A 49,345-nucleotide genomic window follows, 5' to 3' on the forward strand; every position below is an offset into this window, starting at 1 on the left:
CGGGCACCGGCGAACTGCCAGAAGGCGCCGATGCGGCCCGCGGCGACGTTGGCCAGGTGGAGGGTCGCGGGCACGGCGGTGCGGACGACGAGCGCGTCGAGGAGCATCGCGGTGATCGAGGAACCGATGCGCCGCACGACGTCTTCGTCCTCGTCCGGTCGGGCCTGGCTGGTGGCGACGATGCTCAGCCCGAGGTCCCCCGTCTCGGAGACGCGCAGCGGCCGGCCGTCGAGGTGGGCGCCCGCGCCGGCCAGGGCGGTGTACGTCTCGCCGGTCAACGGCAGGTGCACGACGGTCAGTACGGGCCTGTTCTCCCGCACGAGGGTGGCCGTGACCGCCCAGTCGGGCAGCGCATGGAGGTGGTTGACGTTGCCTTCGGCCGGATCCACGACCCACCATTCGCCGGGCGGCAGCGCCCCGCCGGCCAACTCGTCCGCCACCCAGCCGGCGTGCGGGCGCAGGTGTGCCAGCCGGGGGCGCAGGATCTCGAGGACCGCGTCGTCGTTGGCGGCCAGGGCCCGCATCAGGTGGTCGCGGGTCGGGTGGTGGTGCACCGCCCCGAACCGCTCGCGCAGCGCCGACCCGGCCGTTCGCACGGCGGTCACGGTCTGGTCGAGCAGGTCGGAGTCGGAGAAGGCCTCGGTGCTCTTCGGAGGTACGGACATGGTGCTCCCGTGTGCGGTGTCGTGATCGGTCTGTCCGAACCTAAGTAACCGGGCACACCGCGCACTTGGACGCCGGCGACATCCGTCCGGGACCGCAGCGCCACACGATCCCGCCGGCTCGGGTGTGGTCCCCCCGGTGCGAGTGCTGCCCGGCCCGGCGTCCCGGGAAGGGATCTCCGGACTCCCGCCCCGTGTCCCACGGAGGCACCCCTGCGGCGGTGTGCGGCGCGACTCGGGGCGGGAAGTCCGTGTCGGGAGCGGGGGCGTCGCTCCTGGGACGTCTCAGAGACGGGTGGGACGGCGGGACGCCGCTTGAGCGGGCCTAGAGTTCGGGCTGTCCGGCAGCGGCTCGCCGCGGTCTCCGGACGTTCCCTCCCTTGCGCACCGGGCAGCCGGCGGCTTCGTGCCGCGGTGTGTCCCCGTGCGGTCACGAGCTCAGGAGTCCGTATGAACACCTCTCCGACCAAGCGCCGCAGCCGCGTCCGCACCGCCCTCATGGCGGGCCTGGTGGCGGCGAGCGCCCTGGGCACGGCGGGTTCCGCGCTGGCCGAGGGCAACCCGCTCGAAGACCGGCCGTACTACCAGCGCACCGCGTACAACGAGCAGTTCAGCACCTGGGAGCAGTGCTCGCCGCAGTCCGAGGAGTTCCGCTTCCGCTTCTACTACCGGCAGAACTACGGCGGCGCGTGGATCAACATCGGCAAGAGCATCTGGGACCTGAAGTCGGTCTCGGACGGCTCCACTTCCAACCCGCTCTACTTCTGCGGCGGACCCAACGACGGCATGGGCCAGATCGTCGCGAACAACGCGGCCTCCGCCTACAACTGGTTCGAGGGCTACTGCGGAGTCGTCTACTACTACAAGGGCTACGGGGCCGGCGCCACCGACACCCAGTTCGACTACTTCAACCCGCGCTCCGGGCGCAACCTGGGACCCACCGCGAACAACAACCGGTCGATCCAGTTCATCGGCTGCTGAGCCACCGGCCCCGGTCCTCCCCTACCGCCGCACCACGAAGGAATTCGCCATGCTCCACAGCCGACGCCGTACCACCACCGTGCCGGCGGTGTTCCTGGCCGCCGCCGTGACGCTCGCCGCGGCGGGCTGCTCGGCGGGGCGGGACGGGGAGGCCCTGGCCGCCGGGCCCGCGCACCGAGCCGCCGCGGAGCGCCAGCCCAGCGACCCTTCCGGCTGGACGCTGCCCCTGATGGCCTACCGGCCCACGCAGAAGCAGCACGACCTCATGGTCACGGCCGAACAGGCCCTGGTCCGCAGCTGTATGAAGGACTTCGGCCTGCCGTGGGCGCCGCCCGCCGAGCTGCCGCCGCTCGGCCCGCGCAACGAGATGGACTGGCGCTACGGGATCCACGACGCGGCGGCCGCCGCCGCCCGCGGGTTCCAGCCGGACCCGGCCCAGAAGGCCCGCTACGAGGAGACGCTGCGGACCGCCCAGAACGCACCGCGCCGCTCTCCGGACGTCGAGGTCGTCCTCGGCGGCAGCGGCCTGCCCCCGGAGATGCTGGCCGCCGCAGGCCCCGAGGTGCGCGCCGGCACCTTCCACGGCCGGAAGATCCCCAAGGACGGCTGCTTCGGCCAGGCGCGCCGACGCCTGGGCACGGAGACCTACGGCGCCACCGCCCTGGCGTCCAAGCTGTTCAGCCGCTCCTTCCCCGAATCCCTCAAAGACCCCGCCGTCACCGCGGTGTTCGCCCGCTGGTCAGCCTGCATGAAGGACAAAGGGTTCACGTACAAGGACCCGATCGCGCTCTTCGACGACGCGCGCTTCGGCCGCCAGCCGCACCCCGTCACGCCCTTGGAGACGTCCACCGCCGTCGCCGACACCGCCTGCCGCGGCGCCCTGCGGGTAGCCGAGGTCTGGCACGCCGCCGAAACCCGCCTGCAGCAGGGATACATCCGGGCGCACCGGGCGGGGCTGGAGGCGGACCGCCGCTCCATCGACGCCTCGGTGCGCAACGCCGAAGCAGCCCTCGCGGCCGGGTAGCTCCGCCACTTCCTCACTGGCGCGGGCAGCCTCACTGGCTGGGGAAGTCGACGACCGACAGGACGAGCGGCAGTTCGTCCGTGCGGGACTGCGGTTCGGGCAGTCGGCCCTGGAGGAAGGTACCGCTCAGGTAGTCGTCGGTGGCCAGCCAGGTCGGGTAGGGGATCTGCCCCTGGTAGGTGAAGCGGTCGATGACGTAGGGGACCGCGTCGGCCCCCAGCAGTGAGGGGGCGTTCATCAACTGGAAGTGCAGGTGCGGGGCGTTGGAGTTGCCGGTGTTGCCCAGGTCGGCGATCTTCTGCCCCTTCGTGACCTTGTCTCCCGGCTTGACCAGCAGGCTTCCCTTGATCAGGTGCGCGTACATGGCCCAGACGCCGCCACCGAGGTCCTGGACGATGTGGTTGCCGTCCACGTTCTGGACGGTGAGCTTGGGTCCGAGGACCGGGTCGTTGGCGGGCAGGATGCCGGGGGTGCCGGCCTCGACGGTGTCGAGCGTCGAGCTCACGGTGCCGTCGGCCACGGCGTACACCGCCTCGCCGTAGTCGGCGTAGCTCTCGTTCTTCGTCTTGTCGCCGCTGTAGAACGTGCCCTTGTCGGTGAGCTTCATCCAGTCGATGGCGAAGCGCTGGGAGTTGCCCAGTTTGCCGTTCAGCGAGTTGAGCGAGGGGCGGTGCGGGGCGCCGGTGCCGCAGCAGCCGTTCGCGGCGACCCAGTCGTCGCCCTTGAGCGGGGAGGCGATGACCCTCGGCTTGCCGGCGGAGATGTCGAACGGCGCGGCGAGGTAGTCGACCGGGCTGGGCGTGGTGGCCGGGGGCGCGGCCTGTCCGGTGAGGAAGAGCCGGTGCATGACCTCGGCGGGTGCCCGGTCCAGCGAGTCGAACGTCAGGTCCACCAGCAGGGCCCTGGACTGCCCGGGAGCCATCACGGTGTCGGTGGCGTTCGCGGAGGGCAGGTTCCGGAGCAGGTTGCAGGATCCGTACTGGCATTCGGGGTCGACCAGTTGGGGGCTGGAGAGGGTCGCCACCACGGTGTCGGGCCGCTCGGCGTCGACCACCTCCACCTTGCTGAGCGTGGCCGGCAGCCGCGAGGCGTTGGTCAGTTGCAGGTCGTAGGAGACGTGGTACTTCTGGTCGCTGCCCAGCCAGGGGAACGTCGGATCGCTGATCGGGGTCACGACCACGGGGCTGAAGCTGTCCGGCACGGCCACCGTCGTCGCGGCCTGCGCGCCGCCGGGAGTGGTCCCTCCCCCGGGACCGGAGGACGCTCCTGCCGCGGACGTGTACCCCGCGAGCAGCAGCACGGCGGCCAGCGCCGCGGAGAGCGCCATGGGGCGCGTCCGCCGGCGCCGCGTCCGGGTTCGTGGTGTGGAGCGCGCTGGTCGCGACACCGATCCCCTGGTCGTCCCGTTCGGGTCCGGGCGGGAGCCTCGATCGTTCATCGCTCCACCTCGCATGGCCAGGTGTCCCCGTACACGGGCGCGGGTCGCGGAGCGTCGGCCCGGCTGCGGCCGGCGGACCCGCCGTGCTGGGCGTGATCGGTTCTCTCCATCCTGGCACGACCCCGATACGGCTGCCAGCCGTACGGATTCCCCGCCCGGGCGGGGCGCGGCCGGCCGGTGGCACCCACCGGACGCCTCGGCTCGGCATCAGCCCACCAGCCGTAACGTGGCCTGCAACTCCTGCCCCCCGAAAGCCGGCAGCGCCGGGAGGTCCGAGGTCAGCTGCAGCACTCGCATCCCGGGCGGCAGCCGCACCCGTCCGTTTTCGCGGCTGGCACTTCGGCGGTAGCGGGGGACGCACAGCAGCCGTTGCCCTGCCAGGCGTCGCGGCCTTCCTTCACCGCTATGACGGCGATGACCAAGGCTGCGATCGGGTCGGCCCAGGACCAGCCGAGGGTGGTGTTGAGGACCAGGCCGACCAGGACCACGGCGGAGAGGTAGGTGCACAGCAGGGTCTGCTTGGAGTCGGCGACCGCGCTCGCGGAGCCGAGTTCGCGGCCGGCGCGGCGCTGGGCCGCGGACAGGAACGGCATGATCGCGAGCGACAGGGCGGCGATGACGATGCCGGGGATGGTGGAGTCGGCCTCGCCGGTTCCGGTGAGCGCGCGGACGGAGTCGAGGGTGACGTAGGCGGCGAGGGCGAAGAAGGAGCCGGCGATGACCCGCAGCGCAGTCTTCTCGCGGGCTTCCCGCAGGGCGTGGTGGCGGGCGGAGAACTGCCAGGCCACCGCGGTCGCGGAGGAGACTTCGATGACCGAGTCCAGGCCGAAGCCGATCAGCGCGGTGGAGGAGGCGATCGTGCCGGCGGTGAGGGCGACGATCGCCTCGATGACGTTGTAGATGAGGGTGGCGGCGACCAGGAACCGTATGCGGCGGGTGAGGGCGTCGCGGCGGGCCGGGGACGGGCCCAGGGATATGGCTGTCATCAGCAGCAGCCCTTGGCGTCCGCGTCCGGGCAGGTCTTGTCGTGCTCGACGGCGAGGACGGCCTGGCGCAGGGCGTCCAGGGCGTGCCCCAGGCGGTCGTCTGCGAGCTCGTAGCGGGTACGTCGTCCGTCGGGTGCCGCCACGACCAGGCCGCAGTCCCGCAAACAGGCGAGGTGGTTGGAGAGCCGGGTCCTGGAGACGCCGATGGTCTCGGCGAGGTCGGAGGGGTAGGCCGGCGCCTCGCGCAGGGCGAGCAGGATCCGGCAGCGGATCGGGTCGGCGAGGGCGCGGCCGAAGCGGGCCAGCATCTCGATGTCAGAGGCGACTGTCAGCACACCCCGACAGTACAGCGATGCGTGAATTCATGAAACTGTGGACAGTCCGGTCGGTGGCGCGCACCCTTCCTGGTACGGCATGACAGTCATGCGGAGCAGGGCCCACGTGGATGACGGTCTGGGTACCGCGGCGGCCGTCGGCATCGTGGCGGTGACCGTTCTCGCTGTCGGCGGCATCGCGGCGTGGTGGCTGCGGCCCCGCCGCGCGGCATGGGCAGGCCGGACACACCGGGGGGATGTCCGGCGTGTCCGGCGCTGGCCGATCCGGTCCTCAAGCCAGCAGAGGCTGTGGTGCGGGTGCGGTGAGGCGTCCGGTGCGTGCCAGGGCAAGGACCGCGCCCGCCCCCGCTGCGCCGGTCAGGGTCAGCGCCCCCCACACCAGCCAGAGGGCCTGTTGGTGCTGGGCGTAGTCCCACAGGGCGCCGGTTGCCAGGTTGCCGATCGTGATGCCGATACCGGAGACGGTGTTGTAGAGGCCGTAGTGGGTGGCGACCAGGCGGTTGCCGGCCAGGGCGACCACGGTGTCCATCTCGAAGGGGTAGACGATCGCGCTGCCGACGGCCAAGGCGATCACCGCGGTGGCCAGCGCCGCCAGCGCCACCGCGGCCGGAACATCCGCGCCGCTGGCGGCGAGGAGGGCGAGCGGCGCGAACGCCAGGCCCATCACGCCGAGTCCCCGCACCAGCGCCTGCTGTCCGCTCCACCGGCCCTTGACCCAACCGGTCAGTCGCAGTTGTCCGGCGACGGCCACCCCGGCTGACAGCACGAACAGCAGGCTGGTGGCCTTCGCACCCGCGCTCCCGAACGCGTCGCCCGCGGCCAGCGGCAGTGCGAGATAGACCTGGAAGCTGAGCACGTAGGAGCCGATCATCGCAAGCGAGAACAGCAGGAACGGCCGGTTGGCCGCCACCGTGCACCACTGCGCCGGCACCGAGCTCTCGCGCCCGGCGCTGTCGGTGGCGCGGCGGGCGGGCAGCGCCCGGGCCTGCAGGACGGTCAGCGCGGCGAAGATGCCGGCGGCCACCAGGCACACCAGGCGGAAGTCGGCGGTCAGCAGCGCCAGGCCGACCAGGGGTCCGGTCAGCATGCCGGCCTGGTAGTAGACGTTGAACGTCGCGAACGCCTCCACCCGCCGGTCCCCGGCCTCAGCGGCGAGGTAGGCGCGTACGGCCGGGTTGAACAGGGCGCCGGCGAATCCCGTGGCCGCCGACGCGGCGATGAGGACGGGCAGGCTGTCGGATACGCCCAGCAGCGCGAACCCGGCGGTGCGCAGCAGGCAGCCGGCGATGATCGGTGCCTTGTAGCCGTAGCGGTCGGCGATCGTGCCGCCGATGAGGAACATGCCTTGCTGGGAGAAGTTGCGCACGCCGAGCACGAGGCCGACCGCCCACGCCGCGAGGCCCAGCCCGTCGGCGAGGTGGGCGGCGAGGTAGGGCATCAGCATGTAGAAGGCGAGGTTGATGGCGAACTGGTTGGCCATCAGCAGGCGCACGGCGGGCGGGAAACTGCGGGTGGCGGACAGAAGGGTCTTCACCTGGCCACTCCCGCCAGGCCCGCGCCCGTTCCGGCGGGCGGCGTGCCGGGTGCCGGGTCCAGGACGGTTTCGCACTTCGTCCACCGGGTGACGGTACGTTCGCCCGGGTGGCTGATCTGGTCGGGGGCGGTGGCCGGCTCCCAGCCCAGCAGCCCGCGTTCCTGACACCAGGCGTCGTCGAAGACGGTCCCGGCGTAGCGGTGCGGGCCGTCGGGGAAGACGGCGGCGATCCTGGCCTCTGCGGGCAGGGCCGTGGCGAGGTGGCGTGCGACCAGGGCCACCGCGCCCACGCTCCACCCACCGCTGGCGTACCGGGAGCGGGCCAGGGCCCGAGCGGACCAGACCGCTTCCCCGGCGGCGACCCAGTGCACCTCGTCGAACAGGGTGTAGTCGACGTTGCGTGGGTAGATGCTGCTGCCCAGGCCCCTCATCAGCCGTGGTGCGGCCTCCTGCCCGAAGATCGTGGAGCCCGTCGTGTCGACGCCGACGACCTTCAGGGCGGGAAAGTAGCCGCGCAGTACCGAGGCCACCCCGGCCGAGTGGCCACCGGTGCCGACGCTGACGACCAAAGCGTCGATCCGGCCGAGCTGGGCGACCAGTTCCCTCGCCAGGCCGGCGTAGGCGCTCACGTTGTCGGGGTTGTGGTACTGGTCGGGGCACCACGCGTCCGGGTCCAGCGACAGGAGTTCGCCGACGCGGTCGCGGCGGGCCTGCTGCCAGCCCCCCTCCGGGTGCGGTGCGCGGACCATCTGCACGTCCGCGCCGTACGCGGTGAGCAGCCCCGACACCAGGGGTTCCATGCCGGGGTCGGTGACCACGGTGACCGGATGACCGAAGACGATCCCCGCCAGCGCCAGGCCAAGGCCAAGGGTGCCGGAGGTCGACTCCACGATCCGGGCGCCGGGCATCAGGTCTCCGCGCTCGCGGGCGCGTTCGACCATGAACAGGGCGGTGCGGTCCTTGATACCGCCGGGGTTGTGGCCTTCGAGCTTGGCCCAGAAACCGCGCCCGGCAGCTGTGAAGGGTTCACCGACCCACAGCACGGGCGTGTCACCCACCAGGGAGGCCGGGGAGTGGGCTTGCAGCGTCGTACCGGTCACCAGCTGCGCGGGCGCCGGGGCGGAGGAGGGCATGATGGAGGAGTTCATCGCACGGGTCTCCTGCCGGCCGCCACGACGGTCAGGGGCGGGGCGGGCCGGTGGTGTTCGAGGACGGAACCATCGGTGGACGATGACGCCACCGGCGCCCGGATGTGGGACGCGGTCGGCGACGAGGGCCCCCTCAGGTACGCCAGACCCCCAGCGAGGCCCGCACCCCGCCAGGCTCCGCGCGGCCCCCACCGCCCTCGGCGCAGCACCCCACTCGGCTCTGTCGCGCCTTCGTCGGAGCGGGGCCGGACACCAGGAGCCAGCCGCTGGTAGCCGACGGCGGCTCGGGCAGGTCCGTCCGGCGGCCGTCCGCAGCGGGTTCGTCCCCGCCGGTGCACCCCTCGGAAGCGTCGTGGTCGCACAGGACCACGAACGCCACCGCCGGATGAGTGTGCGGGAAGGAGGCAGCTGCAGCGGCAGGCACTGAATCGGTCCGAGGGAGCCCGGCGGCCTGAGCTCCGTGGGCGCAGCCGAGCAGGTGCATCAGCCCGGCCAGCACGGTGACCAGAACCAGCCGCCACCGAACAGACCGAGGTACGCGACGATCCGCTCCCATCAGCACAACACGAAGCGTACGCGAACAGCTACATAAAGTGCTCGTCAGGAGAGGCGCCCCGTTCTCACCAATGGCTGCTGAGCAGATGCCTGCCAGGCGGGCCGTGAGCGGCGCGGCCGGCACATGAGTGCAGAGCAGTGCTCGGCCCATCGCGTCCTTGCCGAGGGGGGCGATCCTCCCGGGCGGCGGGGTCAGCAGGCGTAGGCGCCCTCGAAGGAGTAGAAGTTGAGGTTGCCCCAGGTCCTGGGGCCGACGACGCCGTCGGGGTCGAGGTGGGCGCAGCCCTGGAACTTGACGACGGCGTTGTAGGTCAGCTGGCCGAACACGCCGTCGATGGCGATGTCCGGGTCCGTCAGGGCGGCGTTCAGCTGGCACTGGAGTGCCTGTACCGAGGGGCCCTGGCTGCCCTTGCGGAGCACCGGTTCGTTGGTGGAGTACCAGCCGCAGCCCCCGGGGTCGTTGGAGGCGGAGGCAACGCCGGCGCTGGAGAGGGTGAGGCCGGCGAGGAGGGCGGTGCCGGCCGCGACGAGGGCGAGGTTCTTGCGCATGTGGGTCCTTGGTGCTGAGGAGTCGGAGTGGGGGTGGCGGTCTGCGGGGCCGAGGCGGGCGCCCGGTCAGCAGATGTGGTTCGCCTCGGTGTCGATGTCCGCGTACAGGTCGAGCCAGTGCCAGGTGACCGGGCCGACGACGCCGTCCCGGTCGATGCCGGCGCAGCCCTGGAAACGGACCACGGCGTCGTAGGTCTGCTTGCCGAAGACGCCGTCGAGGGCGAGGTGGGTGTTGCTCATGTCCTGGTTGAGCTGGCACTGGAGGGCGGTGACGGCGGCACCCCTGCTGCCCGAGCGGAGCGTGGGCTCGCTGGTGCTGTAGGTGTAGCCGCAGAACTCGGCGCCGGTGGCGGCGGAGGCGGCCGGGGCGGCCGTGAAGCCGAGGCAGGTGAACAGGGCGGCGGTGCCGAGGGCGGCGGTGAACTTCTGGCGCATGGAGGGTCCTTGCGGGGAGGTGGGGCCGGGCGTGCGGGGGCGACCCGCCACCGGGCCGCCGGCGCGGCGGGCGGGTGGCTGCGGGAGCGGGCGCGGTTCAGCAGATGAAGCGGGCGGAGTTGCTCCAGCGGTCCAGCAGGTTCCAGGTGATGGGACCGACGATGCCGTCCGTGTCGATGTCCATGCAGTCCTTGCCCTGGAACTCGATCACCGCGTTGTAGGTCTTCTGGCCGAAGACCCCGTCCACGTCGAGGTTGGCCCACCTGATGGTGCGGTTCAGCTCGCACTGGAGGGCCTGGACGGCGAGGCCGCTGTCGCCGTACCTGAGCATCGGCTCCGACGTGGTGAAGTTCGAGCAGACGCCGCCAGACTGGGCGGCCGAGGCCACCGGCGCGGAGACGAAACCGAGGCCGACGAGCAGGACGGTGGTGCCGAGGGCGGCGAACTTGCGCATGGAGGTGCTGCTCCTGGGGTGTGTGGGATCGGTAGCCCGGGCCGACGGCCGCGGACGGCTGCCTTCCGGTGCCCGGCCGTCGGTGCGCGACGGTGCGGGTGGCCCAGGCACCTCGCTCCCCGGTCGCCGACCCGACGACCGCGCCGGCCATCAGGGGCCGTGGAGAGCGGGGAGGAGAGGCGCCGCGGAACCGGGCGGCGCGGCCGGCCCGGTGCCTGGCGGTCAGGACTGTTCCACAGCCGAGATCGGCGCGGCAACACACGGGCGTCCCAAGAGGTGCAGTGGGGCGTCCCTCCGGGAGGGATCTCTGTCCCAGGCCGCTGACCTGCGCATCTCGTCGCGTCGGGCCTCGCCGCGGGACGCTGCCGGGGAAGGGGAACGGGATGCGGCCCGGGCCCGGCTCGGGGTGGGGCGATACGCCTGGACGGCCCGGCGGGACAGCCCGGCGGGACGGGTGGGGACGACCGTAGGGAACAGCGGGACGCGTCCCGCGGAGTCGGGACGGGCGGGAACTCGGTTCGCCGGACGGGGACACGGGCCCGGAGGTGGAACGGGCGGGAACCCGGCGTCCCGAACGGGCGGGAGGGGGGCCGCGGCTGAGGTGGCCCGCCCTCCCGCCCGTGGGTCACGGGTACGGGTGGACGGGTCAGCCGATGGTGGCCGGGGCGTCCCGCAGGGTGACGTTGGCGTGGCTCTCCTGGAAGCTCTGGTCGGAGACCAGGGTCAGGCGGGCCGTGGACTGGAAGTCGGGCAGGGTGACCGAACCGCAGGAGACCATCGTGGTCTTGAGCTTGGCGATGGTCACGGCGAGGCCTTCGTTGAGATCGCCCGCGTAGGGGACGTAGCCGTCGACGCCCTCTTCGAAGATCAGGCCCTGGCCGCCCTGGCCGTAGCGCTGCCAGTTGCGGGCTCGGTGGGAGCCCTCGCCCCAGTACTCCTTCACGAAGCCGTCCCGGGTGGGGAGCTTCGCCCCGGCCGCCTGGTCGAAGCGGGCGAAGTAGCGCCCCATCATGACGAAGTCGGCGCCCATCGCCAGCGCCAGGGCCACGTGGTAGTCGTGCACCAGCCCGCCGTCGGAGCAGACCGGGACGTACTGGCCGGTCCGCTCGCGGAAGGCGTCCCGGGCGGCGGCGACGTCCAGCACGGCACTGGCCTGACCTCGGCCGATGCCCTTCTGGTCCCGGGTGATGCAGATGGAGCCGCCGCCCACGCCGACCTTCACGAAGTCCGCGCCCGCCTCGGCGAGGAAGGTGAACGCCTCGCCGTCGACCACGTTTCCGCCGCCGACCGGGATCTCCGGGTAGTTCTTCTTCACCCAGGTCAGGGCCTGCGCCTGCCAGTCGCTGAAGCCGTCCGAGGAGTCGAAGCACAGGACGTCCGCGCCGGCCTCCAGCAGGGCGGGGACGCGCTCCTGGTAGTCGTGGGTGTTGATGCCCGCGCCCACCCGCAGGCGCTTGGCGCCGTCGACCGCCTGGTTCGGGAAGCGCTTGTTGTCCGTGTAGTCGGACCGGAAGACCAGGTACTGCAGGTGCCCCTCGGCATCGCACACGGGGAGGCAGTCCAGACGCTGGTCCCACAGCCTCGCGTTCGCCTCGGAGAGCGTGATGTCGGCTGCAGCGTGCGGGAGTTCGGTGACGGCGGTCATCCGCCCGCTCACCGGCCCCGCCAGGTCGTGGCGCTGGGGGTGGAAGTCCCGGGAGGTGACCAGGCCGAGCAGACGGCCGGTGGCGCTGCCGTCGTGGGTGACCGCGGCGGTGCTGTGGCCGGTGCGCTGCATGACGCCGAGCAGGTGGCTGAGGCTGTCGTCGGGGCGCACGTTGGTGTCGCTGGTGACGAACCCGGCCTTGAAGTCCTTCACTTGGCGCACGGCCGCGGCCTGGTCCTGGATGGACTGGTTGTGGTGCAGGAAGCTCAGTCCGCCGTTGCGGGCGAGCGCGATGGCGAGTTCCGGGGTGCTGACGGCCTGCATGATCGCGGAGGTGAAGGGGGAGCCGAGCTCGATCGCCGGCTGCTCGCCCACCACGTGCCGCACCAGGGGCGTACGCAGGCTGACCGTGGCGGGCGAGCAGTCCGTCCGCGTGCGGTTGGGCAGGAGCAGAAACTCGTTGAACGTCCGTGAGACCTCGGCGATGACCTGTGCCACTCGTTCCTCCTGACGGGTCGGCCGGAACCCCGTCGCCCGGCCGTGAACTCCGCCCCGTTTCCCAACCCCCGGGCAGGCGGCCGCCGGCAGCGCGGCTGCGTCAGCGCCGCAGGCCACGGCAGAGCTCTCACCTGCCCGTGTTCGAACGGGTACGGTCGTGACCAGGCACTCTATCCACACCCCCACCACCACACGAATCCCGGTCCGGCCACCGGTTCTGTTGCTTCACGGGCGGGACCCTGGCCCTGCCATCCGGATCAGGTGCAGCTCGGATCGTGGCGCCTCCGGGTCCGCGAGCGCCACCAGGTGGTGCGTGGGGTCCTCGCGCCGCTCCAGTGCCGCCACGTATGCCAGCGCCTGCTGCAGAGCCAGCGCCGGTGCGTGCTGACGCAGCGCACGCAGAGCAGCGAGGCGACCCTCGTCGGCGAGGATCTGCGCCACACGTGCCTTCAGTGGCGGCTTCGCACGGGACGCCGTGGGCCCTCTGAAGCGCCGGCGGTACTCGTCCTGCCAGTTGCCCATCTTGAACGTCACGATCGGGATCATGTAGACGCTCCCGTCGTCGCCGTCGACGAGGATCGGCCCGCCACCGACGATGTGGCTTCCCGGGTCTCCCGTCTCGAGCCAGGCCCGTGACCGAGTCGAGACGAGCCATCCGAACTCGTGCTGCGCCACCCCGGAAACGACCTCGGGCGGCGTGGGCCTGCGCGAGAGTGGATGCCGCTCCCGGTGCTCACGCTCGAGGGCTTGCTCAGCCAGTTCTACGGCACGCTCTTGCGACATCACGCATACATCATGCGGTTGGTCCTCCGGTCAGCCAATCGGAATTCGTACCCGCCGCGACGGCGCCTTGTCAGGGGGCGTAGGCCAGGGCTCGCTGGATGGCGTCGCGGACCGAGTCGTCCGGCTCGTGGGGCAGGCGGCGGCTGAGGGCCTGGCGGCGCTCGGCGGGTAGCGGGGCGCTGGGGGGTGTGGTCCTGGTCATGAGGACGGCGGCGAGGGCGCGGACGTCGGGTACCGGATCGGTGAGGGCTGCGGCCAGGAGGTCCCGCCCGCGGTCGCCTTGGGCTGCCAGGGCTCGGAGGACGGCTGTCCTGACGGCGGGGTGGGGTTCTGCGGCCAGCGCCCTCAGGAGGGTGCCGGGCAGGGCGGCGCTCGGGGCCGGGTGGGTGAGGAACGTGCAGGCGGCGGCTCGTCGGCGCGTGGGGAGTTCGTCGTCCAGGAGTGTGGCCACGAGGTGGTCCTCGTCGCCCGCCATCTGGTCGCTGAACCAGTGGAGGTTGAGGTGTCCGGCCCGCACGAAGTCGAGCCAACGCTCGTACCAGGACAGGAAGTCGGAGTCGGAAGAGAAACAAGGGGCGAAGAACCCCTCGGTGTTGACCTCGACCAGGCGCCCGCGTCCGGGTCCCGTGACGACGAGCAGCGTGCGGTCGCTGCATCCCCGGTCGACGATCGTGAGAGTGCCGGGGAAGGATCCCTCGAGGTCGCATCGGTCATCCGGGCCCATGGGGACATCGAGGTCCGGGACGATCGGGAACGGTTCGCTGAGCTGTCCCGCGCCGCGCCGCCCGAGCCACCGCTCCATGGGCAGCAGGCCGTAAGTGGGGCCGTATCCGGCGTGGCCGATCTGCGTGAGGAACTGCCGGAATTCCTGCGGCAGTCGGATGCCGTGGGTGTCCTCGAAGTCCCCGACCTGGGTCTCGGTGAGCACGGGGCCGAGGGTGGCCTGCTCCGTGGCGGGCAGGGCGGCGAGCTTGGTGCGGATCCGGGTGATCCTGGCGTCCACCGGTACGTCTTTTCGTGGCGGTCTTCGTGGCGGGAGGCAGTGCGAGCCGTGAGCGTAGCCCATGATCGGGCGGAGCCCGGGCACCGGTCCGCCAATGCCGGAGCGCCGGCCGGCACGGTCGGCTTTCTGGTCGAATCATGGCGCAAACCGGGCCCGATTCCCGGGTCGCGGCAGGTCCGACGGTAGAATCGGGCGGGTTGCCTTGCTTCGGGCGCCTGTGCTGGGTCGGTCCGGGGAATTCCTAGGACGAGGATCCGGATAGCTGCGATGACCACCCAGACGACGGTTTCCGGGACGCCGATGGCGTTGTTCGGCGGACAGTCCGCGCCCGCTGTCCGGACCTTGCTGGACGTGCTGCGTGCCACGGCGACCGCGTGCCCGGACGAGCCCGCGCTGGACGACGGCACGGTCGTGCTGTCGTACGCGGAGCTGATGGCCGCGGTCGAGCGGCAGCGCCGGCGGCTGGCGGAAGCCGGGGTCGGCCTCGGCGACCGCGTGGGCGTCCGGGTGCCGTCCGGGACCAACGAGCTGTACGTGGGGATCCTGGCGGTGCTCGCCGTGGGCGCCGCGTACGTGCCGGTGGACGCCGAGGACCCGGACGAGCGCGCCGAGACGGTGTTCGGCGAGGCGGACGTCAACGCGGTGCTCGGCGCCGGCGGCGTCCTGGGCGAGGTCAAGCCGTCCGGGCACGCGGCGGACGACCCGTCGCCGGAGCACGACGCGTGGATCATCTTCACCTCCGGTTCCACCGGCAAGCCGAAGGGCGTGGCGGTCAGCCACCGCAGTGCGGCGGCGTTCGTCGACGCCGAGGCGGCGATGTTCCTCCAGGACGAGCCGATCGGGCCCGGGGACCGCGTGATGGCGGGTCTGTCGGTGGCGTTCGATGCCTCCTGCGAGGAGATGTGGCTCGCGTGGCGGCACGGCGCCTGCCTGGTGCCGGTGCCGCGCTCCCAGGTCCGCAGCGGCGCGGACCTCGGCCCGTGGCTGGCCGAGCAGGAGATCACCGTGATCTCGACCGTGCCGACGCTGGCCGCCCTCTGGCCGTCGGAGGCGTTGAACGAGGTCCGGCTGCTGATCTTCGGCGGTGAGGCGTGCCCGCCCGAACTCGTGGAGCGGCTGGTCACCGAGGGCCGTGAGGTGTGGAACACCTACGGCCCGACCGAGGCCACCGTGGTCGCCTGCGGCTCGCTGATGACCGGCGAGGGGCCGGTCCGGATCGGCCTGCCGCTGGCCGGCTGGGAGCTGGCCGTGGTCGACGAGGCCGGCGAGCCGGTGCCGATGGGCGGCACGGGCCAGCTGGTGATCGGCGGTGTCGGCCTGGCCCGCTATCTGGACCCGGTGAAGGACGCGGAGAAGTACGCGCCGCTGGAGTCCCTGGGATGGGAGCGGGCCTACCGCAGCGGCGACATCGTCCGGGCCGAACCGGAAGGGCTGGTCTTCCTCGGCCGCGGCGACGAGCAGATCAAGCTCGGCGGCCGCCGGATCGAGCTGGGCGAGGTGGACGCCGCGCTGCAGGCGCTGCCGGGCGTCGCCGGCGCCGCGGCGGCCGTGCGCACCGCCCGCAGCGGCAATCAGCTGCTGGTGGGCTACCTGGTCGTCCAGGAGGGCTTCGACCGGGACGCGGCCGTGGAACGGCTGCGCGCCGGGCTGCCCGCCGCCCTGGTGCCGCTGCTGGCACCGGTGGACGAGCTGCCCACCCGGACCTCCGGCAAGGTCGACCGCAACGCCCTCCCCTGGCCGCTGCCCGAGCTGGAGCAGTCGGGCCCGAGCGAGCAGCTGTACGGCACCGAGGCCTGGCTCGCCGAGCAGTGGACCGCGGTACTGGGCACCCCGGTCCGCGGTGCCGGGGACGACTTCTTCGCGATCGGCGGCGGCTCGCTGGCCGCCGCCCAGCTGACCACCCGGCTGCGCACCCGCTACCCGCAGGTCTCGGTACTGGACATCTACCAGCGGCCGAAGCTGCGCAAGCTGGCCCGGCTGCTGGAGCGCTCCGCGCTGGCCGACGGCCCGGCCCGCAGCGTCCGGCCGACGCCGGTGGGCGCCCAGCTGCTCCAGTCGGTGCTGCTGGTGCCGCTGGCCACCCTGACCGGCCTGCGCTGGTCGGTGGCCCTGCTGGCCCTGGGCAACGTACTGCACCTGACGGGCGGCTACGCCTGGGCGCCCACCGCGTCCTGGTGGCTGCTGGGCGGTGCGGCCCTGGTGCTCTTCTCCGCGCCCGGCCGGATCGCGCTGGCGGCCGGCGGCGCCCGGCTGCTGCTGCGCGGGGTGACGCCCGGTACCTACGCGCGCGGCGGCTCCGTACACCTGCGGCTGTGGACCGCCGAGCGGCTGGCCGAGGCGGTCGGCGCCGGGTCGCTGTCCGGTTCCTGGCTGGTGCGGTACGCCCGCGCCCTGGGCGCCAAGGTCGGCGACGACGTCGATCTGCACGCGCTGCCGCCGGTCACGGGTCTGCTCAAGCTCGGCAAGGGCTGCGCGGTCGAGAGCGAGGTGGACCTGTCCGGCTACTGGCTGGACGGTGACCGGCTGGAGATCGGTACGGTCCGGGTCGGCTCCGGTGCGGTGATCGGCACCCGCTCCACGCTCTTCCCCGGCGCGCGGGTCGGCAAGCGCGCCGAGGTGGCGCCGGGTTCGGGCGTGACCGGGCAGATCCCGACCGGCCAGCGCTGGGCCGGCGCGCCCGCCCTGAAGGTCGGCAAGGCGGAGCCGTCCTGGCCCAAGCAGCGGCCGCCGCGCACTCCCCGCTGGGCGGCCGTGTACGGCGCCACGGGCTTCGCCCTGAGCGTCCTGCCGCTGCTCTGCGCCCTGCCCGCGCTGCTGGTGACCGGCCTGTTCGTGCAGCCCGGCGACGACCTGTCCGGCGCGCTGCGCGCCGCGCTGATCGCCGTGGTGCCCGCCACCCTGGCGTACGGCCTGACGTACGCCGCCCTGGTGCTGGCCGGGGTCCGGCTGCTCAGCCGCGGCCTGCGCACCGGCCACCACCCGTTGCACGGCCGGATCGGCTGGCAGGCCTGGACGGTCACCCAGCTGATGGACCTGGCCCGGGAGACCCTGTTCCCGCTGTACGCGGGCTTGATCACGCCGGTGTGGCTGCGGCTGCTCGGCATGCGGGTCGGCCGGCGGGCGGAGATCTCCACGGTGCTGGCGCTGCCCAGCCTGACCAAGGTCGGCGAGGGCGCCTTCCTCGCCGACGACACGCTGATCGCCCCGTACGAGCTGGGCGGCGGCTGGCTGCGGATCGGCGAGGCGGAGGTCGGCCGCAAGGCCTTCCTCGGCAACTCGGGGATGACCGCGCCGGGCCGTTCGGTGCCCGACCGGGGCCTGGTCGGCGTCCTGTCGGCCACCCCGAAGAAGGCCAAGCGCGGCAGCTCCTACCTCGGCATGCCGCCGGTGAAGCTGCCCCGCTCCGCGGAGACCGCCGACGAGGACCGCACCTACGCCCCGCCGAACCGGCTGCTGTGGGCGCGCGGGCTGACCGAGCTCGGCCGGCTGGTGCCGGTCTTCGCCTCCGCCACCCTCGCCGTCTGCACGGCCGCAGCGCTCTGCGCGCTGGACGCCCCGCTGCTCTCCGGCCTGGTGGTGCTGGGCGCCGGCCTGGTGGCCTGTGCCGTGTCGGTGTTCGCGAAGTGGTGCCTGGTGGGGAGGTTCCGTACCGGTGAGCACCCGCTGTGGTCCGGCTTCGTGTGGCGCAACGAGCTCGCCGACACCTTTGTCGAGGTGCTGGCCGTGCCGTGGCTGATCGGCCGGGTGCCCGGCACCGCGGTGATGTCCCTGTGGCTGCGCGGCCTCGGCGCCCGGATCGGGCGCGGCGTGTGGTGCGAGTCGTACTGGCTTCCCGAGCCGGACCTGGTGGAGCTGGGGGCCGGCGTCAGCGTGAACAGGGGCTGTGTTCTGCAGACCCACCTCTTCCACGACCGGATCATGAGGCTGGATACTGTGGTCCTCCGCGAGGGCGCGACCCTGGGCCCGGGCGGAATCGTGCTGCCAGGCAGCACCATCGGGGAACGCGCCACCCTCGGTCCCGCCTCGCTCGTGATGCGTGCGGAGACCGTCCCGGCCGACACCCGCTGGCTCGGCAACCCGATCGAGGCCTGGCAGTAGCCACGCCATGACCGAGACAGCGCACGGAGAGAAGCAACCGGTGAGCACCAAGCAGCCCGCGGCCGCCGACCCGTACTTCCCCGCCAACGGCGACCACCGCTGGCACGCCCACCGCTACGAACTCACCCTGGACTACCGGCCGGGCCCCAACCGGCTGGCCGGCTCGGCCCGGATCAACGCCGTGGCGGGGCCGGAGCAGCTGCGCGAGTTCGCCCTCGACCTGGCCGACTTCCGGCTCGGCAAGGTGCTGGTCGACGGCCGGGCCGCGCACTACACCCACCGCGGCGGGAAGCTGCGGGTCAAGCCCGCCAAGGCACCCGCGGCCGGGGCCGCGTTCACCGTGGAGGTGCACTGGTCGGGCAACCCGAAGCCGGTCCGCAGCCCATGGGGCGGCCTGGGCTGGGAGGAACTGACCGACGGCGCTCTGGTGGCCAGCCAGCCGGTGGGCGCACCGTCCTGGTACCCGTGCAACGACCGGCCGTCCGACAAGGCCAGCTACCAGATCTCGCTCACCACCCCGTCCCCGTACACCGTGGTCACCGGCGGCCGGCTGGTCACCCGTACCACCCGGGCCTCCACCACCACCTGGGTCTACGAGCAGTCCGCGCCCACCGCGAGCTACCTGGTCGGCGTCGCGGTCGGCGCGTACCGCGAGGTGCCGCTGGTCGAGTGGGGTACCGGCCAGGTGCTGCAGACCGGGTACGTCCCGGCGGCGATGCACGAGCGCTTCGTGCACGACTTCGGCCGGCAGCCGCAGATGATGCGGCTGTTCGAGGACCTGTTCGGCCCTTACCCGTTCGACGGGTACACCGTGGTGGTCGCCGACGAGGAGATAGACGTACCGGTGGAGGCCCAGGGGCTGGCCACCTTCGGCACCAACCACGTGGACGGGGCGCGCGGCGACGAACGGCTGGTCGCGCACGAACTGGCCCACCAGTGGTTCGGCAACAGCGTGACCATCGGCGGCTGGCAGCACATCTGGCTCAACGAGGGCTTCGCCAAGTACGCCGAGTGGCTGTGGTCCGAGCGCTCCGGCGGTGCGGGCGCGCAGCAGATGGCCGAGTCCGCGTACCGCCAGTTGCTCGCCCTGCCTCAGGACCTGCGGGTCGGCGACCCCGGCCGGCGGCTGATGTTCGACGACCGGGTCTACGAGCGGGGCGGCCTGACCGTCCACGCGCTGCGGGTGGCCCTGGGCGAGGAGGCCTTCTTCCGGATGGTCCGGGACTGGGCCACCTCCCGGCGCCATTCGGTGGTCACCACCGCCGACTTCACCGCCCACGCGGCCCGCTACAGCCCCCACCGTCTCGCCCCCCTCTTCACCGCCTGGCTCGACACCGGCACCCTCCCGCCGCTGCCGGTCCTCGAGACCGGCTCCCATCTCGTCTGAGGCTGCCGGGTCCCGGGGTGCGGTCAACCGCCGAGCGCCGGGGGTCCGAACCAGTGGGTCAGGGTTTCGTGTAGTTCTGCTGCCGCGGTGGCTGTGGGTGTGGTGGGTGCGGTGGTCCAGGCGGCGTGGCCGTCGGGGCGGACGAGCACCGCTTCGGCGTGCTCGAGGGTGTGCGGGTGGGTGTGGGCGGTGGTGAGCCGGTCCGCCCAGGGGCGGGCGGCGGCGGCGAGGGGGTGGGGGTCCGGGGCGCCGGTGAGCAGCAGTGCGCCGCCGGTGGAACGGGTCAGCAGCGCCGTGAGGCGGTCTTCGCCGTTCGGGCCCAGCGGGATGTCCGGCACCATCCGGCCCGCCCACGGGTGGGCGGGGTCGCCGGCGGCGGGGTAGCGGGTGCCGACGGCGGTGATCGCCTCGGCCAGGGGCCCGGCCGTGTCCCCGGCTTCGGCCAGTTCGGCGAGCAGTTCGCGGACGGGTGCCAGCCGGTCGTCGTCCCCGTCCACCGGGGCGAGTACCGCCTGTGCGCGGGTGTTGCGGAGCAGGCGCCGGCCGGCCGCGTGGCGCTCGTCGTGGTAGGTGTCGAGCAGCGTGTCCGGCGCCTGCCCCCGCGCCACCAGGGCGAGCTTCCAGCCCAGGTTGACGGCGTCGTCGAGCGCCGCGTTGACCCCGATGGCCCCGGCCGGGGGGTGGATGTGCGCGGCGTCCCCGGCGAGCAGCACCCGGCCTGCCCGGAACCGCTCGGCGAGCCGCGCCGCGTCCCCGAAGCGGGTCAGCCACCGCGCCTCGGCGATCTCGGCCCGGTGGCCCAGCGCGGTCTCGATCGCGCGCTGGAAGGAGTCGAGCGCGACCGGCTCGTGCGGGTCGGCGGGCGGCGCCGGATCGGCCGTGAGGAGCCGGACGTAGCCGGGGCGCGGGATCGCGAACACCGAGCGGCCACCGGGCCCGGTACGGGGGCCGAACGGTACGGCCGACGGGTCGGCGAGCACCACGTCCCCGAGCAGGGTGAAGGTGCGTGCGGGCGTTCCGGGGAAGCCGATCCCGGCCGCCTTCCGCACCGTGCTGCGGCCTCCGTCGCAGCCGACCAGCCACCGGCAGCGCACGCTTGACGGTCCGCCGGGGCCGGTCACCTCGGCCGTCACACCGTCGGCGGCCTGCCGCAGGCCGGTGAGGCGCCGGCCGCGGACGAGGCGTGCGCCCGACTCCTCGGCCCACTCGGCGAGCAGTTCCTCCACCCGGGTCTGGGCGATGCCGAGGACGTAGGGGTGTTCCGTGCGCATGGCGCCGAGGTCGAGGCGGGACGCGCCGACGAACGCCGTCGTCGGCACGGTCGGCCCCTCGGCGAGGAAGCGGGCGGCCAGACCGCGGCGGTCCAGCAGCTCCAGGCTGCGGGCGTTGAGGTTGAACCCGCGGCAGTGGCCCGGCGGTTCGGGCTCCCGTTCCAGGACCAGGGCCCGCACCCCGGCCCGTCCCAGTTCCCCGCCGAGGGTCAGCCCGGCGGGCCCGGCACCGACGATCAGGACGTCCACGACCTCGTCGGCCTCGTCCTTCGATGCGCCGCCGCTCATCGCACGTCCCCTTCCGGCCAGGCCAGCGTCCCGCGCTCGATCTCGTCCACGGTGCGTTCCACCCAGGCCAGTTCGGCCTCCGCCATGGCCGCGGCGTACTCGGCCTCGATGACGAACAGCCGTGGCGCGCCGTGCTCCTCGCGGGCCGCGCGGTAGCCCTCGGCGTCCTGCGCGATCCGCTCCCGCAACGCGGCGGCCCGCTCGCGCAGCGCCCCCGCCGCGCGGACCGGGCCCAGCGCGCCGAGGTAGCCGACGGCGGAGAGGAACCGCGGGTACTCGGGTGAGGGCTCGCGGATCAGCTCGTCGAGCCAGTCGGTGAAGCCGGCCCGGCCGGCGGCGGTGTGCCGGTAGACGGTGCGGGCGGGACGGTTGCCGACCTGCTCGGTGCCGTCCGGCTCGATCCAGCCGTCCCGGGTGAGCGCCCGGACGGTGTCGTAGAGCGATCCGGTCGTCAGCTTGAACGCGCGCTCCATGCCGCGCTCGCGGAGCGCACCGGCCATGGCGTGGGGATGCATCGGCTGCTCCAGCAGCAGCCCGAGTACGGCGAGGGCGAGGGCGTTGGCGGGGCGCTTCGGGGGCTTCTCGGGCTGCTGGCCGGCGGAGGGTTCGCGGGTGGGCATGGCGCTCCAATGTGTCGACATGGCGAACTGCTCGGTGTCGATTACTCGGATCCGAGTATACGGCGCAGCACGCGGAGGACAAGGTTCGGAGGCTGGGCCACGCGGCTCGGCCCGCCCGCCGCATGGGCGAGCGGGCCGAGCGCAGGGGGGCGGCGTGGGCTGACTGCTACCGGGTACCGGCCGCCTCGCCGTCGGAGCGTCCCGCCAGGTGCCGGGCGAAGAACCGCGCCGCGTCGTCACCGGCGAACTGCGGAACGCCCGTGTGGCCGCCCATGTTGGCCTGCAGGGTCTTCTCCGCGGAGCCGAAGGCGTCGAAGAGGTCGAGGGAGGCCTGCCGGTCGTTGCCCTCGTCGTCCCACTGCAGCAGGACGTGCAGGGGAATGGCGACCCGCCGGGCTTCCTCGAACGTGGCGCGGGGCACCAGGCTCCCCGCGAACAGCCCCGCGGCCACGATGCGGGGTTCGACCACGGCGAGCCGGACCCCGATGGAGATCACACCGCCCGAGTAGCCGACGGGGCCGTCGATCTCGGGCAGCGCGAGCAGGGCGTCCAGGAGGGCCTGCCATTCCGGGACGGCCCGGTCGACCAGCGGGATGACGAGGTCGTCGATGATCTCGTCGCCCACCGGCTCCCCCGCCTGCAGGGCACGGCGCAGTTCGGCGCGGGCCCCTTCCAGGACGGGCAGCCGGGGCCGGTCCCCGCTGCCGGGGAGTTCGATGGTGGCCGCCGCGAACCCTTCGGCGGCAGCGCTGCGGGCGCGGCCCACGAGCCGGGGGTACATCCTGGCCAGCCCCAGCGGAGGGTGGCCGAGCAGGATCAGCGGTACCGGTGCGGACGCCGCGGCGGACGCGGGGGTCCACAGGATGCCGGGAAGGTCGCCGAGGGTGAAGGAGCGCTCGAGGACGCCGTCGTCGAGGCGCTGCTCAGAAGTGAAATGCATGGTCGTGCCTTTCGGGAGTGCACTGGAACGGCGCTCCCGGACGACCTGCCTATCGCCCGACCGTGACCCCGGAGGGGAGCACCCATGTCATGACTGTGTTCACGGGTACCACCTCCTTGATCTCTCGCACGGCCACTCGGAGGGTAGCAGCGCCCCCTCGGCTCCGCCCAACGGATTTCCGCCGCGGGCCGGCGCCGGGATCAGGCGGGGGTGCCGAGCGGCGGGTGGTCGAGCACCCGGGGGCGGTACTCGACCAGTTGGATGCGGCCGTCGAAGGTGCGGTGGCCGATCATGTCGAGGGCCACGTCCGGGTAGCCGTCGTAGATGCGTTCCTGGCCGGTGGCGCCGGTGATCACCGGGAACATCACGACCCGGAAGCGGTCGACGAGGCCGGCCCGCAGGAGGGAGCGGCACAGGCTGAGGCTGCCGATCGTGCTGAGCAGCCCGGTGCCGGTCGCCTTCAGGGCGCGCACCGCCTCGACGGCGTCCTCGCGGACGAGGGTGGCGTTGGCCCAGGTCAGCGGCGCCTCGAGCGAGGAGGAGAAGACCAGCTTGGACGCCCGGGTGAGCCCGTCGACGGAGGCCTCCTCCTCGGGCCGGAACTCGTCCTGACCGGCCGGGACCTCGCCGGCGGCGAAGCCGGACATCAAGCGGTAGGTGTTCGCCCCCATCAGGTACGTGACCTCGGGCTGCTCGCCGAGCCACGCAAGGTACTCCGGGCCTTCGAGGCCCCAGAAGCCGGGCCAGCCCTCGCCCGACGCGTAGCCGTCGAGGGAGGTGATGAAGTCGACCAGTAGCTCCGGCATGGCGGTGTCCTTTCCTCGGGTGTCACGAGCTTGGACCGGCCGGGAGCCGTGAACTCATCGGCCGCGCCGTGAGCCGTGCGGAAAGAACGCCGCCGCCGGCCGTTCACGCGCCGGGGCGCGGTGCGTGAACGGCCGGCTGCGGCACCTCGCCGCTGCCGCGTCCGGGCCTCAGGTGGCGGAGCCGGCCGCGGCGCCGGTGACGCGGTCGGCGCCCCAGCGGGCGAGGGCGGCGTCCAGGTCCAGGGGGCCCATCTTCGGCTGCTCGCCGGGGGCCGCCCAGTCCTCCCGGGGCACCCGCCACATCACCTCGAACTCGTTGCCGTCCGGGTCCTTGGCATAGAAGGACAGGGACTGGTGGTGGTCGGTGGCGCCGACCAGCGCCCCGCGCTCGGAGAGCACCCGGCCGATCTCGGCCAGCTCGCCGAGGGTGCCGACCTCCCAGGCCAGGTGGTAGAGGCCGACCCGGCCCGGCTGCGGGCCGGGGGCGTCGGCACCGATCGCGAAGAGGCCGAGGTCGTGGTCGTTCAGCGTCTCCTGGGCGCTGAGGAAGGCGGCTCGACCGGGGATCTCGGTGTCGACCTTGAAGCCCAGCACCTCGGTGTAGAAGGCGACCGAAGTCGCGACGTCGCGGATGTAGAGCACCGCGTGGTTGAGGCGGCGTACCGGCATGGGGGGCTCTCCTCGCCAAGTTCGAATTTGAACTGAATGACTCAGACGATAGCTGTTGGTTCGAATTTGAACAACCAGGGTCGGGTGCGGCCGACGGCGCCCCGGCCCCCGCCGACCCGATCATGGCCCGGGGCGGTCCGCCGGCGCGGCATGATGGGGCCGTAAGGCGTAACCGGCCCGCGCTGACGCGCGTACGGGACCGGGGACGCGGCGAGTGGACGGCGAGAAGGACGTACGAAGGTGACGGCAACCACTGACATCGAGAAGGCGGCGGACGTGCTGCGGGCGGGGGGCCTGGTGGCCCTGCCGACGGAGACGGTCTACGGCCTGGGCGCCGACGCCGAGAACCCCGCCGCCGTCGCGCGGATCTTCCAGGTCAAGGGCCGTCCCCCGACGCATCCGCTGATCGTCCACATCGGCGCCGCCGACCAGCTGGACGACTGGGTCGAGGAGGTGCCCGCGACCGCGCGCCTGCTGGCCGAGCACTTCTGGCCGGGGCCGCTGACGCTGGTCCTGCGCCGGGGCGCCCGCGTCCCGCTGGAGGCGACCGGCGGGCTGGAGACGGTGGCCGTGCGCGTGCCCGACCACCCGGTGGCCCTCGCGCTGCTGTCGGCCTTCGGCGGCGGGGTCACGGCGCCGTCCGCCAACCGCTTCGGCTCGGTCAGCCCCACCACCGCGGGCCACGTCGTGGAAGAGCTCGGCGACGCCGTCGACTGCGTGCTCGACGGTGGCTCCTGCGCGGTCGGCGTCGAGTCGACGATCGTGGACGTCACCGGCGAGTGGCCGGCCGTCCTGCGACCCGGAGGAGTGACCCGCGAGGCCCTGGAGGCGGTGCTCGGCGCCCCGGTCGCCGTGCCGGCCGGCACCACCGTCCGGGTGCCCGGCCAGCACCCCTCCCACTACGCGCCCGCCGCGCGCGTGGTCCTCGTCGAGCCGTCGCAGGTGGTGGCGGAGGCCGAGCTGGCGCAGGAGCAGGGGCACCGGGTCGGCGTCTTCCTGCCGCCGGCCCTCGCCGGCGCCGAGGTCAAGGCCCATGCCGTGGTGAGCCTGCCGGCGGCCCCGGAGGCCTATGCGCAGGGGCTGTACGGGTACCTGCGCGAGCTCGACCAGCAGGGCTGCGACCTCATCGTCGCCTCCCTGCCCGAGGAGGAGGGGCTGGGGCTGGCGATCGCCAACCGGCTCCGCCGGGCGGCCGGCCCCCGGGCCTCCGTGTAACCGGCCGCGCCGGGGCGGTCAGGAGGCGTCGGCCGTCGCGTCGTCCAGGCCGCGGGTGGTGACGAGCTGCGCGCTGCCGTCGGCCAGCCGGTAGGACATGCCCACCACGCCCAGCCGGCCGGCGGCCACGGCGTCGGCCAGTACGCGGGAGCGCTCGAGCAGCAGGTCGACCGTGGCCTCGATGTGCTCGGCCAGGATCTCCTCGGCGCTCTCGCGTCCGGCGGCGCGGGCCGCCAGCACGCTCGGGGTCACCCGCTCGACCACGTCCCGGACGAAACCGCCCGGGGTCTGCCCGTTCTCCAGGGCCGAGCAGGCCGCGGCGACTGCGCCGCACGAGTCGTGCCCGAGGACGACGACCAGCGGCGTGTTCAGGACGCTCACACCGAACTCGATGGAGCCCAGGACCTCGGTCCCGGCGACGTGCCCGGCGGTGCGGACCACGAACAGGTCGCCCAGACCGCGGTCGAAGATGATCTCGGCGGCCAGCCGGGAGTCGGAGCACCCGAACAGCACGGCGAACGGCCGCTGGGACGGGGCGGTCTCGGTCCGGCGGACGGCGTCCTGGTTCGGGTGCTCGGGCGTGCCCGCGACGAAGCGCTGGTTGCCGGATATCAGCAGGTCGAAGGCGTCACGGGGCGTCGGGTTCTGGATCTCGGTCATGGCCGCAGCCTACGAGGCCCAGCCCGCGGCCGCACCGACAGGTCCGGCCGGGGCGCCGGCCACGGGCTCCCGGCCGGCCGCCCCGGCTACGGCGCCCCGCCCGTCAGGGGCGGCCCGCGACGAACCAGCGGGCGGGGAGCCGGACCGGGGCGCCGTCGGGGCCGTCCTCGCTCATGGCCAGGGCGGTGCTCCCCTCCGCGAGGACGGTCAGGCCCGCGGCCCGCAGCAGGTCGGCCACCTCGCCCTCGGCGACCTCACCGGGCCGCAGGTCGTTCTCCTTGACGCGGCGCAGCTTGGGCGAGGGGCCGCCGGGCTGGGCCGCGAGCTCGGCGATCACCGTCTTGGCCTCGCCGGTCGGCTCCAGGACCAGGGCGCGGCCGCGGGTGCCGACCAGTCGGGCGACGGCCGCGGCCACCGCGGGGCGGTCCTCGGGGTCGCTCTGGTGCAGCACGGCCCGCATGTAGACGTTGGTATCGCCGAGGCGGTCGTGCAGGGCGCCGGTCTGGACCGGGTCGGCGAGGTTGACCTGCTCGTACGAGGCGACCTCCGCCGGGTCGGCCCGGCGGGCGTGCGCCACGGCGGCGGCGGAGAGGTCCACGCCGACGGCGGCGGGGAAGCGGGTGGCGAGGTAGCGGGTCTGGGTGCCGTTGCCGCAGCCGAGGTCGGCGACGGGCAGGGAGTCGTCGGCGTGCGGGGTGAGATGGGCGAGGTCGCGCTGCGCGGTCAGGGCGGGGTCGGCGTCCCAGAAGGGTTCGCCCGGCTCCCCCGAGGACTGCTCCCAGAAGCCGTCCCAGGCGGTGCGGTAGCGGTCGGACACGCTCATGCGGTCTCCTTGCGGGTCGGGTCGGGGGCGGGGCCCGTGGGAGGCCGCGCCCGTCTGCCGTCCGGTTCAACGAGCCATCGGCCGCCCGGTGGTCACCCGCCGCCTCCATCCTGCGCGGGGACCCGGCCGGGCAAACAGGGACGGCACCGAGGGGACTGCCCCGCTCGCCCCGGACGGCCTCGACCGGCCGGGGCGAGCGGGGCCGCCGGACCCGGCACCGCTACGGCGTATCGGCGAGGTGGAGCACGCCGAGCGACTGGGTGGCCCGGGTCAGCGCCACGTACAGGTCGTTCACTCCCATCCGGTCCGGCTCCACCACGACGACCGAGTCGAACTCCAGGCCCTTGGCCTCGCGCGGGTCCACCAGGACCAGGTCGTGCCCGAGGTCGACGGGCCCGTCGGGCAGGCCGAGCAACGGCCGCAGCACGTCCCGCAGTCCGGCGGGGGCGATCACGGCGAGGCGGCCCTCGGCGGGCACCGCCTCCTCGACCGCGGCCGCCACCTCGGCGAGCGCGACGGTGCGCTCCCAGGGCCGGTGGCCGGTGCTGCGGATGGAGCGCGGCGGCTCGAAGCCGGGCTCGACGGCCCGGCGGCGGGCTGCCGCGTACTCCATGATCTCGGCGGGGGTGCGGTAGTTGACGCCGAGCCGGGTCAGCTCCCAGCGGTCCGCCACGTACGGTCCGAGGATGTCCTGCCAGGCGCCCAGGCCCGCCGCGTCGCCGGTCTGCGCCGGATCGCCCACCAGGGTCATCGAACGGGTCGGCACCCGGCGCATCAGCAGCCGCCAGGCCATCGCGGACAGCTCCTGCGCCTCGTCCACGATGATGTGGCCGAAGGCCCAGGTCCGGTCGGCGGCGGCCCGCTCGGCGGCGCTGCGGTGGTCGGCCTCCTCGTGCCGGTCGGCCATCCGCTCGGCGTCGATCACGTCGTGCGCGCCGAGGACTTCGGAGTCCTCGTCGTCCTTGTCCTCGAACTCGTAGGTCCGCGAGGCGTACGACACGTCGAGCACGCCCTGCGCATAGGCGATGCGGCGCTCCCGCTCGGCCTCGGCGGCGACGCGGGCGGCCGAGTCGTCCTCGCCCAGCAGCTCCGCGGCCTCGTCGAGCAGCGGCACGTCGGCGGGGGTCCAGACGCCGGCTTCGCGCCGGATCGCGGCGGCGTCCTCCTCGGCCAGGTGGGTGGGCTCGGCGAGGTAGTCGGCCAGGAAGCGCTGCGGGGTGAGCAGCGGCCACAGCTCGTCGATCGCGGCGTGCACCTCGGGGCTGGTGGCGACCGCCTTGGCCAGCTGCGCGATGTCGTCAGGTCCCAGGAAGTTCGGCCCACCGTACGGGTCGGCGCCGATCCGGTCCGCAAGCTGCTCGGTGAGCGCGTCGATCAGGTTGAACGCGAAGTACGGGCGGGCCAGGTTGTGCGGCAGCAGCGTCTCGCGGGCCTTGTGGCGCGCCTCGACGGCGGTGCCCCAGTCGATGACCAGGTCGCCGTCGTCGTGCCGGACCACGACCGGCTCGTCCTTGTCGGGGACCTGCTGGCGGTCGCGCAGGGCGGCGGCCAGGGCGTCGGCCATGCCGGCGCGGCCCTTGACCTCGGCGGCGCGGGCGGTGTCGGTGCCGGTGGCCTCGACGCCGGGGAAGAGCTCGCCGACGGTGGCGAGCAGGACGCCGGTCTCGCCGAGGGCGGGCAGCACCTCGCCGATGTAGCCCAGGAACGCGGGGTTGGGGCCGACGATCAGGACCGCCCGCTTGGCCAGCAACTCCCGCTGGGCGTACAGGAGGTAGGCCGCCCGGTGCAGGGCGACGGCGGTCTTGCCGGTGCCGGGGCCGCCCTCGACGACCAGGACGCCCTGGTGCGGGGCGCGGATGATCCGGTCCTGCTCGGCCTGGATGGTCTGGACGATGTCGCCCATGCGGCCGGTGCGGGCGGCGTTCAGGGCGGCCAGCAGCACCTCGTCGGCGTCGTGCGACTCGTGGCCGGTGCGCTCGGTGTCGGCGAGGTCCATGATCTCGTCGTGCAGGGCGGTGACCTCGCGGCCGCGCGTGGTGAGGTGCCTGCGGCGGCGCAGGCCCATCGGCTCGAATCCGGTGGCGAGGTAGAAGGGGCGCGCGACGTCGGCGCGCCAGTCGATCAGCAGCCGGGTCCTTTCCTTGTCGTCGCGGTGGATTCCGAGGCGGCCGATATGGAAGGCGGTGCCGTCGCGGTGGTCGATGCGCCCGAAGCACAGTCCGGTGTCGGGAATATTGAGGGCCGCGAGCACGGCGGACCTTTCGGCGACGACGACGTCCCGCTCCATGCGCGCCTGCTGACCGGTCCCGACCTGGGCGATCGCGGTGCGCACGGCGGATTCGGCCTCGGCCCTGAGCACGTCGAGGCGTGCGTGGACGAGGGTGACGAATTGCTGTTCGCGCTGCAATTCCTCGCTTGACAATTCAACTCCTGACCCGGTACGATGCTTTTAGTTGCCCCAACTGCGTGCATTGTTTCCGCAGAGACGCAACTCCCCAATATACCGAATCAAATACCCGGTTCCGTACGTACGGACCGGGTATTTTTTGTGCCCCGCGGCAGCGTCCGCCGCTCACACCCGCCAGGACGACCAGGGGTCCGGACGGCATTCCTGCTGGGTGACCTGTTCGCCGGGCTGGGCGCCCGGGCGGGCGGCCGCGCACTTGCCGCTGTTCAGGTTGAGCAACTGCCAGGCCCGCAGCGCGCCGTCGTGGCGCAGTACCCAGAACTGGTCCGGGAACAGCCCCTGCCGGTCGCCGCACAGGTACTGGGTGACCGGCACGTCGTTCGTCGTACGGGCCCCCTCGACCGAGAGGCACAGCCCGCTGTAACGGTTGCGGACCGAGTAGACGGGCCCGTCCGCTCCGGTGGACTCCTGGGTGAGGTACCAGGACCGTTCGGGGTTCGCGACACAGCCCGCCTGGACGAGCGCGTCCGCCGGCGTGCTGCTGCCCGGGGGCACGGCCAGGCACAGGCCGCTGCCGGCGTTGGCGAACCGGAGCAGGCCGGCGGGCGGTCGGGTGGCCGAAGGCGTGGGCGTGGGTGTGGACGTGGGTGTGGGGGACGCCGAAGGCGTCGGCGAGGTGGCGGCGGGCGGGGTGGGCGCCGGGGCGGCCGGCCGCGGGGGCGGCGCGGGCACGGTACCCGGCGGCCTCGCACTCGGTACCGTCCCCGCCGGCGCCGTGGGCCCGGGGGACGCAGGGACCGTGACACCCGGTGCGGGAACCGGGAGCGTGACCGAGGGGCGGGCTCCCACCGGCTGGACGGTGGGAGCGGCGGCGGCCGTTCCGGCCGGCTCCCGGCCGGCCAGGACGACCACGGCCGTCGTCACGAGGGCGGCGACCCCGAGCACGGCGGCCGCGACGAACGCGATCGCGGCCGAGCCGAGCCGGCGTACCGGATCCCGGCGCGGCCCGGAGCGGACCGGCCCGGTGGCCACGGTCCGGTCCAGGCGCTCCAGCACGACGCCCTCGACCGGATCCGTCGCCGAAGCGCCGGCTCCCCGGCGCAGCTCCGCAGCCTCCGCCACGAGCTGGACCACCTCCCATTCCAGGTGCTCCAGCGCGCCGTCCGTCCGGGCCAGGGCCACGACCAGCTCGCTCTCGGCGGCTTCGGCGGCGGGCAGTGCCGCGCGCTCCTGCGCAAGCAGGCCCTCGGTCACCCGGCGGGCGGCGTGGCCGACGGCCCAGGCCGTGCCGAGCCGGTCGACGGCCCGGTCGACCAGCTCGTACGGGACCACCTCGGCCCGCTCCGCACCGGTCGCAGCCGCTTCCCCCGTGCCTTCGGACCCCGGTGCCGGCAACAGCATCGTGATGATCCCGACGAGTCCCCGCACCAACCGGACCGACGCCTCCAGGTCCTCCTCGGCCCGCCGCAGAGCCTCCGCCACGTCGGGCACGGGCCCCTGGGCCACGTCCGCCAGCAGCGCCGCCTCGTGCAGCAGCCGGGCCCGGTCCAGGGTCGCGGCCAGACCGCGGGCGTCCCGGACCCGGTCGCGCACCACGCCGTTGAGCCGGCCCAGCGGGATGATCCGGGCCCCGCAGCGGTACTCGCTCCACAGCGTCTTGCTGCCGCCGTACCGCCGGGCCAGCTCACGGACGGTCAACTCCCCCGTGAGCTCCGCGAGCAGCCCGGCCAGCTCGTTGGCCTCCCCCGTCGCACCCTTCATCCCGCCCTGCGGACGCCCCGGCCTGGCCATCTCCGCCGCCCCTCCACCGCCGACCCCGATGTCCGCGGACAACCCGTGGCCGCCCGCCCCTGGTGGACCACGCAACACCGCGGCGGCCCCCACCGTCCACCCCGGCCCGGTCCCGATGGCGGGAACGGTGCGGGATGCGGCGCGCACCCGCCGCCGGACTTCACGTTGTCCACCCACCGCACGCCGCGGACCTGCGGACCCGGACAACTCCGGGGGCGGCCAATCCGGGGCCCGGGGAGCGTGTGCCGGGCCAGCAGCACCACCGATGGCGACGACCACCACGAAAGGCGACACAGTGACGTCACTCAAGCGCGCTGCCGCAGCCCTCACCTGCTCGGCGGCACTGCTCTTCACCCTGGGTACCGCACAGAGCGCCACCGCGCAGGACAAGGGCAGGACCGCGGCCGCCACCACCTACGTGCACATCGTCAACCGCAACAGCGGCCAGTGCCTGGCCGTCCCCGGCGGCAGCACCGAGGCCGGCAAGGGCCTCATCCAGTGGGGCTGTGGGAGCTGGAACGACCACTTCTGGTCCTTCCAGTACGGCTTCACCAGCGGCGGCATCGCGTACTACCGGCTGGAGAACCTCAACAGCCACCAGTGCCTCGCCGTGCCCGGCGGCAGCAAGACCGCCGGCACCCAGGTGATCCAGTGGCCCTGCGGCACGTGGAACGACCACTACTGGGGCGTCCAGTACACCTCCGGCGGCACCCGGCTCGTGAACTACAACAGCGGCCAGTGCCTGGCCATCCCGGGCGCGAGCACGGCCCAGGGCGAGAAGGTCATCCAGTGGCCCTGCGGGACCTGGGCCGACCACTACTGGACCTGGTAGCGGTCTGAGCGGGACCTGACGGGGAACACGGGGGACGTCGGGGGAACGCGGTGGCCGCGGCACACACCCGCCGCGGCCACCCGCGGCGATGGCGCCCGCTGCGATGGCAGCCGTTGCGAATGGCGCCCGTTGCGATGGTGCCCGCATGAAAAACGCGCTGCCGACGCATGTGCGGGACATGGAATGCGTCATATACGAAAGGGCCTCGGGCCGGTCGGAGTACGTGGAGTGCGAGCTGCCGGACGAGGACTGCCGCCCCGTCCTCAAGCGGCTGGCGGACCTGGGCGAGGGCGAGTTCGCCTGGGTCCGGCTGACCGACCCCGCGGAGAGCGAACTGGTCCGGCTGGCCGGGGTCCTGGACCTGCACCCGCTGGCCGTCGAGGACGCCCTCCACGGGCGGCAGCGCCCCAAGCGCGAGCGCTTCGGCGACGTCCTGGCCGTCGCGATCAAGCCCTTGCGGTACGTGGCGGAGGAGACAGCGGTCGAGACCGGGGACATGATGCTCTTCGTGGGCCCGCGCAGCCTCCTCACCGTGACCCACGGCACGACGGACATCTGCACGGAGGCCGCACGGCGGCTGGAACGGGATCCGCGGATGCTGCGCACCGGGCCCTGGGCGGTGCTCCACGCCGTACTGGACGTCGCCGTCGACGCGTACAGCGATGCGGCCCGAAGGGTCCGCGCCACCCTCGACCGGCTGGAGGACGAGGTGTTCTCGACCTCACGCGTCGACCACACCCAGAGCATCTACTCCCTGAAACGGGAGGTCCGCGAGTTCCGCGACGCCGTGCAGCCGCTCGTGCCGGTACTGCAGGGCCTGTTGGACGGCCCGGACGCGAAGGGCCGGCTCTCGGAGATCGACCCGTACGTCCGGGACGTGACCGACCACCTGCACCGCACCGACATCGAGGTCCGGACCCTGGACGAGCTGCTGGACTCGGTGCTGGGCGCGCAACAGGCCCGCGTCGGAACCTGGCAGAACGACGACATGCGGCGCATCTCGGCGTGGGCGGCGGTCTTCGCGATCCCCACGATGGTCGCAGGCGTGTACGGGATGAACTTCGAGCACATGCCGGAACTCGGCTGGACCTACGGCTACCCGCTGGCCCTGGGCCTGATGGCGCTCGCCTCCGGCGCCCTCTACCGCGCCTTCCGCCGCAACGGCTGGCTCTAGCCCGCCGCGCGTACGGCTCCCGGAGTGCTGAGGAGCGTCAAGGAGCCACCGCGGACGGCATGGCGGCGGCCACGTCGTCGGCGAGGCGGTCGACGTCCTTGCGCAGGAACGGCTCGGCGAGTCGCGCCAGGCCCTTGAAGTGGAAGGTCGCGGTGTAGACGAGCCGGGTCGAGCGGTCCGAGACCGGCGTGAAGCGCAGGTCGTCGGTCAGGCGGACCGTCTTGTTCTCCCCAACGAAGCGCAGGCGGTCGGGGCCGCGCTCGTCGAGCCGGTAGCCGACCTCGCTGGTCCGTCCGCGGAAGCGCGAGGTGTTGCGCCAGCGCGCGCCCGGTCCGACCGGACCCTGGTCGAGGCGGACGCAGGAGACGGTTGCCGGGTCCCAGTCCTCGGCGTGTGTGAAGTCCTCGAGGTAGGCGACCGCCTCCTGCATCGGACGGTGGATGGCGATGGTGCGGACCACACGGATCATGCGCGTGCCTCCTCGGTCGGCGACGTCCCGTACTGCTGATCCTTCGGGCGGGAACGCCCTGGCGGATGCACCACCGCGGGGGCTCCGCGCCCGGGACCCCGCCCGAGCGGAGCCGCCCGCCCCGCAGCGCCGCACGCATGGACCGGATCCGATGGGCAATGCGCGGGTCATGAGGCCCACACGCGAACACAGGCACGACGACAAGCCCCATGACCCCCGGCCGCCGGTTTCCGACCACGCCGAGGGTGCGGGTCCGGCCCCGGAGGTGGCCGAACGCGCACCGGACCGGCCCTCCCAGCTGCCCAAGAGGTCCTGGTGGGCTGTTCTGCGCCGCACGGTCGCGGAGTTCAGGGACGACGAGCTGGCGGACCGGGCGGCGGCGCTGACCTACTACGGGGTCCTCGCCCTGTTCCCCGCCCTCCTCGTCCTGGTGTCGCTGCTGGGCGTCGCCGGCGAGTCTGCCACCGAGAAGGTGCTGGACAACCTGCAGAAGCTCACCCCCGGCTCCGCGCGCGACGTGATCGCCGACGCGGTCCGCCAGCTCCAGGGCAATGCCGGCACCGGCTCGCTGCTGGCCGTGGTGGGCCTGGCCCTCGCCGTCTGGTCGGCCTCCGGATACGTCGCCGCCTTCATCCGCGCCGCCAACGCCGTCTACGACGTGCCCGAGGGGCGGCCGGTGTGGAAGGTGCTGCCGCTGCGTCTGGCGCTGACCGTGACGCTGATGGTCCTGGCGGTCGTCAGTGCGCTGATCGTGGTGTTCACCGGTGGCCTGGCGCGGCAGGCCGGGTCGGCTCTCGGTCTGGGCGACACCACGATGACGGTGTGGTCGATCGCGAAGTGGCCGGTGCTGCTGGTCCTCGTCACGGCCATGATCGTGATCCTGTACTGGGCCGCGCCGAACGCGAAGGGCCGCGGCTTCGCCTGGGTCTCCCCCGGCAGCGTGCTGGCGCTGGCGATCTGGATGGCCGCCTCGGCAGGCTTCGCCTTCTACGTCGCGAACTTCGGCTCGTACAACAAGACGTACGGCACGCTCGCAGGTGTGATCATCTTCCTCGTCTGGCTGTGGATCACCAACCTCGCCATCCTCCTCGGCCTCGAGTTCGACGCCGAGATGGCGCGCCAGCGGGCGATCGCCGGCGGACTCCCGGAGGACGAGGAGCCGTACGTCGAGCCGCGGGACACCCGGGCGTGGAGCGCGGCGGACCGCCGCCGCATGGAGTGAGCGAAACGGCGTGGACCGGACGTGGCCGGGTGGGTGACCCGCGGATTGCGGGGTATGCGCGCCCGGGGGCACCACCCGACAGGCAAAGGAAGGTGAGGGAGCGTGAGCGTCGTCGAAAGCCGGGCCGGCCGCGGCCGGGACGATTCCGTGGGTGAACTCGTCACCCGGGCGGCGCAGCAGATCTCGGAACTGGTCCGGGAGGAAATGCAGCTGGCCCGCTCGGAGATGGCCCAGAAGGGGAAGCGATACGGCGTGGGCGGCGGCCTGTTCGGCGGCGCCGGTCTCGTCGGCGTACTGGCCGCGCAAGCGCTGGTCGCCGCCGCGATCGGCGGACTCGCCCTGGCCCTCCCCGTGTGGGCGGCGGCCCTGATCGTCGCCGCCCTGCTCGCGGTGGTGGCCACGGTCCTGGCCGCGGCGGGCAAGAAGCAGCTGGCCACGGCCGGCGGCCCGGCACCCGGGCAGACCATCGACAGCGTCAAGGCCGACGTGGCCACGATCAAGGAGGCAGCGCACTCATGAGCCAGCACAGGCACGGCGACGGATCCGCACCCAGCCCCGACCGGCTGCGCGAGCAGGTCGAGCACACCCGCGACGAGCTCGGGCGCACCGTCGAGGCGTTGGCGGCCAAGGCCGACATCAAGGAGCAGGCCATGGAGAAGGCCGCGGAGGTCAAGGACCAGGCCGTCGAGAAGGCCGCCTTCGTCGCCGAGCAGCTTCGGCACAAGGCCGCGCAGGCCGCCGAGGTGATCAGGGACAAGACCCCGGACCCCGTACGGGACAAGGCGGCGCACGCCGCGGCCCAGGTCCGCGACGGTGCGGTGCACGCCGGGCAGTTGGCCGCCGCGAAGACCCCGGAGCCGATACGCGAGAAGACCGGGGCGGCCGCCACCGCCGCGCGCGCCAACCGCACCCCGCTCCTGGCCGCCGCGGCGGCCCTGGCGCTGTTCCTTCTCCTGCGCCGAAACCGGCGGCGGAACTGACCACCCACACCGCTCGTGGCGGGCCGGGAGCGCGCGGGCCTGCTCGGGTGGTTACGCCTGGACGAGCGCGGGGGTGGGGAGGTACGGGGTGATGGTGCGGCGGGCGCGCTCGACGTACTCCTCCTTCTCGCCGACCGGGGCGACGTAGTGCAGCGCGTCCGCGGCGGCGGCGTCGCCCTGGAGGCGGGCGATGATCCAGGCGGCGAGGTACGGCGAGGCCAGGCAGCCGCCGGCGGTGGCGATGTTGCCCTTGGCGTAGAAGGGCTGGTTGAGGACTTCGATGCCGGCGGCCACGACCCACGGCTTGGTGGTGAGGTCGGTGCAGGCGGGGACGCCGTCGAGCAGGCCGAGCCGGGCGAGGACGAGCGCGCCGGAGCACTGGGCCGCGATGAGCTGGCGCGAGGGGTCCAGGCCGCGCAGGACGTTCATGATCGCCGGGTCCTCGGTGACCTCGCGGGTGGCGATGCCGCTGCCGACGATGACGGCGTCGGCGGCGCAGGCCTCCTCGAGGGTGGACATCTGCTCGATGACCACGCCGTTCATCGAGGTCACCGTGGGGCTGGGGGTCGCGAGGGTGACGCGCCAGCCGTCGGCCTTGACGCGGTTGAGCACACCCAGCGCGATCAGGGAGTCGAGCTCGTTGTAGCCCTCGAAGGTCAGGATGGCGATGTGCACGGCGGCTGTCCCTTTCAGATGCGTTGGACCCGATGCGTTGGACCCGATGCGTTGGACCCGACGTTATGGAGCCGCGAGCAGGACAGTCAAAGAATTGTCATGGATACAATCCGGTGCATGGCAACCCCCCGGTACAAGCAGCTGGTCGACGCCCTCGCCGCCGACATCCGGGCCGGGCGGCTCGCCCCGGGGACACGGCTGTCCACGCACCGTGGGCTCGCCGCCCGCGAGGGCATCGCGGTGGTGACCGCGACCCGGGTGTACGCCGAGTTGGAGGCGATGAACCTGGTGAGCCGGGAGCAGGGCCGCGGTACGTTCGTGCGGGACATCGCGGTACGCGCCGGTCACGGCATCGACCAGCGGCCGGCCGCCCCGGACGCGGTCGACCTCACCTTCAACTACCCCTCGGTGCCGGGCCAGGCCGACCTCCTGCGCCAGGCCCTGCGGGAGGTGGCCGGCTCCGGCGATCTCGAATCGCTGCTGCGCTACCAGCCCCACTGCGGGCGCCCCCAGGACAGGGCCTCCCTCGCACGACACCTCGGCCGCCGGGGCCTCACCGCCGACCCGGACCGGATCCTGATCGCCGGCGGCGCCCAGCACGGGCTGACCATCACCGTCATGGCCACCCTGAACGCCGGCGACGTCGTCGCGGTCGACGCACTGACCTACCCCGGGTTCAAGGTGCTCGCAGACGCCTTCCACCTCGACCTGGAGCCCGTCCCCAGCACCGCCGCCGGGCCGGATCTGGACGCCCTGGAGCGGCTGTGCGCGACCCGCCCGGTGCGGGCGATCTACACCATGCCCACCCTGCACAACCCCCTGGGCTGGGTCATGCCGGCCGCCGACCGGGCCCGACTGGTCGGGATCGCCCGCCGGTACGGTCCGCTCATCATCGAGGACGCCTCGTACGCCTACCTGGCCGAGACCCCGCCACCGCCGCTGGCCGCGAGCGCGCCGGACATCACCTTCTACGTCTCGGGGCTGTCCAAGAGCATCGCCACCGGACTGAGGGTCGGCTTCGTCCTCGCTCCCCCGACGGCGGTGCCCGCCCTCGAACGCGCCGTCCGGGCGACCACCTGGAACACCCCGGCGCTCACCACCGCCATCGCCTGCCGCTGGCTCGACGACGGCACGGTCGACCGACTGGAGGCGCAGAAACGCGAGGACGCCACGGCGCGCCAGGCGCTCGCCCGGCAGGAGCTAGCGGGCCTGCCGCTGATCGGCCACCCCTCGTCCTACTTCACCTGGCTGCCACTGCCCGACGACGCCCGCGCCGACCGCCTCACCGCCCGTCTCGCGCGCCGGCACATCTCCGTCTCCACGGCGGAGCCCTACACCACCACCACGCACACCCCGCAGGCGCTCCGCCTCGCCCTGGGCTCCACCGACACGGACACACTCCGCTCGACACTGCGCACGGTCCGCGAGGTCGTGGTCGAGGACGCTTACGCCTGAGCCCGGTCAGGGATGGGCCGGTTCACGGATGAGCCGTTCACGGCTGACCGCGTGTCGGCGGCGCTTTCGAGGCGGCTCAACAGCCGTATGGCGCACCGGCGGTGGGCCGGTCCCACGGGACGGCGTCTCAGGGACGTGATCGGGAAGCCCGGGACACGGTGGGACGGGATCCGGCCGCTGCCCGGGGCCTAATGTTCGGAACCGGTCAGCGCCCTGCCGGGCCCTCGGCCCCTTTCCCCGGGCGCTCCCGCCGCCTCATCCCCCGACAGGAGACAGTCGTGATCAGGAAGTCCTTCGCCACGGCGCTCGCCGGTGCCGCCCTCGTCGTGGGCGCGCTCGCCATGCCGACCACCCCCGCGCAGGCGGACGGGCCTCCCGGTTACGGCAACCTCTGCTACCAGGCGCACGTACAGAACAAGGGCTGGCTGAACTGGCACTGCGACGGCGGGATGGCCGGGACCGAGGGCGAAGGGCTCAACCTGGAGGCGGTCCGCGTGCACATCAACGGCACCTGGACGGGCTGCTTCCGCGCCCACCGCGCCAACTACGGCTGGGACGACCACATGGAGTGCGCCAGCAAGGGCCACGACATCCAGATCGGCACCACGGGCATGAACACGCCGGTCGAGGCCATCGAGTTCTGGGCCCCCGCCGACCGGCGCGCCTACAGCGTCGCCCACGTCCGCAACCTCGGGGACGTGCCCGCCGGCCACCCCGGCGACGACCCCTCCCACCTGATCGCCGGCACCGAGGGCCGCGGCCTGCCGATGGAGTCGGTCTGGTTCTCCATCATGTGACGGGCGATCCCCTCTCTGAAGGGAGGGGATCCCCACCACGGTCAGGCTGTGCCCGACGCGGCCGCGCCCCGAGCCTCGACGGACGGGGCCCGGGGCGCGGCCGAGTGGCGCTGCTGCGTCCTAGTGCTCCGGCTCCCAGGCGCGGAGCAGGTCGAGGAGGCCTGCGTCGCCTTCGAGGTGCAGGGAGTCGACGGGGATGCGGTCGTACAGGTAGAGGACCAGCTCACTGGCCGTGCCCCGGACGGAGACAGCGGCCGCGTCCTCGCCCGTGGCGGGGGCGGGGAGGCGGGCGGAGCGTGCGCCGTCGCCGTCGACCGTGAGGCGCCAGGCGCGGCCCTCGGTGGCCTCGAAGTCGAAGGTCGTGGGCTTGTGCGGCCAGGCGCTGGACGTGGCGACGCAGCTGAACAGGAACTCCTCGACACCGTCGAGGGCGACGTCCTCCGGCAGCGGCTGCGTGACGCCCGCGGCGAGCCGGGCGTCGTAGGTGTGCACCGCGCTCTCCTGGACCCGGTGCTGGGCCACTCCGCCGACGGTCCGCGGCGTCTGGAGGCCACTCCACCACGCCCAGCAGTCGGCGTCCGGCCCCGCCTCGCGCAGGGCACTCAGCAGCAGCTCCGTCGAGGCCGCCAGCCAGGGCAGCAGCACCTCGCGCTCCCGCGGCAGCTCGAGGGCGGCGCGCGCGGCGACGGCCTCGGCCGGCGGGCCGTCGGCGGCCCCCGCGCCCACGATGGCGGCCCAGAAGCGGTCTCCCCCACCCAGGTGCTGGACCAGATCGAACAGCGTCCACCCGGGACAGGTCGGCACCGGCACATCAAGGCTGGGCGCATCGGCGACCGCCTCCCGGAAGGCGCTCGACCGTTCGTCGATCAGTCGCAGCAGGTCCGGGAACTCAAGATTCTTTTCCACACCGGATGTCTATCACCCTGGTCCGATGATCGGACAGTGGTTTTATCGCGACCCTTCCGGTCGGCCAACCGTCGCGGAGTCCGGAGGTTGCCGGGGCCGTTGCATACTCCCGGCGTGGACATATCCGATGAGGGACAGCCGTTCGATCCCGCCTGGCTCCAGATCAACGACAACGTCTACGGCGTCCTGACCGCGGCCCCGACTGCCTCGACGGTGGCGGAGCGGTTCATCGGAGCCGGCTGGAGTTCCAGATCGTCGTCCTGGGAGTCGTACGAGCTGGAGACCTCCTGGTGCCGCATCGAGGTCGACCCGACCGACCGCGACACGCTCCTGCACGGAGTCGTCGATCCGCAGCGGTTCGAAGAACTCGCAGCGCTGCTGCGGCGGTTCCGCCTGCACTTCAGCCTCGAGCTCTATGGCGAGGACGACGAGCTGCTGCACGTCATCGAAGGCGAGCCGCCACCGACGCCTCAGAAGGCAGTCGCCCAGCCCCTGAGCCGACGGCTCGCTCGACTCGGGCTTTGGCCGCGGCGGGGCGGTAAGGATCGCTTCCGGTCCGGATGACGGTACCGCCGCACGTGGCGAAGCTCCGGTCCTGGCCGGCTCTACGGACCCGGGCGGCGCGCCTCAGGCACCTGGGGGCCGCCGGGGTTCGGTGAGGGGGCGTTGCATGAGGATGGTGTCGATCCAGCGGTTGTGTTTGTGTCCGACCTCGGTGAGGCGGCCCTGTTCGACGAAGCCGAAGCGGCGGTGCAGGGCGAGGGAGGCGTCGGTGCCGGCGTCGGCGATGACGGCGATCATCTGGCGGGCGGGCGTGGCGGCGCACTCGGTGAGGAGGGCGGCGAGCAGGGCCGCGCCGATGCCCCGGCCGGTGCGGCCGGGCTTGAGGTAGATCGAGTTCTCCACGGTGTGGCGGTAGGCGGGCTTGGTGCGCCAGGGGGCCGCGTACGCGTAGCCCACCACCTCCCCGGCCGCCTCGGCGACGAGGAACGGCAGGCCGAGGCCGGCGAGGTCGTCGAAGCGCCGCTGCCAGGCGGCCGGCGGGGGCGGGGTCTCGTCGAAGGTGACGACCGTGTGGTGGACGTAGTGCGCGTAGATGTCCGCCACCGCACCCAGATCGGCCCGGGTGGCGGGGCGGACCGCGCTTCCCTCTGCTGTCACCGTCCGGAGCGTCATGAGGCCGGCGACGTGGCCGGGGCGGGCCGGAGGGTGGTGGTGGCGGTGGCGATGACCTCGTCGAGGACGTCTCGGGAGCGGAGGAGGTCGGCGATGGTGGCGTCGATCCGGGCGCGCTCCGCGCTCAGTTCGTCGACCAGTTGCGGGGTGGCCCGCTCGCTCGGGGCACCGTCCGTGTCCCGCATGCAGGGCAGCAGTCGGGCGATCTTCTTGCTGTTGAGTCCGGCCGCGTACAGAGCCTGGACCCGGATGACGCGGTCGACCGCCCATTCGCCGAAGACGCGTTGGCCGCCGGGCGTCCGCTCGGAGGCGAGCAGGCCCTGTGTCTCGTAGTAGCGCAGCGACCGCTCGCTCACCCCGCTGCGCAGCGCGAGTTCACCGATCCGCATTTCCCCACCCCGTATCGCAGCCACCGGACTTGTCTCTGACATCAGTGTCAACTCCTACCGTACGGGCATGACGAACGCAGCCGCTGACTCCCGCCTCTTCGAGCCCACCCGCCTCGGTCCGCTCGACCTCCCGAACCGCCTGGTGATGGCGCCGATGACCCGCAACCGGGCCACCGCCGACGGCGTCCCGCAGGCCATCACGGCCACCTACTACGCCCAGCGCGCCACCGCCGGCCTGATCATCGCCGAGGCCTCCACCCCGAACGCCGTGGGCCAGACGTACCCGAACATCACGGCGATCCACAACGACGCGCACGTCGAGGGCTGGCGGCAGGTCACCGGGGCGGTCCACGCCGCCGGCGGCCGGATGTTCCTCCAGATCCAGCACGGCGGCCGGGTCGGGCACCCCGACACGAGCGGCCTGATGCCGGTGGCTCCCTCCCCGATCCCGCTCCCCGAGCCGATCCACACTCCGACGGGACGTCAGGAAGCAGTCGTACCCCGGGAGATGACGGTCGACGAGATCCGCTCCACCGTGGCCGACTTCGCGGACGCGGCCCGCCGGGCCGTCGCGGCCGGCTTCGCCGGGGTCGAGGTGCACGCGGCCAACGGCTACCTGCTGCACCAGTTCCTCGCCAAGGGCACCAACCACCGCACCGACGGCTACGGCGGCTCGGTGGCCGGCCGCATCCGCTTCACCGTCGAGGTGGTCCGGGCCGTCGCCGAGGCCATCGGCCCCGAGCGGGTGGGGGTGCGCCTGGCACCCGGCCTCACCGTGAACGGCATCGACGAGGGCGACACCGCTCAGCTCTACCCGGCGCTGGTGGCGGCCCTGGCCGACATCGGCCCGGAGTACCTGCACCTCGTCTTCGCCGACCCGGAGCAGCAGATGTTCAAGGACATCCGCGCGGCCTGGCCCGGAACCCTCATCGCCAACCCGGTGCTCGGCTGGGGCGGCCCGCTGCCCGCCGACGGCGGGCGGCAGGCGGCCGAACGCCTGCTCGCCGCCGGGGCCGACCTCATCTCGCTGGGCCGCCCCTTCCTGGCCAACCCCGATCTCGTCGCCCGGCTGCGCACCGGCGCCCCCCTCAACGCCCTGCGGGAGGAGGGCCTGATGTACACGCAGGGCGAGAACGGTTACACCGACTACCCCACCCTCCCGGCGACCGGGACCCCCGCCGCCCTCCGCGACGCGGCGTGAGATCATGCGCTTCCGTTTGGCCCCGTGGAGCGTCCGGTCTCCCACCCGGCTCGGGCCCACTCCGCGTGAGGCCCCCGGCTCCCGGTGTTGATCGCCTGCCTCTCAGAGCGTCGGCGCGGGCGGCGCTGCCCTCACGGCCCCCGCCAGACGTTGGCGAAGGCGGCCTTCTCGATGGAGCGGCGTTGGCGGACGGCCTCCAGTTCCATCACCGCGTCGAGGACGGCGGCCACCACGGTCGTCACCGCCTCGTCGGCCGGGGCGGGCTCGTCCTCGGGGACCTCGGCCTCCAGGCCCACGGCGGCGGCGAGGGCGGTCAGGACGGGCTCCTGCCGCTCCCAGCGCTCGGCCGCCTGCCGGCGCGCCGGCGTATCGGTCAGTTCCGCCTGGTCCGGACCCAGGCGCAGGCGTCCGGCGGGCTTCCGCGTCAGCTCGCCGTCCCGCTCCAGGGCGTCGTGGTACGCGGCCGAGAGGTCCCGGCCCCGGCGCCACAGCCAGTCCTCGACCCGCTCGTACGGGGGCTGCCGCCGGACCCCGGCCGCGGCCTCTCCGATGGCTCCGCCGGCCGGCGGCGGGGCGCCTCCCGGGACGATGCGGTCGCCTTCCACCGCCGCCGCACCCGCGTCGACGAGGTCGATCAGCTCGGCTCCGGCCAGGGCGAGCGACAGGTCGCCCTGGCCGACGGACGGCCTCGCCGCCGGTTCCATCGCGATGATGAACAGGTCCTTCGCCGTGGTCATGTACGACTCCCGTCGGGGTGTCGGAAGGGTGTCTCCCCCAGCGGCCGCCGGCCCGCGTCCGCGGCCGGCCCGGCAGCGGACGGACTGTCACCCGATCAGTATCACGCCCCGGTCACGCGGAGAGGTGCGCTCCGCTTCTGCGCGACGACCGTTTCGCCAACAGGGCCGATCCTCAAGGCTTTTCGAACACCCGCGAGCCTGCGTACGGCACACGCATCCCACCCACCTCAGGTCAAGTACCGAACACCGCGCGTCGCTTCAATTGTTGGTCATGGGCGTTCGAGCGTGAACCGGACGGATCCGGCATTCGGGCAACGGAGTTCGACCTTCGGACAACAGAAGGTCAAATCCTTGACTCAAAGATGTCAAAACGATCATCTGACTGACAGGCTCGCAGCCAACCCCCCATGGGCACATGTAGAGGAGCGAGAATGAAGCGCACGTCCACTTCGTCCCGGACTCGTATCGTCAAGGTCGGCGCGCTGGCCGCCTCGGCCGCGATGGTCGTCGTCGGTCTGCAGAGCGGTTCGGCCACTGCTGCGCCCGACCTCGAGGCCGGCGCCAGCGCGGTCGTCCAGAGCGGCCCGCAGCGCGCCGCCGCGATCGCGCAGGCCCAGGCCGGTGCCGCCGCGACCGCCAAGGCCATCGGCCTGGGCTCGGCCGAGGCCCTGGTCGTCCGGGACGTGATCCGCGACGCCGACGGCACCGTGCACACCCGTTACGAGCGCACCTACGCGGGCCTGCCGGTCCTCGGCGGCGACCTGGTCGTCCACCAGAAGAGCGGTGCCCTGCTCGGCACCACCCGCGCCAACGACGCGAAGATATCCCTGGCCAGCACGGACGCTCCCGCGTCCATCGCCGCCCCGAAGGGCGCCCGCAAGGTCGTCTGGGCCGCCGAGGGCCCGGCCGTCCTGGCGTGGGAGACCGTCGTCAAGGGCACCGACGCCGACGGCACCCCGAGCAAGGTGCACACCATCACCGACGCCCGCACGGGCAAGAAGCTGTACTCCTTCAACAGCGTCTTCACCAGCACCGGTACCGGCAGCAGCCAGTACAGCGGCAAGGTCAAGCTCTCCACCACCCTCAGCAGCGGGCGGTACTCGCTGAAGGACCTGGTCCGCGGCGGCCACAAGACGTACGACCTCAAGGGCGGCAGCGAGGGCCGGGGCTCGCTCTTCACCGACTCCAACAACATCTGGGGCAACGGCTCCATCACCAGCCGCCAGACGGCCGGTGTGGACGCCGCCTACGGCGCGGCCGTCACCTGGGACTTCTACAAGAACCAGCTCAAGCGTCTGGGCATCCGCGGTGACGGCGTCGGCGCGTACTCGCGCGTCCACTACGGCAACGGTTACGTCAACGCGTTCTGGGACGACGACTGCTTCTGCATGACCTACGGCGACGGCGAGGGCAACGCCGACCCGCTGACCTCGCTGGACGTGGCCGGCCACGAGATGAGCCACGGCCTGACCGCCTCCACCGCGGGCCTGATCTACAGCAAGGAGTCGGGCGGTCTCAACGAGGCCACCTCCGACATCTTCGGCACCTCGGTCGAGTTCTACGCCAACAACCCGTCGGACCGCGGTGACTACCTCATCGGCGAGAAGATCGACATCTTCGGCAACGGCTCCCCGCTGCGCTTCATGGACAAGCCCAGCAAGGACGGCAAGTCCGCGGACAACTGGTACTCCGGCCTCGGCAACCTGAACGTGCACTACTCCTCGGGCCCGGCCAACCACTTCTTCTACCTGCTCTCCGAGGGCAGCGGCAGCAAGACCATCAACGGCGTGAAGTACAACTCGCCGGCCTACGGCGGCATCACCGTCAAGGGCATCGGCCGGACCAAGGCCTACAAGATCTGGTACAAGGCCCTCTCCACCTACATGACCTCCACCACCAACTACAAGAAGGCCCGCACCGCCACGCTGTCGGCGGCGAAGGACCTCTACGGCTCGACCAGCACCGAGTACAAGGCGGTCAACACGGCCTGGAAGGGCATCAACGTCAAGTAAGTCCCCTAGGCGGGGCAGTTAGCACGTGGGCCCGGGCCGACGCTCGCACGAGCGTCGACCCGGGCCCGTCCGCATGCCGGAGCCCCCACCTGACGGATCGCCACCCCAGCGCTGATCAAGCCGTCTAGGCTGAGCCGCCGGCCGGCGCAGGAGCGAGGGGGAGCTCGATGCTGTACCTGCAACAGTTGCACCAGGAGTTCCGGTACGTCCACGAGCCGCTGGCGGCCCGGGACGAGGCGATCCCCGTGCTCGGCCACGAGGAGCTGGTCGCCACGCTGCGGGAGCGGCTGGTGCACTCCCGCGGCGGCACCTTCCTGGTCAGCGGGTTCCGCGGGGTCGGTAAGTCGACACTGGTCCTCCAGGCCCTCGCGGCCACCGCCGAGCACTACGAACGAGCCGGAAAGCACGCGCTGTTGAGCGTGCACCTGAACATCGCCCGCAAGATGGAGGGCGACCAGCTCCTCTTCGCCGTCGTCCGGCGCATCTTCGAGACGCTGGACGACCGGGGCCTGCTCAAGCGGCTGCCGCCGGACGTCCAGGAAGCCCTGCTGCTCGCCTACACCCGCACCTCGCTGTCCTTCAAGCAGACCCACTCGGAGGGCAACGAACACGGCGGCACCATGGGGTTCGGGCTCCAGAAGGGCCCGCTCGCCGCCGTGACGCCCACCTTGAGCCTGACGGGCAAGCGCACCAGCGCGCGGGCGACCGAGGCCGCCTTCCTCGCCTACTCCGAGACGGACGTCGAGCACGACCTCATCCGGATCATCCAGCTCCTGGGCGGCGTCCAGGGACACCCGGCCCCCCGTCGGCGCCGACGCCTGCGCCGCCGGGTACGGGACCGGCTGCTGGTGCACCCCGTGATCGTGCTGGACGAGGTGGACAAGCTCACCGACAGCTCCGAGGACGCCCTGCGCCACCTCGAGACCCTGCTCGGCACCCTCAAGAACGTGCTGACGGCACGCGGCGCCCACTTCATCCTGGTGGCCGGTCCCGACCTGCACGACCAGGCCATCCGGGACGCCGACCGGGGCAACGGCGTGTACGAGAGCGTCTTCAGCTGGCGGATGTACGTGCCGTGCCTGTGGGAGGCCCCCGAGCGGCTCTTACAGGGGCTCCTCGACGCCCGGCGCTCCGAGCTCCGGCGCACGCCAGAGCCGCCCCCGCTGCCGGGGATCCAGCCGCCGAGCGTGACCTGGCACGGATACCCTTCGCCGGACGCGCCGGACGCGGAGCCGGCGGGACTCGGCACGCTCACGGACTACCTCCGCTTCAAGGCGCGGGGCGTGCCCCGCAGGCTCCTCCAGGAGCTCAACGCCCTGGTGGTGTGGGGCGGTTCGGGACGTCCGATGCTCCAGGTACCCGAGGAGGACTGGGGCCGCATACAGTTCTACAGCCACCTGGAAGAGGTGGTCTCCGCCGCCGTGGCCGTGGACACGGCGGACGGGCCGGCACCGCTGCCGATCGACGAGGACCGCTGGCGCCTGAGCGGGTACCACGTGGTGGACTGGGCCCTGCGCAGCCGGGGGCGGATGTTCACGGCGCGGGAGATCACCGGCGACGGACAGGTGGACCCGCTCCTGCGGATGGACCCGCCGACGGTGACCCGGCTGCTGCGCCACCTGGTGCGCAACGGGGTCCTCGAAGTGGCGAGCGAGGGCGACCGGGCCGACGCCACCGCGTACGGCAACCCGGCGGACTCCCGCGTCACGTACTACCGGCTCACCGACGCCTACGCCCGGCGGCTGGCCGGCTTCGCCCGGCACAACGAGAACGAGCGGGTGGACCTGGGGCTGCCCGCACCCCAACTGGCCGGCCCCTGGGACACCGCCACCACGGTCCGGCCCGTTCCCCAGGGCACGAACACCACGGACGGGGTCCCTGCCGCCGTCGTGCCGGAGCGGCCGCTGCCGGTCACCCGGCTCGGCGACCGCTACGAGGCACTGGAGGCGATCGGGTCGGGCGGCATGGGCGTCGTCTACCGGGGGCGGGACCTGCAGACCGGCGACACCGTGGCGATCAAGCTGCTCCGCCGTGAACTTGCCGCTGACGAAAACATGTTGGCCCGGTTCCACCGTGAGGCCCGGATCGGCATGCGGATGCGCCACCCCAACGTCGCGCGCTCCATCGAGCTGCTCGACTCCCCGGAGCAGGCCCTGGTCATGGAACTGATCGAGGGGCCCTCGCTCGCCGGACTCCTGGCCGAGCAAGGGATCCTGACGCCCGAGCGGACCGCCGGGATCGCGGCGGACCTCGGCGAGGCCCTTCGCTACCTGGACGCCATGGGCCTGTCCCGGATCGACATCAAGCCGTCCAACATCGTCCTCCACCGGAGCCGCGGGGCCGTGATCATCGATCTCGGGCTCGTCCGGGCCCTGGAGGCGGCGGGCGAGCGGCTCACACAGACGGGGCACATGATCGGCACGCCCGTCTTCATGGCACCCGAGCAGCTTCTGGGCCAGGAGGCGGACATCCGGTCGGACCTGTACGCCCTCGGCGCGGTGCTGTACCAGTGCGTGTCCGGCCGGCTCCCCCACGAGGGTTCCTCCTTCTCCGCCCGCCTGTACGCCGTCGCACACGAGGAGGTCTCGGTGGCCGACCTGCCCGGTTCGGACGCGCTGCGCGAGGTCCTGCGCACCTGCCTGGCCCGTGACCCCGGGCTGCGCTACCCGACCCCGGCGGCCTTCGTCGCCGCGCTGGCCATGACACCGGAGTCCCGCGGGGCCGGGGAGTGACCCGGCACTCCGTGACGTTCCGCAGTCAGGCGCTGTCTGGGCGCAGGCCCGCGGTCAGGCCTGCGATCACCACGGCCAGGCCCAGCCATACCGGCGGGCCGGGGACGCCGCCGCCCGTCAGGGCTCCGGCGCCGGCCGCCGCGAGGGGGGCCACGCCCGTGAGCAGTCCGGCGCGGCCGGAGCCCACGGCCGCCACCGTGCGGTACCAGAGCAGGAAGGCCACGGCCGTGACCAGCACGGCCAGGTAGCCCACGGCCGCCCACTGGGCCGCCCCCAGCTCGGTCACCGCGGCGGGCGGCTCCGTGGACACCGCGAGCCCCGCCAGCATCGCCGCACCCATCCACACCGCGTGCACCGAGACTCCCCACGCCCCGTGCCTGCCCAGTACCGGCACCGCGAGCAGGGTGAACCCGGCCTCACAGGCCAGCGCCAGCGCGGCCCAGCCCACTCCGGCGGCATCCGTGCGGCCGCTGCCCTCGACCAGCGCGGCCCCCACGACCACCACCGGCGCCGCCAGCAGCACCCGGCGGCTGGGCCGGCGGCCCTCCAGTAGCGGACCGACCACCCCGAGCAGGACCGGCGCGCAGGCCATGGCGACCGCGATCACCGCCGGCTCCGCATGCGCGACCCCGCGTACGACGGCCACGTTGAAGAGCACCAGACCGCTCACCGCGACCCCCGCCAGCCACAGCCACTCGCGCCCCCGGGGACGCAGCAGCGGGACCCCGGCGGCCCGGGCCAACAGCACGAGGAGCAGTGCCGCGGCCGCGTACCGCAGCGCCTGGGCGGTGAACAGCGGGGCCCCGGCCAGGGATCGCGAGACGGTGACGCTGCTGCCGACCAGCACCATGCCGGCCACACCGGGCAGCAGATCGCGGACGGGAACGCGGACGGAGGGGCGTGGGGCCGGGGCGGGACGCGGGGGCGAGGTGCTGGTACCTGTCATACGGACCAGCCTGGAGGCACAATGGTCCGGTGAGCAGGTCCAAAGAGGTCTCCGAGCAGGGGTCCATAACGCGATTGGTCCGGCCGGCCGGTTCGGACTTCCTCCAGCTCGACATGGGCGGCGTGCCCGCGGGCGCGCGCACCGACTGGCTGGCCGGCCGGCTGCGGGCCGCCATCGCCGACGGCACCCTGCCGGTCGGCAGCCGGCTGCCCGCCACCCGGGTCCTCGCCGCCGAACTCCGCGTCTCACGCGGCCTGGTGACGGAGGCTTACCAGCGCCTGGCCGAGACGGGCCAGGTGGCCGGGCGCGGCCGGGGCGGCACGGTGGTGGTCGCGGTGCCGCCGGCCGCCCCCGCCGTCCCGGTCGCCCCCGCCCCGCGCGGCGGCCCGGTCGACGCGCTGCGCGCGGTGCCCTGCCGGATCGACCTCTCCCCCGGCGTGCCCGACCTCACGGCCTTCCCCCGCACCGCCTGGCTCCAGGCCGAGCGGCAGGTGCTCGCCGGCCTGACCGCCGCCGACTTCGGCTACGGGGACCCGCAGGGCGCGCCCGCCCTGCGGACGGCCGTCGCCGGCTGGCTGGCCCGCGACGGAGGGCCGGCCGCCGGACTCCTGGCGGTGGCCCTGGAGTCGAACGCGGG

Annotated in this window: 45 protein-coding genes (1 of these 45 running past the window's edge); 17 read left to right on the plus strand and 28 right to left on the minus strand. The window is 73.1% G+C overall.

Annotated features, from left to right (window positions below):
• Nucleotides 1-665: the 5' portion of a 3'(2'),5'-bisphosphate nucleotidase CysQ gene (locus AB0O40_RS09355; RefSeq protein WP_365037364.1), read on the minus strand. The gene continues 151 nt to the left of window position 1, outside the view; the window shows 665 of its 816 coding nt (coding positions 1-665); its start codon is at nucleotides 663-665; the stop codon falls past the left edge of the window.
• A 447-nt stretch (nucleotides 666-1,112) separates the two neighbouring features.
• On the opposite strand from AB0O40_RS09355, the gene AB0O40_RS09360 reads away from it, so the two are divergent.
• Both AB0O40_RS09360 and AB0O40_RS09365 read left to right on the plus strand, forming a co-directional pair.
• Nucleotides 1,113-1,643 carry a hypothetical protein gene (locus tag AB0O40_RS09360; protein ID WP_365037365.1) on the plus strand — a complete coding sequence of 177 codons (531 nt, stop codon included), beginning with the start codon at nucleotides 1,113-1,115 and terminating at the stop codon, nucleotides 1,641-1,643.
• Nucleotides 1,644-1,692: 49 nt separating this feature from the next.
• Complete coding sequence (locus AB0O40_RS09365) at nucleotides 1,693-2,667, plus strand: hypothetical protein (protein ID WP_365037367.1); 975 nt, start codon at nucleotides 1,693-1,695, stop codon at nucleotides 2,665-2,667.
• 31 nt (nucleotides 2,668-2,698) lie between these two features.
• Here the strand turns inward: AB0O40_RS09365 and AB0O40_RS09370 are convergent, their stop codons facing one another.
• The 11 genes from AB0O40_RS09370 to AB0O40_RS09420 form a co-directional block, all read right to left on the minus strand.
• The gene (locus tag AB0O40_RS09370; protein WP_365037369.1) at nucleotides 2,699-3,994 is read right to left on the minus strand and encodes a M23 family metallopeptidase; all 1,296 of its coding nucleotides are present in this window, start codon (nucleotides 3,992-3,994) and stop codon (nucleotides 2,699-2,701) included.
• A gap of 389 nt (nucleotides 3,995-4,383) precedes the next feature.
• Nucleotides 4,384-5,091: a cation transporter gene (locus AB0O40_RS09375; protein WP_365037371.1), complete on the minus strand. Its 708-nt coding sequence runs from the start codon at nucleotides 5,089-5,091 to the stop codon at nucleotides 4,384-4,386.
• Entirely contained in the window at nucleotides 5,091-5,426 is a 336-nt protein-coding gene (locus AB0O40_RS09380; RefSeq protein WP_365037373.1) for a metalloregulator ArsR/SmtB family transcription factor, read from the minus strand. The genes AB0O40_RS09375 and AB0O40_RS09380 overlap by 1 nt, the downstream gene beginning before the upstream one ends.
• A 271-nt stretch (nucleotides 5,427-5,697) precedes the next feature.
• Complete coding sequence (locus tag AB0O40_RS09385; protein ID WP_365037375.1) at nucleotides 5,698-6,960, minus strand: MFS transporter; 1,263 nt, start codon at nucleotides 6,958-6,960, stop codon at nucleotides 5,698-5,700.
• Nucleotides 6,957-8,108 carry a PLP-dependent cysteine synthase family protein gene (locus AB0O40_RS09390; protein ID WP_365037377.1) on the minus strand — a complete coding sequence of 384 codons (1,152 nt, stop codon included), beginning with the start codon at nucleotides 8,106-8,108 and terminating at the stop codon, nucleotides 6,957-6,959. The genes AB0O40_RS09385 and AB0O40_RS09390 overlap by 4 nt, the downstream gene beginning before the upstream one ends.
• 747 nt (nucleotides 8,109-8,855) lie before the next feature.
• A complete protein-coding gene (locus AB0O40_RS09395; RefSeq protein WP_365037379.1) occupies nucleotides 8,856-9,212 on the minus strand; it encodes a peptidoglycan-binding domain-containing protein in 357 nt (118 codons plus the stop codon).
• A gap of 66 nt (nucleotides 9,213-9,278) precedes the next feature.
• The gene (locus AB0O40_RS09400) at nucleotides 9,279-9,647 is read right to left on the minus strand and encodes a peptidoglycan-binding domain-containing protein (RefSeq protein WP_365037381.1); all 369 of its coding nucleotides are present in this window, start codon (nucleotides 9,645-9,647) and stop codon (nucleotides 9,279-9,281) included.
• Nucleotides 9,648-9,744: 97 nt separating this feature from the next.
• Nucleotides 9,745-10,101 (minus strand): peptidoglycan-binding protein, encoded by a 357-nt coding sequence (locus AB0O40_RS09405; protein ID WP_365037383.1) that lies wholly within the window; start codon nucleotides 10,099-10,101, stop codon nucleotides 9,745-9,747.
• 646 nt (nucleotides 10,102-10,747) lie between these two features.
• Complete coding sequence (locus AB0O40_RS09410; RefSeq protein ID WP_365037385.1) at nucleotides 10,748-12,244, minus strand: IMP dehydrogenase; 1,497 nt, start codon at nucleotides 12,242-12,244, stop codon at nucleotides 10,748-10,750.
• A gap of 225 nt (nucleotides 12,245-12,469) precedes the next feature.
• Nucleotides 12,470-13,027, minus strand: coding sequence for a YrhB domain-containing protein (locus AB0O40_RS09415; RefSeq protein ID WP_365037447.1), 558 nt, complete (start codon nucleotides 13,025-13,027; stop codon nucleotides 12,470-12,472).
• A 70-nt stretch (nucleotides 13,028-13,097) separates the two neighbouring features.
• Entirely contained in the window at nucleotides 13,098-14,030 is a 933-nt protein-coding gene (locus AB0O40_RS09420; RefSeq protein ID WP_365037387.1) for a HEAT repeat domain-containing protein, read from the minus strand.
• 267 nt (nucleotides 14,031-14,297) lie between these two features.
• Here AB0O40_RS09420 and AB0O40_RS09425 point away from each other — a divergent pair, with 267 nt between their 5' ends.
• Both AB0O40_RS09425 and AB0O40_RS09430 read left to right on the plus strand, forming a co-directional pair.
• The gene (locus AB0O40_RS09425) at nucleotides 14,298-18,128 is read left to right on the plus strand and encodes a Pls/PosA family non-ribosomal peptide synthetase (RefSeq protein ID WP_365037388.1); all 3,831 of its coding nucleotides are present in this window, start codon (nucleotides 14,298-14,300) and stop codon (nucleotides 18,126-18,128) included.
• 40 nt (nucleotides 18,129-18,168) lie between these two features.
• Entirely contained in the window at nucleotides 18,169-19,515 is a 1,347-nt protein-coding gene (locus AB0O40_RS09430) for a M1 family metallopeptidase (RefSeq protein WP_365037390.1), read from the plus strand.
• 23 nt (nucleotides 19,516-19,538) lie between these two features.
• Here AB0O40_RS09430 and AB0O40_RS09435 read toward each other — a convergent pair whose 3' ends face one another.
• The 5 genes from AB0O40_RS09435 to AB0O40_RS09455 all read right to left on the minus strand — a co-directional run bounded on the left by AB0O40_RS09435 (nucleotide 19,539) and on the right by AB0O40_RS09455 (nucleotide 24,109).
• Complete coding sequence (locus AB0O40_RS09435) at nucleotides 19,539-21,074, minus strand: FAD-dependent monooxygenase (protein ID WP_365037392.1); 1,536 nt, start codon at nucleotides 21,072-21,074, stop codon at nucleotides 19,539-19,541.
• Nucleotides 21,071-21,694 carry a PadR family transcriptional regulator gene (locus AB0O40_RS09440; protein ID WP_365037394.1) on the minus strand — a complete coding sequence of 208 codons (624 nt, stop codon included), beginning with the start codon at nucleotides 21,692-21,694 and terminating at the stop codon, nucleotides 21,071-21,073. Before AB0O40_RS09440 ends, AB0O40_RS09435 begins: the two co-directional genes overlap by 4 nt.
• A 166-nt stretch (nucleotides 21,695-21,860) precedes the next feature.
• Nucleotides 21,861-22,634: an alpha/beta hydrolase gene (locus AB0O40_RS09445; protein ID WP_365037395.1), complete on the minus strand. Its 774-nt coding sequence runs from the start codon at nucleotides 22,632-22,634 to the stop codon at nucleotides 21,861-21,863.
• A gap of 200 nt (nucleotides 22,635-22,834) precedes the next feature.
• Nucleotides 22,835-23,440, minus strand: a complete 606-nt coding sequence (locus AB0O40_RS09450) for a dihydrofolate reductase family protein (protein WP_365037397.1) — start codon at nucleotides 23,438-23,440, stop codon at nucleotides 22,835-22,837.
• 168 nt (nucleotides 23,441-23,608) lie between these two features.
• A complete protein-coding gene (locus AB0O40_RS09455) occupies nucleotides 23,609-24,109 on the minus strand; it encodes a VOC family protein (protein WP_365037399.1) in 501 nt (166 codons plus the stop codon).
• A gap of 240 nt (nucleotides 24,110-24,349) precedes the next feature.
• On the opposite strand from AB0O40_RS09455, the gene AB0O40_RS09460 reads away from it, so the two are divergent.
• Nucleotides 24,350-25,324 (plus strand): L-threonylcarbamoyladenylate synthase, encoded by a 975-nt coding sequence (locus AB0O40_RS09460; RefSeq protein WP_365037401.1) that lies wholly within the window; start codon nucleotides 24,350-24,352, stop codon nucleotides 25,322-25,324.
• Between the two features lie 18 nt (nucleotides 25,325-25,342).
• On the opposite strand, the gene AB0O40_RS09465 is transcribed toward AB0O40_RS09460, so the two are convergent.
• From AB0O40_RS09465 to AB0O40_RS09480, 4 genes are all read right to left on the minus strand, one after another.
• Nucleotides 25,343-25,984, minus strand: coding sequence for a carbonic anhydrase (locus AB0O40_RS09465; protein WP_365037403.1), 642 nt, complete (start codon nucleotides 25,982-25,984; stop codon nucleotides 25,343-25,345).
• A 103-nt stretch (nucleotides 25,985-26,087) separates the two neighbouring features.
• Nucleotides 26,088-26,807, minus strand: a complete 720-nt coding sequence (locus AB0O40_RS09470) for a class I SAM-dependent methyltransferase (protein ID WP_365037405.1) — start codon at nucleotides 26,805-26,807, stop codon at nucleotides 26,088-26,090.
• Nucleotides 26,808-27,027: 220 nt separating this feature from the next.
• Nucleotides 27,028-29,229, minus strand: a complete 2,202-nt coding sequence (locus AB0O40_RS09475; RefSeq protein WP_365037406.1) for a UvrD-helicase domain-containing protein — start codon at nucleotides 29,227-29,229, stop codon at nucleotides 27,028-27,030.
• 150 nt (nucleotides 29,230-29,379) lie between these two features.
• Nucleotides 29,380-30,975, minus strand: a complete 1,596-nt coding sequence (locus AB0O40_RS09480) for an RICIN domain-containing protein (RefSeq protein ID WP_365037408.1) — start codon at nucleotides 30,973-30,975, stop codon at nucleotides 29,380-29,382.
• A gap of 325 nt (nucleotides 30,976-31,300) precedes the next feature.
• On the opposite strand from AB0O40_RS09480, the gene AB0O40_RS09485 reads away from it, so the two are divergent.
• Complete coding sequence (locus tag AB0O40_RS09485; protein WP_365037410.1) at nucleotides 31,301-31,837, plus strand: RICIN domain-containing protein; 537 nt, start codon at nucleotides 31,301-31,303, stop codon at nucleotides 31,835-31,837.
• 145 nt (nucleotides 31,838-31,982) lie between these two features.
• Nucleotides 31,983-33,011, plus strand: coding sequence for a magnesium and cobalt transport protein CorA (locus tag AB0O40_RS09490; RefSeq protein WP_365037412.1), 1,029 nt, complete (start codon nucleotides 31,983-31,985; stop codon nucleotides 33,009-33,011).
• Between the two features lie 37 nt (nucleotides 33,012-33,048).
• On the opposite strand, the gene AB0O40_RS09495 is transcribed toward AB0O40_RS09490, so the two are convergent.
• Nucleotides 33,049-33,480 carry an SRPBCC family protein gene (locus AB0O40_RS09495; RefSeq protein ID WP_365037414.1) on the minus strand — a complete coding sequence of 144 codons (432 nt, stop codon included), beginning with the start codon at nucleotides 33,478-33,480 and terminating at the stop codon, nucleotides 33,049-33,051.
• A gap of 169 nt (nucleotides 33,481-33,649) precedes the next feature.
• Here AB0O40_RS09495 and AB0O40_RS09500 point away from each other — a divergent pair, with 169 nt between their 5' ends.
• The 3 genes from AB0O40_RS09500 (at nucleotide 33,650) to AB0O40_RS09510 (ending at nucleotide 35,682) form a co-directional block, all read left to right on the plus strand.
• A complete protein-coding gene (locus AB0O40_RS09500; RefSeq protein WP_365037416.1) occupies nucleotides 33,650-34,702 on the plus strand; it encodes a YihY/virulence factor BrkB family protein in 1,053 nt (350 codons plus the stop codon).
• 102 nt (nucleotides 34,703-34,804) lie between these two features.
• A complete protein-coding gene (locus AB0O40_RS09505; protein WP_365037418.1) occupies nucleotides 34,805-35,221 on the plus strand; it encodes a phage holin family protein in 417 nt (138 codons plus the stop codon).
• Complete coding sequence (locus AB0O40_RS09510; RefSeq protein WP_365037420.1) at nucleotides 35,218-35,682, plus strand: DUF3618 domain-containing protein; 465 nt, start codon at nucleotides 35,218-35,220, stop codon at nucleotides 35,680-35,682. The genes AB0O40_RS09505 and AB0O40_RS09510 overlap by 4 nt, the downstream gene beginning before the upstream one ends.
• Before the next feature lie 51 nt (nucleotides 35,683-35,733).
• Here AB0O40_RS09510 and AB0O40_RS09515 read toward each other — a convergent pair whose 3' ends face one another.
• A complete protein-coding gene (locus AB0O40_RS09515) occupies nucleotides 35,734-36,357 on the minus strand; it encodes a DJ-1/PfpI family protein (protein ID WP_365037422.1) in 624 nt (207 codons plus the stop codon).
• Between the two features lie 117 nt (nucleotides 36,358-36,474).
• Between AB0O40_RS09515 and AB0O40_RS09520 the strand changes: the two genes are divergently transcribed.
• Together AB0O40_RS09520 and AB0O40_RS09525 are read left to right on the plus strand one after the other, a co-directional pair.
• Complete coding sequence (locus AB0O40_RS09520; RefSeq protein WP_365037424.1) at nucleotides 36,475-37,812, plus strand: PLP-dependent aminotransferase family protein; 1,338 nt, start codon at nucleotides 36,475-36,477, stop codon at nucleotides 37,810-37,812.
• Nucleotides 37,813-38,090: 278 nt separating this feature from the next.
• Entirely contained in the window at nucleotides 38,091-38,609 is a 519-nt protein-coding gene (locus AB0O40_RS09525) for a hypothetical protein (protein WP_365037426.1), read from the plus strand.
• A 120-nt stretch (nucleotides 38,610-38,729) separates the two neighbouring features.
• Here AB0O40_RS09525 and AB0O40_RS09530 read toward each other — a convergent pair whose 3' ends face one another.
• Nucleotides 38,730-39,515, minus strand: coding sequence for a maleylpyruvate isomerase family mycothiol-dependent enzyme (locus AB0O40_RS09530; protein WP_365037428.1), 786 nt, complete (start codon nucleotides 39,513-39,515; stop codon nucleotides 38,730-38,732).
• A gap of 114 nt (nucleotides 39,516-39,629) precedes the next feature.
• Here AB0O40_RS09530 and AB0O40_RS09535 point away from each other — a divergent pair, with 114 nt between their 5' ends.
• A complete protein-coding gene (locus tag AB0O40_RS09535) occupies nucleotides 39,630-40,079 on the plus strand; it encodes a hypothetical protein (RefSeq protein WP_365037430.1) in 450 nt (149 codons plus the stop codon).
• 63 nt (nucleotides 40,080-40,142) lie between these two features.
• On the opposite strand, the gene AB0O40_RS09540 is transcribed toward AB0O40_RS09535, so the two are convergent.
• Both AB0O40_RS09540 and AB0O40_RS09545 read right to left on the minus strand, forming a co-directional pair.
• A complete protein-coding gene (locus AB0O40_RS09540) occupies nucleotides 40,143-40,676 on the minus strand; it encodes an N-acetyltransferase family protein (protein ID WP_365037432.1) in 534 nt (177 codons plus the stop codon).
• An 11-nt stretch (nucleotides 40,677-40,687) separates the two neighbouring features.
• Nucleotides 40,688-41,080: a MerR family transcriptional regulator gene (locus tag AB0O40_RS09545; RefSeq protein ID WP_365037434.1), complete on the minus strand. Its 393-nt coding sequence runs from the start codon at nucleotides 41,078-41,080 to the stop codon at nucleotides 40,688-40,690.
• A 67-nt stretch (nucleotides 41,081-41,147) separates the two neighbouring features.
• Here AB0O40_RS09545 and AB0O40_RS09550 point away from each other — a divergent pair, with 67 nt between their 5' ends.
• Nucleotides 41,148-42,281 (plus strand): alkene reductase, encoded by a 1,134-nt coding sequence (locus AB0O40_RS09550; RefSeq protein WP_365037436.1) that lies wholly within the window; start codon nucleotides 41,148-41,150, stop codon nucleotides 42,279-42,281.
• A gap of 131 nt (nucleotides 42,282-42,412) precedes the next feature.
• On the opposite strand, the gene AB0O40_RS09555 is transcribed toward AB0O40_RS09550, so the two are convergent.
• Nucleotides 42,413-43,018 (minus strand): GPP34 family phosphoprotein, encoded by a 606-nt coding sequence (locus AB0O40_RS09555; protein ID WP_365037438.1) that lies wholly within the window; start codon nucleotides 43,016-43,018, stop codon nucleotides 42,413-42,415.
• A gap of 431 nt (nucleotides 43,019-43,449) precedes the next feature.
• Between AB0O40_RS09555 and AB0O40_RS09560 the strand changes: the two genes are divergently transcribed.
• A complete protein-coding gene (locus AB0O40_RS09560) occupies nucleotides 43,450-45,030 on the plus strand; it encodes a M4 family metallopeptidase (protein WP_365037440.1) in 1,581 nt (526 codons plus the stop codon).
• A gap of 167 nt (nucleotides 45,031-45,197) precedes the next feature.
• A complete protein-coding gene (locus AB0O40_RS09565; RefSeq protein ID WP_365037442.1) occupies nucleotides 45,198-47,762 on the plus strand; it encodes a serine/threonine-protein kinase in 2,565 nt (854 codons plus the stop codon).
• Between the two features lie 25 nt (nucleotides 47,763-47,787).
• Here the strand turns inward: AB0O40_RS09565 and AB0O40_RS09570 are convergent, their stop codons facing one another.
• Nucleotides 47,788-48,708: a DMT family transporter gene (locus AB0O40_RS09570; protein WP_365037444.1), complete on the minus strand. Its 921-nt coding sequence runs from the start codon at nucleotides 48,706-48,708 to the stop codon at nucleotides 47,788-47,790.
• A 29-nt stretch (nucleotides 48,709-48,737) separates the two neighbouring features.
• Here AB0O40_RS09570 and AB0O40_RS09575 point away from each other — a divergent pair.
• The coding region (locus AB0O40_RS09575; RefSeq protein WP_365037446.1) for a GntR family transcriptional regulator at nucleotides 48,738-49,345 on the plus strand (608 nt) is incomplete at its 3' end.

It is taken from the genome of Streptomyces sp. NPDC089919 (assembly GCF_040684615.1).
In the GTDB taxonomy this organism is placed as follows: domain Bacteria; phylum Actinomycetota; class Actinomycetes; order Streptomycetales; family Streptomycetaceae; genus Streptomyces.

What these genes read in the sequence shown, in the direction of transcription:
- AB0O40_RS09360 (WP_365037365.1), top strand. Translation starts at nt 1,113, where the DNA reads ATGAACACCTCTCCGACCAAGCGCCGCAGCCGCGTCCGCACCGCCCTC.
- AB0O40_RS09365 (WP_365037367.1), top strand. Translation starts at nt 1,693, where the DNA reads ATGCTCCACAGCCGACGCCGTACCACCACCGTGCCGGCGGTGTTCCTG.
- AB0O40_RS09370 (WP_365037369.1), bottom strand. Translation starts at nt 3,994, where the DNA reads ATGGCGCTCTCCGCGGCGCTGGCCGCCGTGCTGCTGCTCGCGGGGTAC.
- AB0O40_RS09375 (WP_365037371.1), bottom strand. Translation starts at nt 5,091, where the DNA reads ATGACAGCCATATCCCTGGGCCCGTCCCCGGCCCGCCGCGACGCCCTC.
- AB0O40_RS09390 (WP_365037377.1), bottom strand. Translation starts at nt 8,108, where the DNA reads ATGAACTCCTCCATCATGCCCTCCTCCGCCCCGGCGCCCGCGCAGCTG.
- AB0O40_RS09395 (WP_365037379.1), bottom strand. Translation starts at nt 9,212, where the DNA reads ATGCGCAAGAACCTCGCCCTCGTCGCGGCCGGCACCGCCCTCCTCGCC.
- AB0O40_RS09400 (WP_365037381.1), bottom strand. Translation starts at nt 9,647, where the DNA reads ATGCGCCAGAAGTTCACCGCCGCCCTCGGCACCGCCGCCCTGTTCACC.
- AB0O40_RS09405 (WP_365037383.1), bottom strand. Translation starts at nt 10,101, where the DNA reads ATGCGCAAGTTCGCCGCCCTCGGCACCACCGTCCTGCTCGTCGGCCTC.
- AB0O40_RS09415 (WP_365037447.1), bottom strand. Translation starts at nt 13,027, where the DNA reads ATGTCGCAAGAGCGTGCCGTAGAACTGGCTGAGCAAGCCCTCGAGCGT.
- AB0O40_RS09425 (WP_365037388.1), top strand. Translation starts at nt 14,298, where the DNA reads ATGACCACCCAGACGACGGTTTCCGGGACGCCGATGGCGTTGTTCGGC.
- AB0O40_RS09435 (WP_365037392.1), bottom strand. Translation starts at nt 21,074, where the DNA reads ATGAGCGGCGGCGCATCGAAGGACGAGGCCGACGAGGTCGTGGACGTC.
- AB0O40_RS09440 (WP_365037394.1), bottom strand. Translation starts at nt 21,694, where the DNA reads ATGCCCACCCGCGAACCCTCCGCCGGCCAGCAGCCCGAGAAGCCCCCG.
- AB0O40_RS09445 (WP_365037395.1), bottom strand. Translation starts at nt 22,634, where the DNA reads ATGCATTTCACTTCTGAGCAGCGCCTCGACGACGGCGTCCTCGAGCGC.
- AB0O40_RS09450 (WP_365037397.1), bottom strand. Translation starts at nt 23,440, where the DNA reads ATGCCGGAGCTACTGGTCGACTTCATCACCTCCCTCGACGGCTACGCG.
- AB0O40_RS09455 (WP_365037399.1), bottom strand. Translation starts at nt 24,109, where the DNA reads ATGCCGGTACGCCGCCTCAACCACGCGGTGCTCTACATCCGCGACGTC.
- AB0O40_RS09465 (WP_365037403.1), bottom strand. Translation starts at nt 25,984, where the DNA reads ATGACCGAGATCCAGAACCCGACGCCCCGTGACGCCTTCGACCTGCTG.
- AB0O40_RS09470 (WP_365037405.1), bottom strand. Translation starts at nt 26,807, where the DNA reads ATGAGCGTGTCCGACCGCTACCGCACCGCCTGGGACGGCTTCTGGGAG.
- AB0O40_RS09480 (WP_365037408.1), bottom strand. Translation starts at nt 30,975, where the DNA reads ATGAAGGGTGCGACGGGGGAGGCCAACGAGCTGGCCGGGCTGCTCGCG.
- AB0O40_RS09490 (WP_365037412.1), top strand. Translation starts at nt 31,983, where the DNA reads ATGAAAAACGCGCTGCCGACGCATGTGCGGGACATGGAATGCGTCATA.
- AB0O40_RS09495 (WP_365037414.1), bottom strand. Translation starts at nt 33,480, where the DNA reads ATGATCCGTGTGGTCCGCACCATCGCCATCCACCGTCCGATGCAGGAG.
- AB0O40_RS09500 (WP_365037416.1), top strand. Translation starts at nt 33,650, where the DNA reads ATGAGGCCCACACGCGAACACAGGCACGACGACAAGCCCCATGACCCC.
- AB0O40_RS09510 (WP_365037420.1), top strand. Translation starts at nt 35,218, where the DNA reads ATGAGCCAGCACAGGCACGGCGACGGATCCGCACCCAGCCCCGACCGG.
- AB0O40_RS09520 (WP_365037424.1), top strand. Translation starts at nt 36,475, where the DNA reads ATGGCAACCCCCCGGTACAAGCAGCTGGTCGACGCCCTCGCCGCCGAC.
- AB0O40_RS09545 (WP_365037434.1), bottom strand. Translation starts at nt 41,080, where the DNA reads ATGCGGATCGGTGAACTCGCGCTGCGCAGCGGGGTGAGCGAGCGGTCG.
- AB0O40_RS09550 (WP_365037436.1), top strand. Translation starts at nt 41,148, where the DNA reads ATGACGAACGCAGCCGCTGACTCCCGCCTCTTCGAGCCCACCCGCCTC.
- AB0O40_RS09555 (WP_365037438.1), bottom strand. Translation starts at nt 43,018, where the DNA reads ATGACCACGGCGAAGGACCTGTTCATCATCGCGATGGAACCGGCGGCG.
- AB0O40_RS09560 (WP_365037440.1), top strand. Translation starts at nt 43,450, where the DNA reads ATGAAGCGCACGTCCACTTCGTCCCGGACTCGTATCGTCAAGGTCGGC.
- AB0O40_RS09565 (WP_365037442.1), top strand. Translation starts at nt 45,198, where the DNA reads ATGCTGTACCTGCAACAGTTGCACCAGGAGTTCCGGTACGTCCACGAG.
- AB0O40_RS09570 (WP_365037444.1), bottom strand. Translation starts at nt 48,708, where the DNA reads ATGACAGGTACCAGCACCTCGCCCCCGCGTCCCGCCCCGGCCCCACGC.